Consider the following 56714-nt stretch of genomic DNA (forward strand, 5'->3'; position numbering starts at 1 on the left):
CGTCAGGTTGGACGGTATCGAGCGCACGGTCACGTTGTAGGCCTGCACCAATTGGATATACCGGTTGCGCGCGACGGTAATCTGATTCTCGGTACCCTCGAGCTGGGACTGCAAATCCCTGAAGCCCGCATCGGCCTTCAACTGCGGATAGTTTTCGGAAACAGCGAGGAGCCTCGACAAAGTCCCGGACAACTGCTGTTGTGCGACCTGAAATTGGGCAAATGCCTTCGGGTCGTTCAACGTTTCAGGCGTAACCTGAATGGCCCCAACACGCGCTCGCGCCTCGGTCACCGCTGTCAGCACCTCGCGCTCATGGCTGGCGTAGCCCTTCACGGTGTTCACCAGATTGGGCACCAGGTCGGCGCGGCGCTGGTACTGGTTCACTACCTCCGACCAGCTCGCTTTGACCTGCTCATCCTGCTGCTGGATGGTGTTGTAGCCACACCCTGCCAGACTTATCGCCAACATTGCCGTTAGTGCCAACCATAGCTTGCGCACGAGACGCCTCCCTCCGTTCGCTGCCATCGACTGCATGGGGTAACACCACGGCCACAGGCAGCACTATCGAAAATCGGGTTTCCATCACTCATCCTAGGGCGGGCAGCGGGCTGCTTGCTTGATTTGCCTCAACGGCGGCGGCGGCGGGGTCGAACTTCGGCCCGCCTGGCGCAGCTACATAGAATGGTCATATGGTGCCTTTGTGACTGGAGTGAGTGATGCCGACCACCGAGAACCTTGTGATTTCCGTCTCCAGTGCACCATCGTGGTGGACGGAATCGACTGAGATGTGCGAGCACAAAGGCGTCGGACACCCGGACAGCCTTTGCGACGGAGCAGTCGAGGCTGCGGCCCATGCCCTGTGCCGTGCCTACCTGGAAGCCTATGGCGCTATCCAGCATTTCAATCTCGACAAGGCGCTCCTCATCGGCGGCATGAGTGCGCCAAAATTCGGTGGCGGACAGCTCCTGCGACCGATGCGCTTGCTGGTGTCGGGCCCTGTCACGGAACTGCCTTCTGCCAAGGCTGAGCGAATCGTTGAGCAGGCCATTCGTGACTACCTCGCGGCCAGCTTAGGCAGGGTCGGCGACGACATCCGGGTAGAGCCCATACTCCGCCCTTCGGCCCCAAACCTCCGACGCGTGACTGGCACATCATCCATCCCACTGTCGAATGACACGTCCTTTGGTGTCGGGTACGCGCCACTCTCCAGCCTCGAAAGGGCTGTACTGTCGGTTGCGCAAATACTGCGTTCACGTGAACTTAAGGACTCTTTTAAGGGAACCGGGCATGACTTCAAAGTCATGGGCAGCCGGCTCGATGGGCATCACCGTCTCACTATTGCGCTGGCCTTTGTGGACCGCTATATCAGCACGGTTGACGAATACTTCACTGTGAAGGGTCAGATTGCGTCATACCTCACAGAACGCATCGAACCGACGATTGAGATTGCCATCAATACCCTAGACGACAGCGATGCCGGTGATGAAAGTGGCATCTACCTGACCGTCACGGGCCTGAGCGCGGAGCACGGCGATGACGGTCAGGTCGGTCGCGGAAACCGGGTCAACGGCTTGATTACCCCGTATCGGCCAATGTCTTTGGAAGCTGCAGCAGGAAAGAACCCGGCGGCGCATGTTGGCAAGCTTTACAACGTGCTCGCCCATCAGTTGGCTGCGCGCATCGCGGCAGATGTGGATGGCGTCAACCAGGTTGTGGTGCGGCTACTGTCCGGCATCGGCCGCCCAATCGACCAGCCACAACTGGCAGCCATCGATGTCGTGGCTGAAGAGGGACTCTCGCCCGACGAGCAGCGGGAAATCCGTGACCTCCTCCGGCAACAGTTGGCCAACATTCCCACGTTGGTCAGGGACCTGGCGACTGAAGCGGTGCCGGTGTTCTAAATCTCAATTGCCCCCGTCCAAAATCTACGCGGCCCTTGCCTCGCGGCCTTCGCATTCCTTGATTGGCATCAAGAGCCACACTTCTCAGCACCCCATACTGAAAATGTAACTCATCTGTTGCAGGCCCACCAATCGCCCCCAGGAGGATGGGATGCCAACTAAGTCCGCTACCCCTTCCGTGGAAGAGCTCGGTGTTGCTGGTGGGCAGCACATGACCGGCCAAGTTGAAACCGCGCGCCAACAGCGAGTGCGAGACCCGGTATGCGGCATGGAGATTTCCCCGGGCGAAGCCGCAGCCAGTGCAGAAGTCGACCAGCGGCGCTATTGGTTCTGTTCAAGTCACTGCGAGAAAACCTTCCTCGCAAATCCTGCTCAATACATTCCCCATCCATCTCACGAGCATGCTCGGGTAGGTGCTTCGACACCCACAACGGCCGCTGCCACGCCGGCCGCCAGCGGTGCGAAGCAACTGGCTAAGGACCCCATCTGCGGAATGATGGTCGACAAGGCCACGGCCCTGTCGACCGAGCGCGGCAACCGCAAGTACTACTTTTGCAGTGAAAGCTGCCTACGGACTTTCGAGTCGCCCGAGAGCGAGCTGAAGGCCATGAAGACGCGCGTGACCATCGCGCTCACGGGCGTCCTCGCTCTCGCGGTATTACGGGCTGGTGCCTTCCTGGCACTAGCGGCCGGCGCGACCCTTCTGACTTGGGCGCCGATTCCCGCATTGCCGTGGTTCACGTGGGGGATGTGGCTATTCCTGCTGGTCACGCCGGTCCAGTTCATTGGCGGCTGGAGCTTCTATAAGGGCGCGTGGAACGCGGTCCGAACGCGCAATATCAACATGGACTTCCTCATCGCACTGGGGACGTCCGTTGCGTACTTCTACAGCGTGGTAGTGCTGTTCTTTCCCTCGTGGTTACCCGTGAAGGTGGAAGAACGGGACGTCTACTTCGAAGTGTCGGCCGTGATTATTGCCTTTGTACTGCTGGGCAAGTACATGGAAGAAATCATCAAGAAGAAGTCGTCTGCCGCCGTCCGCCGACTGCTCGACCTGCGCCCCGCCGTCGCCCACGTCATCCGGGACGGGAAAGAAGTAGAGATTCCAGCGGAAAGCATCATGGTCGGCGAATCGGTCATCGTGCGCCCGGGAGAAAAGATTCCCACTGACGGCAAGGTCATCGAGGGCGAGTCCAGCGTCGACGAATCGATGCTGACCGGCGAATCGATGCCTGTCGAGAAGAAGCCAGGTACTGCCGTCATTGGCGGCACACTGAACCGCAGCGGTGCCTTTACCTTCCAAGCGACGAAGATTGGGGCTGATACCGCGCTCGCCCAGATTATCAAGATGGTCGAGGACGCACAGGCCAGTACTGCCCAGATTCAGCGGTTGGCGGACCAGGTCACCGGCTACTTCGTTCCGGCAGTTGTCTCGGTGGCGTTGCTGGCCTTGGTCGGGTGGTCCGTGGCGGGGCATTTCCCGCACGGGCTGCTCGCATTTGTGGCGGTCCTGATTATCTCTTGCCCGTGTGCCCTCGGTGTCGCGACACCGGCGGCGCTGATGGTCGGCGTCGGCAAGGGGGCGGACAACGGCATTCTGATTCGCGGTGGTGAAGTGCTGGAGCGTGCCGAAAAGCTGACGGCGGTCGTCTTTGACAAGACAGGAACGATTACTCGCGGAGAGCCTACAGTCACCGATGTCATCTCATTCTCGAACAACGAGGAATCAACTCTGTTGACCCTAGCGGCCGCCGTCGAAAGTGGGTCAGAGCATCCTCTGGGCGAGGCCGTCGTGCGCGCTGCCCAACATCGCGGCGTCGCGATTCCCAAGGCGAGCGGCATTAGCGCCTTGTCTGGCATGGGCATTCAAGGCCTGGTCGACGGTCAGCAGGTTTGGCTCGGCAACCGGCGCCTGTTTGCAAAGCAAGGGATTGCAACCAAAGAGGCTGAAGCTGTACTCGGCAAGCTCGAAGCAGATGGTAAAACGGGCATGCTAGTTGGCGCCGGCACCAGCCTGCTTGGCGTGGTGGCCGTGGCGGATACGGTGAAGCCGGAGGCAGCTGACGCTGTCACCGCCTTGAAGTCGCGCAACGTCAAAGTGGTCCTTCTGAGCGGCGACAATCATCGGACGGCCGAAGCCATCGGCCGGCAGGTGGGCATCGACCGCGTGATTGCCGAAGTCATGCCAGAGGACAAGGTCCAAACCATCCAAGACCTTCAGAGACAGGGTGAGGTCGTGGCAATGGTGGGCGATGGCGTGAACGACGCGCCAGCACTGGCAGCGGCCGACATCGGTATCGCTATCGGCTCTGGCTCGGACGTGGCCAAGGAGACGGGAAGCATCATCCTTATCCGCGACGACGTACGTGATGTCGTGGCGTCCATCCAACTCTCGCGCGCCACGATGCGCAAAATCAAGCAGAACCTGTTCTGGGCGTTCATCTACAACTCCATCGGCATTCCAGTCGCGGCATTCGGGCTGTTGAACCCTATCTTCGCGGCGGCGGCCATGGCGCTGTCCTCATTGAGCGTCGTGGCCAACTCGGCATTGCTTAAGCGTGTGCGACTTGGCCAGGCCAGTACGGAGGTGACATGAAACATACCGTAGCCTGGCTTTGCGCAGCATTGGCAACGTTGCTTGCCGTCGCCATCGTGTACTGGTTTGGCATTTCACTACTCTCGATACTGGTCGCAATCCTTCTGCTCTCCTGCCCAATCATAGTCGCGTGGGTGACTTGGCGTCCTTCCAGTCAGTGCGAACGCGACATTCAACAGGCCGTGGAGCGCGAGCGTAAGGCCCGAGGCAATCCTTGACGAGGAGAACTAACCATGAACTGGCTCTCACAGAATCTCACGTGGTTGGTGCTTAGCGGAATGGGTATCGGGCCCTGGTAGCGTGGCAAAGATTCACGAGCCCTCGAACCAATCAAGACGGCGGGCAACGCTCCACAACTCAGCAGTACAGCCCCACTGCAGATGACCCGGTCACCGGTAACAAGGTCGGCATTGCGCACGCTATCACAGCGAATTTCGAAGGGAAGACGTACTTCTTCGAGTCCGAAAGTTCACGGGCAATATTTCAGCAAGACCCTGAGCGATACGTACACCGCCATCATCGCCATCACGACTGCTGCTAGACGAACCCTTCTCTCCATAGGAGGAAAGTATGAACCACGACCACGACAATCATGACGCACAGCGAACGGTTTCGAGGTCCAAGGTCGCCCTGATTGGCTTTCTTCTGGTGATTGCCTACTTCCTATGGACCGAACACCGGGCGCATGTCATTCAGTTCTTACCGTTCCTCCTTTTGTCCGTCTGCCCGCTGATGCACATGTTCATGCATCACGGGCATAGGCACAGTCATTATGTTCGGCTTTCTGCTGTAGTGGCCAACGATACTCACCCTGGTGATGTTCCCCATCCTGGTCTGGATGTACGTCCACCTTGCCAAGGCGGAAGAGCAAGATGCACTGGCTGAGTTCGGCCAGGAGTACGAGGAGTATCGCAGCAGAACACCCCGCGTTTATTCCGCACTTGAGCAGCAATATCCCACGGACCCGCCCACATTGAGCGCAATACGTGCTTGACTTGCATCTGGAGGCAGCTATGAAGCCCTTCAAGACCGGCGTGACCCTGTCGGCCACCGTCGTTCTCTTTTATGCCTTGTGTACTCTGGTGTGGCTGGCATTCCCCGAGCCCTTTATGAACTTCATGAACGCGCTCTTTCACGGGCTCGACTTCCGGCGCCTTCGGACCGACCAACCGTTTTCCTGGTGGCCTGTCGCCTATCCAGCCATCGTGTTCGCGGTCTGGTCTTCGCCGCCGGTGCCTTCTTCGCATTGCTGCAAAAGATGCTGGGAGGAAACGACTAACTAACCCCCAGAAGCAGCCTGCCCGACAAGGGACTACACACCACATGTTGACGTCCCTTGCCCTCCATTCCTGACCTTAGCCAGCCCAACTACACCTCTGGCCAGACAGCCGGCAGCCAATAGCGCCGGCTGCCAATTGCCAACAAGATAAAAGGCTCCCATGGAACCGCGCCAACAGCAGTTTTCCCTCTGGTATCTGCTCCTGACAGTCTCGGCGATGCTCATCCTTCAGAGCGTCCTATTCTCGTCCCATGTCGAGACGTTGCCCTACAGCGACTTCAAGGTCCTGCTCAAGGCAGGCAAGCTCAAGGAGCTTACCCTGGGAGAGGGGGTCATCACGGGTACGGTCAACACTGATGGCATTGAGAATTTGCTTCCCAAGCCGCAGGTCGAAGAGATGCAACGTCAGGGTAAGGGAGACCACCCGTTTTCCACGCTCCGGGTAAATGACCCGAATCTGGTCCAAGAACTCGAATCTGCCAAAGTGCGTTTCGTAGGCCAGGCCGATAACAAGTGGATTGGTACGCTGCTGTCCTGGGTGGTTCCCGCCATGCTCTTCTTTGTCGTCTGGAGCTTTCTCATCAAGCGGATGGGCGGTGCCGCCGGCGGAATGCTAGAGATTGGCAAGAGCAAAGCCAAGGTCTACATGCAGAAAGAGACCGGCGTCACGTTCGCTGACGTCGCCGGCATCGACGAGGCCAAAGAGGAGCTCGCCGAAATCGTCAACTTCCTGAAGGACCCCCAGCGCTACCGGCGCCTGGGCGGAAAGATTCCCAAAGGCGTATTGCTTCTCGGCGCGCCGGGCACGGGCAAGACACTGCTGGCCAAGGCGGTAGCCGGTGAAGCCGGCGTGCCGTTCTTCAGCATGAGCGGTTCGGAGTTCGTTGAGATGTTTGTCGGCGTGGGGGCCGCGCGGGTACGTGACCTGTTCAACCAGGCGGAAACCAAGGCACCGTGCATCATCTTCATCGACGAACTGGACGCGCTGGGCAAGACTCGTGCCCTCGGAGCAGTGACCGGTAACGATGAACGCGAACAGACCCTGAACCAATTACTGGTTGAGATGGATGGCTTTGATACTAACAAGGGCGTCATCATCATGGCGGCCACCAACCGGCCTGAAATTCTCGACCCAGCACTGTTGAGACCAGGTCGATTTGACCGCCACATCGCACTGGACCGGCCCGACTTGAAGGGGCGCGAGCAGATCCTCAAGGTCCACATCAAGAACGTCGTTCTGGCGCCCACTGTCGAGCTGAAGAAGCTGGCCGCGCGCACACCTGGATTCGCCGGCGCAGATCTCGCCAACCTCGTCAATGAGGCGGCATTGCTGGCAGCTCGCAAAGGTAAGGATGCCGTGGAAATGGCCGACTTCGACGATGCGCTGGACCGCATTATCGGAGGCCTTGAGAAGAAGAATCGCGTAATGAATCAGCAGGAGAAGGAGACCATCGCCTACCACGAAGCGGGTCACGCCATCGTGGCAGAGTTGCGTCCACGCGCTGACCGCGTATCGAAGGTCTCCATCATTCCCCGTGGCGTGGCCGCACTTGGCTATACACAGCAGACCCCGACCGAGGACCGATATCTCCTGAAACAGAGTGAGCTCCTTGACCGGCTCGATGTTCTGCTCGGGGGACGCATTGCCGAGCAAATCATCTTCGGTGATGTCTCCACCGGCGCCCAGAACGACCTTCAGCGCGCCACCGATATGGCCCGCCAGATGATTACGCAGTTTGGCATGAGCGAACAGCTCGGACTCGCAACCTACGAGGAGATGCCCAATTCCATGTTCATGGGAGCAGGCATGATGCCAAGAGACCGCAAAGAGTACAGCGAGAATACAGCGCAACTGATTGATGCCGAAGTCCGCCAGCTTCTGACTGACGCGAGCAAGCGGGTAAAGCAGACTCTGATGGAGAATCGTCACCGGCTCGATGCGCTGGCGAAGCTACTGCTCGAACAGGAGGTCGTGGAGCGACCAGCTTTGGACTTGCTCCTCTCCGACAAAGTTACACCGCTGATACCTGGGAGGCCAGTGACCGATGTTGCCAGCACATCCGGCTCACAGAAACGGAGCCACGAAAATGACAGCAAGTAGCAAAGAGACGCTATCTGAAAAAAGCGCCCTTTCCCATGAAGAGTACGAGGCGAGTCTGCACCTGCTTCAAATCGAGCTGGTCAAGCTGCAGAAGCACTTTATCTGTTGCAACGACAGAATTCTGGTCCTCTTTGAAGGCCGGGACGCGTCCGGGAAGGATGGCACCATCAAACGCATCGTCGAGCACCTCAGTCCTCGCGAGACCCGTGTAGTCGCACTTGGGAAGCCTTCCGACCGCGACCGAGGTTCCTGGTACTTCCAGCGCTATGCCGCCGAGCTACCTGCCGCCGGTGAATTCACACTCTTCAATCGCAGTTGGTACAATCGGGCGGGTGTCGAGCATGTGATGGGTTTCTGCAACGACGCGGAATATGACGAGTTCATGTCGAGCGTCCCGGAGTTCGAAGGGATGCTGGTGCGCTCAGGCATTCGCCTCATCAAGTACTACCTGGACATCACCAAAGACGAACAGGAGAGGCGCATCGAAGGCCGCCGGCGAGACCCTCTAAAGCAGTGGAAAGTCAGCCCCATCGACGAGCAGGCTGTCTCGCTATGGAAGAAGTACAGCAAGGCTCGAAACCAGATGTTCGAGCGAACAAGCAGCATGGTTCCGTGGAATGTCGTCCGCGCCGACGACAAGCGCGTCGCGCGCCTCAATGTCATCAAGGATTTGTTGTCGCGTCTGCACTATGCAAATAAGGACACAGAGCTGATTCGCTCTGACCCGGAAATCGTGTTTCCCTATGCAGATGAGCATCTGGAGAGCGGAGCCATTGCGAAGTAAGGCCGGATTCGGACCTGTGAATAGCAAGAATGGATAAGATGATGACCAGCATCATTGAGGTTGGAGGCCTGCCTTCCGTTCCGGGCGCTCGCGGGGTGCATCAAACTCAATCTGCTACCTCAGGAGAGGTCTGAGCCACCGTCCCACGCAAGAGCGAGTTACTTGCCCACCCTGCCGCCGCCCATGCTCTGACCCATACCTTGGCCCATTCCCCGGCCCATTCCCCGGCCCATGCCAGGCCCCATACCGCCCTGATTGCCCTTCGTCGCCAGCATCATTTCGTCCATCAGTGCCATGTGCTGACTTATCATGTCATAACAGCCCATCTGGGCGGGACTCGTTCCCCTAGGCGGATTCATCCCGCCCGGGCCGGGCACTCCGCTGGTCTTGCGCACGGTAGCCATGGCATCCTGCATGACCTTTTCACGTTCGGCAATCAGCATATCCCGCTCTTCCGGCTTCTCGGCCTGCGACAGCTGCTCCCGGATTGCGCGTAGGTGGGCAATCTGGGCATCGAGGTCAGGATTGCTCTGTGCTGCCACCGCAGGGTCGTCACGAGGCTCCGGGGCATGTCTACCAGGGCCGCTCGCTGGGGGCGCCGAGAATGACAATGGAGCCCAGGCGACGGCGGCCAGCATGATAAGAAGGGGAACACACCGATTCTTTGCCATGATGGCATTTTTCCTTGGCTGCGATTAGGTTCAATGGCCCCTTACAAACCTAGTTGATTCCTCTCGGGGGTAGTTGATTTGCATCAACTAGCCCCCGCCGCATGGATGGGCGGGGGCCGGCGAATTGCCAACTGACCGACCCAACACAACTGCACTGCCTATTTAGTCCGGAGCCCATCGTGAAGAAGCTCAGTCTTTGCTTTACGCTTGCCGCCTTTTCCAGCCTGCCGCTCACCGCGCAATCTGCTGACACCCAACGTCAGGCGGAAGTCGCCAAGTTAGGTGCAGACGTGATGCCGTTCAGTCTAAAGGCCACAACCCACGTATTTACCAAGACGAGGGATGGTGGAACCCAGCGCGTGGTCGCGCAGGATAAGTCCGATGCCACGCAGGTCCGATTGGTGCGAGAACACCTACAGCTCATCCAGAAGCAGTTCCAAGCAGGCGATTTCTCAGGCCCTTCGCACATACATGGCAACGAGATGCCAGGGCTTGCCCAACTCAAGGCAGCGAAGCCGGGCCAAATTTCCATTACATACATTGACGTCGCAAGGGGCGGCGAGCTGTCTTTCGGCGCTACTGAGCCCTCTCTTGTGTCTGCTCTTCATGCCTGGTTCGATGCGCAAGTTTCCGACCACGGCGCAGACGAAATGGAGGGTCATGCGCATCATCATGGCGGCCATTCTCAAGACTGACGAGAACCCGACTTACCGTTTTCGGTCGAATGTTGCAGTGAGAATCAGGCAGATTGTCACGCCGCTGAATATGGCACCACCGTAGAACGTAAAGGCGGCTCCGAATCTGTCCCACAGCCAGCCGGCCAATGCGCTCGCAATCAACAGCGCCAGCCCGCTAGCCAGATTGAAGACACCGAACGCCGTTCCCCTGAGGTCAGCTGGCGCTGTATCGGCGACCATGGTCGCCAGCAGCCCCTGCGTCATTCCCATATGCAGCCCCCAGAGCAAAACACCGCCGAGCGCGACCGACCAGTGCGCCCCCATGGCAAGCACAACGTCAGCTGCTATCAGCACCACCAGTCCCCATACCAGGAGTTTGGTATGACTGTAACGGTCGGCCAGCTTCCCGAATGGATAAGCTGCGATGGAGTACACAAGATTCATCGCCACAAGAACGACAGGCACGAGGAACAGTGGCAGGCCCAAATGCTGAGCCCTCAGCACGAGGAATGCTTCACTGAAGCGCGCCAGCGTGAACACCGCACCCACGGCAAAAGGAAGAATGCGCTCGAATGCCGCCAGGAGACCACGGAAGGCTTCCGACTCCTGCCATCGAGGCATCACGAAGCGTGCGAAGCGACTGCTCATTTGCGAATCAGTTTGCAGTGCAAACTCGGCATCTTGCGTTCCCACAAGAACAATCGTCATCTGGAGGTCGTTGGCCAGAAATTTGAGCAGGTTTAGTGAGGCGCGCTGCTCGCGATAACTTCCCGCCAAGAGGTGATGAACTTCATCGACAACCAGCATGCGCGGTGAAATTTCTCGTAGTACCTCGCGACTCAGCTTCTCGAGTACGCTTAGCTTCGCTGCGGCGTTGAACGGCGCTCCCAGCTCGAACAGGAGCGATGTGTAGAAGCGGCTCTGGTCGGGCGTCGGTGGCATTTGCATAGACACAATCTTCCGGTGCTCGACGCCCTTTTCTTCGTCATATTCCGGAGTGTGGCGTCGCTCAAATTTCGCGATGACCTTGGTCTTCCCGATGTTCGAGTCGCCATACAGCAGCACGCACGGCATACGCTGCCGTGGCGGGATCTTCACCATCCAGTCCAACAGCTTGAACGCCTGTGTTGCGCGGGGATAGTCGATCCATCGATCGCGAGCCAAAGCGAGAATCCGAACATCGTCGTCGCTCTTTGCTAAAAAACGGACTTCCGGCAGAAGGTGTGTCAAGGAAGCACCCATTGCCTGATCACAGTTGCTCGACGTGATAAGTTGGAGCCGGCTTGCTGTAGTCGACATCCGGCGTTGGCGATGACGCATCGGGGGATTTCGCCTGCTCACTGGACGGCCCGCTCGCCGGGAAAGGTGACGTCTGCCCTGCTCTGCCGTGTCTGTCTGCCGATCGCCGCTTCGCTGTTGCCCCCTCTACGATGCTGCGTTGTGCGGCGATCGCGTTGAAGATCGCAGACTCCGTGACGAGGGATTTTCCCTGCGACCGGAGATGCATCAGTACCGCCTGTTGCTCCCACAGGGAGATTCGGCCACGCCGCAAGTCGGCAAAGCTTGCCTCAACGTATTCCTTGCCATCGGCACTGACGAAGATTCTCGATAGGTCCTCTGGATGGTAGCGCACCACGACGCGACGGTTAGCTGCCCGCCAGGCGGTGAAGATCGGATGCCAATAGTGCAGATAGAACAGGTCAAGCCGTCAGCCTGGATGGTGCGTCGGCTCATCGGCAGGAACTGAATGAGGAAGCGAAGTTCTTCAGCAACTGAGTCGGGAAGAAGTCGCGGCTTCGATGCTTCAGACAACGTCGACCACGCGGAGTATGGCGTCGCGCCGGGCGCCGGCCTGGATATTTCTTGCGTCGTGGTTTCGGCGGCGGCAGCAAAGGTTCGATCAGTGCCCACAACTCATCGTCAATGATCGGCGCGCTCATCCCCTCGGTTCCAGTTGTTCAGATGACCAAGGTTAACAGCTTGCCGAAAGGGTTAACAGCCCCCTGGGGTCTTTTTGAATCGGTCTCTAAGACTAGGCCTCGCCCCCGACATCGCGCAGCAGCACCATCAACTCCACGGCTGCGGCCTTGAGTTCCGGCACGATGCGCGCACGAATCGCGTCGATGTCCGGAATCAACTCGACCGCGCCGCAGTTCAGCGCCATCAATGTTCCGGCAGATCCCACCCTGATCGGCAGGGCAATACCGTAAGCATTGCGCTGGTATTCGCCGAACGTCATGCAAACTCCGCTCCTGCTCAGGTCCTCGAACGCCGCTTCGATGCTCTTTCGCATCTCTTCGGCCTGCGGCCCCGCCGCCTCGACAACGGACGAAACGTAGGCAGACCGCTGGTCCTCAGGCAAGCCCCACAGCCACGCCCGTCCGATCGCCGTCAGTCCCATCGGCAGCAGAGAACCCACGCCCAGCCGCAGCGTGGCGATACGCGTGCTGGTGCGATACGCGACGTAGAGCATGTCGAGATGGTCTGGCACCGCCAATGCCACTGACACGTTGAGCCGGTCGGCCAGCGCCTGCATGAACGGATGGGCCAGCCGTGTCATCGCGCTGGCTTCCAGGTAAGCGTGGCCGATGCCGAGCGGACCGCTGGCCAGCTCGAATTGCGGACCCCCCGCGACGCGGCGAAGGAAACCCATGGCGACCAGCGTCGAAGTCAATCGTGATACGGTCGACTTAGACAGGCCCGTCCGGCGTACCAGCTCGCCGTTGGTCAAGGGCGCTCGTTCCGCGCGGAAGGCTCGCAGCACCTGGAGGCCACGCTCCAGCGTCATGGTGACGGGTGAAGAAGGATTCATTGTGGCTCCGAACGCCTTGCCGAAGAATGCACAGAAGCGGGCTCGCGCACGGCTGGGGCTGTTAATCTCGCCTTATGGTGTCTACGTTACTCGCAGGGCGCCAGCCGCTCCTGCAGCGCCTGCGCGGTCGTCAGCAGGCGCGGCCCGAGTTCGCGCTCGACACGCGGGCGCGCCATGCGCGCGGTGCGGCCAACGCAGGCGAGTACCAGCGGCGGTTTCTCCGGCAGGCACACCGGCACCGCGACAGCGGCCAGCTCCGGTTCCCACTCGCCAAGCGACATGCAAAAGCCGAACTCATGGACTTGCGAGATCTTCTCGGCCATGCGCCGCCGCAGCACGGGCCACCCGCGGCCCGCCTTGCGCTCCACATTGCCCTGAAGGTAGCCACGTTCCAACTCCGGGATCGCCGCCAGCAGCGCCGATCCCATCAGCGAGGATGCAATACTCAGGCGGGTACCCGGTGTCAGGCTCAGGTCCAGCACCGCCTGGCTTCCCACGCGGCTGTCGAGAACGATCACATCGAGCCGGTCTCGCGTGCCGAGCACCACGTAAGTATCCGTCGCTTCGACAAACTTGCGCATCTCGACACTGGCCGCGCGCTGCACGGCCGGATCTGCAATAGCCGCGTAGCCAAGCGCCAGCGATGCGGCTGCCAGCCGGTATTTGCGCCTCACCTCGTCATGGTGCAGGTAACCCAGCGCCACCAGCGACTGCAGCAGCCGCGTCACCGTCGGTGCGGGGATACCGGTTTCCAGCGAAATCTCCTGGTTGCCCAGCCATCTCTGCTCGGGGCCGAATGCGGCCAGCACCGCCAGGCCGCGGGCCAGGGGCATCACCCTGACCCGGCTTTCTGCCGCGGCTGAATCGGTGCTGTGCCACGCGCGCCGGGTGCGTAGTTGACTGGCCGATGGCCTCGCAGTCGTGTGCTGCAACATGGACTTCTCCGTGTCTAACCGAGTGTACTGCGCGCCCGATCCATCACCGCGCATGGTGATGGCGCCCGCACCATACCTTACTAACGTTAGGTAGTTTGAAAGAGAAGGTTCCGAAATTCCATGGGGGTTAACCCCCCACGCCCAGTGCTCTTGCCATGCGATGCAGACGCCATATTCGCTACATACACCGAGCACCCCTGCACGCCTTGTGCGGAAGGTCCGCAAGCCTGAAGCAGATGACGCGAAATTGAGCCCGAGCGCCTGGCCCGCAGGGCGATGCGTACAGACAAGGTCGCCGCTTTCCAGAAGAAATCGAGTAGGGTGAGGGGTCCCCCCTCAGCCCTCTCACACCACCGTATGTGCGGTTCCGCATACGGCGGTTCACGAACGAGACTGCAAGCGCTGCTGAGTATCCAGCAGCGAGGTCAGCCCCAAGGCGTCGAAGTAGCCCTTCGGGAAGGCCGCGCCCATGTGGCGAGCCCCGGCATTCCACCATTGGCCCTGCCCGTTGCGAGCCGAATGCCACGCACGATCCTCCGTTAAGCCTTGCCGACGCAGCATCACAGTGCGGGTAGCACGGCTTTTGGCCTGCCGCCATAGCAAGCACCGCAGCCGGCGCCGTATCCTCCCGTCCAGTTCCTCCAATGGCCGCTTGCTCTGGGTGTGCTGGAAGTACCCGATCCACCCGCGCGGCACCGGATTCAGCACCGCTATCGTGTGAGCCAGGCTCCTCCCTCGCCCTTTGCGCATCAGTTCCTTGACTCGTCCGGTCAGTCTTTGCAGACTTTCCGGGGCAATACGCAGCTTGGCCTGACGATGCGCTGTCAAGCTGTAGCCCAGGAACTTGCGCGCCCAAGGCCGCGCACAGGCACTCTTGGCCTCATTGACCTGCAGATTCAGCCGCTCCGCACGGAATGTCACCATCCCGGCCAACAGCCTCTGTCCCGCCACCTTGCTTCGGACATAGATATTGCAATCGTCCGCATAGCGACAGAACGCCAGTCCTCGCTTCCCCAGTTCGCGGTCCCAATCCGTTAGCAAGATGTTCGACAGCAGCGGCGACAGCGGCCCACCCTGCGGCGTGCCCTGCTTCCTTGCTTCAACCACCCCGCCGCGCATCAACCCCGCTTCCAGATATCGCCGGATCAGCTTGAGCACCCGGGCGTCCTTCACCTGTCGGGCCACCCTCGACATCAGGATGTCGTGGTTGACCCGGTCGAAGAACTTCTCAGGGTCGATGTCCACCACCCAGCGCCGGCCTTCCGGCACGTACCCCTGTGCCTGCAAGACCGCCTGCTGAGCGCTGCGCTCCGGCCGGAAGCCGTAGCTCGACTCGGAGAACCCCGGCTCGAATACCGGTTGGAGAACCTGTAACAGCGCCTGCTGGATCAGCCGGTACACCACCGTCGGGATACCCAGTGTCCTTACCCCACACGAAAGGCTTGGGAATGTCCACCGCACGCACCGCCTGCGGGATGTACTGGCCGGCCAACAACGCCGCCATTGCCGACCACCCTCCGGTACGCCAGCCACATGTTGCTTCTCTCGACCACCGCGCTCCATCAGCGATGGCGCCTGCGCTTTCGTTTGCCCGACAGCCGCCGTGCCAGCCTCCGCACCTCCATCGGCCCCAGGCAGGTTCCGCTCGCCTTCCTCCGCTGTGGGCTGCACTCGTTCGTGCATTTGGGCTTCGTCGGTAAGCATCAAGGTCTGTCGTCCTAATCGCGCTCATTCATGTTCGGCCCTTCGGCGCCAACGGCTCGCCTACTATGGCCTCTGCTGGCTTCTGCACCGCCATCCCCACACCTCTCGATGTCGGTAGCACTCATGGCAGCGGCGCAGATCTCCCCGGGTATGCTGCACCCACCTTCACGCTTATGCCTGTCGGATCTACGCCGCACCGTTCCGTGCAAGTACTGGGCTTTGGCCCTTTTTGCTGCCTTACCCAGATGCGTCGCCTCATATCCGCTTCCTGTTCGTCAGGCCAGCGCTTTGCCTCGGACTTCCTTCAGACCCCCAGTCGCCCGGGGAACCCTTGCCTCTGGCTAACACTTCCCCTTGCCGGGTGTGTAAGGGACTTTCACTCTCAAGTGAGTGCGCCCTGCCGGGCGCACAAAAAGAAGCCCCGCGGCAAGCCATTCGGGGCATAAGCTCGCCTAGAGGCGAGCATGGAGACAACGGCTATCGACTAAAGACAGGGTCACCCGGACTATGCGTGAGGTCCGGCGGAGTACCAATGGCTTTGCACGATCCGTCCCGTATATTGAAATAGCATCGGGGCGCTAGAATCCGGCACCCCGTTTGCCCAACATCACACAATTTCAAGGTACGGAACACGGTATCCATCCTGCTGGGTCGCAGCGCGCCGTCGTCGTAGCATTGCTTGCAACGCTGGGAGAAAGGATCACGAGAAGGCCCGAGACCTCTTGAAACGACATACCAAGCATGAGCAAAGATAACGCCACCATCAGCGCCGCTGCCGGGCACACACAGGCCATATTGCAAGACGTCGAGCGCCGCTGGAATGCCGCCGCGCAGGCATGGAATGCAGATGAGCTGACCTCGCTATATGCGTCCGAGGCATTGTTCTTTGGAGGGAAACCCGGTCACGCCGTCGGTCAGCATGAGATCCTGGGCTACTTCAGCTCGTACGCCGACATCCTTCGTTCCGCGTCCATGGCTCTGGTGGGACAGACCGTTATCGAGCTCAGCGTCGATACCCTGCTAGCGCAGGGACATGCAAAGTTCCGCTTCGTGCTGGCAGACGGGCGTGAAACTGCCTCCGAGCTGCGAACGACGTGGGTAGTGGTCAAGCGTCGGGGAACATGGTTGATTCTGCAGCACCACTTTTCTCCGACTCCCGAGGCACCGCCAATCCAATAGCAGCCAGCCATCACCGAGAACTCCCGATGCACGAAGATCAAGCATCCAGCAACCGGGGCGCACCACCGCCTGGCGGTGAGTTGCCACTCGCCGCACCGCGACGCCATCTGCATATCCGTGCCGTCACGATGCAGGGCTTTCGCCGCGACGACGGCCTGTGGGACATCGAAGGCGAGATGCAGGACAGCAAAACCTCTGCGTGGCCAAGTTGGAAGGGCGGCGAGCAACCGCCCGAGGTGCCGGTACACCACATGCGCGTCCGGATCACGCTGGACGATAACTATATCGTCCAGTCAGTCGCCGCGGCGTTGCCAACCGTCCCGTTCCCCGAATGCAAACAAGGCATTCCGCCGCTGCAAGGCCTGGTCGGCGCCAGCATAGCGCGCGGCTGGCGCAAGGCGCTCGAAGCCACGCTTGGTGCGACCAAAGGCTGCACCCATTTGCGCGAATTGCTGATGCAGCTCGGCACCGTGGCTTACCAGACGTGGGCGGCGAAGGGCGGCGCGAAGAATGGGAAGCCTTGCCCGAACCCCGCATCCGACCACCGGCGGCGACGTCTCCCAAGCCGCACTGGGACAAATGCCATCGTCGGACAACGCCAGCGGAACGCTGGCGGCGCGCCGGGCGATGATGGAGTGGTACTGGACGCAAGGCGAAATCGGCAGGTCCGCCGCCGCCTTGATGAACGGATCGTTCTTGTCGAGGTTCTGGACACTGTTGGCGAGATCCTTTGACCTGGGTGCGCGGTCGCGCCTCGATGCTTGCAGCTGTTGCGCGATGCCCTGCGTGAGATCCCCGGGCAGGCGGACGAAGGATGCCAGCCAGCGCCGCAGCCAGCCGGCCGCCACATCGGTGCCGTGATGCGGCGCCGCGACGAAGATGGCGCGCCCAACGTTGGGAACGGGTTCAAACGATACGACCGGACTCAGGCTCGTCATCATGCGGGCGAATTCTTCATCGTCCAGGTCGTGGTCGATCCGCGCCATTCTCTCGATCGCGTCGCCGGAGGAGGACACCATCAGGCGCGCAATCACACCGCCCATGCTGTGCCCGATCAGGACCATGTCCTGCGACGCGGTGGCAGTATGGGCGGGATCGAAATAATTCAGCGCGGATTGTAGCGTTTGCCTTATCGCGTAGTGGTTTAAGGGGAATCGGCACGTTCGTGGGGTAATAGAACTGCCAGATCTGGTAGTGCCTGCGCAATGCCTCGTCGCCCATCAGTTCATTGGCGACGTTAGTCCAGGCTTCAGGACTGCTCGCCAGGCCATGCAGCATGATGATGCGACGGTCCGGGTCAAACGGCTGCATGAGGTACAGGTGCGGCCGGTCAAGGCCGCCGCCGTGGCCGAACAGGCTGTGCAACGATTGCCGGTTGAATCCGGAACGGGCCAGCCACAGCCCGTAGCCAGCCGTGAAGTTGGCCGCCAGCGGCACCTGGTGCCACTGTATGTCCACCGACGCATCCCGGTATGGATCGCGCACGGACAGCACCACACCCCGCGTAGCCAGGACCTGTGCCAGGTTGGATCCGGGAAAGCGGGCGAGGACATTCACCAGGGGGAAGTTCATCTCGCTCCAGTTCCCCATGCCCCATTGGAATGTGGGCTGCGTCCCCTCATCCCCGCGGTGGCTCCGCTTGCACCTTCGGCCCCACGGAGATGGGTGCCTCTGCCGTCACGGCCAGCAACTCGGCACCGAAGCCATCGCGCCGGTAATGCTGCGCAAGCCCGCGAAGGAAACCGTCGATGCCGGGACCAGTTCCTTCGGACGGCCCACGCCGCCGGGAAACCGGATGCCAGCCATATCGATGCTGATATTCCACGCGCTCCAGTGCACCGTTTCTTCGTCCGAGGTCCTCTCCGTGTCTTTCACAATCTCAAACAACTGCCGGGATACCTCTTGAGTGGCCAGGTTGTAGTAGTCGCGCACCTGAATCTGCCGATCCTCGAAAAGCGCTGCGTTCGGTAAAGAACAGGTAGGCGTAGCTATGACGGGCGGTTTCCATCCAGGCATCGAACTGCAGGTTGCCACTTCCATCCGGGGAAATCGACCCGGAAAGTGACTGCGCGTACGCTACCCACATCTCGGCCAGTGCGGATTGCCGTTGTTCCTCGCTAAGGCCAGCTCTGCCGCGCAATGCCTCGATGCAGGCAAGCGATGGGCTCGCGCAACTGCCATCGACCAGGCCTGTCACGCTGATCGTTTCACGGGTGGCGGCACTGAGCTGGCCCCTGGTCAGGATATCGCCCCGCTTGAGCGCGATGTATTCGCCGGGCGTCATGGTGCTTGTCTGGATCGCCGGCTGGAAAACGGTGCTGCCGCGCAGCAGCACGGCGGCTGACAGGAGCAGGACTGACTGGATGAAGGAGAGGCCGATGTGCACCTTCATGTGACGTCTTCCCGGCGCCAGGGAAGATCGGAAACCGGATACATGCGCCAGGCCGAGATTCCCGTTCGCGAAGTCAGCCTGCACGCATAGGGAGAAATGTAGCTCAACAATCGCCGCGTTCAATGTGCGCGCGGCCGCCCAAACGTATGCCGGTCAACCGCGGCGCAAGGATACGCCCCGACCGCCGCTATGCTGGCAAGACAACGCGGCTTGTCAGGCAGATTTCAAGCGTCGTTAGAACTTGTGACGCAGGCCCACAGCCACGCCCAGCATCGAACTCCCACCGCTTGGCAGTACGTAGCTGGAGCCGAGGGAAAGGCTGGTGAGGTAGCCGGTTGCCAACGATTCAAGGGTCAGGCCGGCGTTCTTGGAGTATGCAGTGGTCAGATAGACATCGGTACGTTTGGAGAAGGCATAGGTCGAAACAAATGCGATCTGCCAGGGATTGGCTGCATTCGTGTTGCCGTACACGTTCTTCAGGTTGTCGTACGAATACTCAAGCGTAAGGCCCAAGGCAGGCGTGGCCTGGTAGTTCGCGCCAATCCAGTAGTAATCGTCGCGCAATACCTCGGTATCCGCTGCATTCTTGCTCTGCCCCCAACGGTAGCCCCCCATGATCTTCGCCAGGCCGACGGTGTAGCTCGCAGCCGCCGATGCCTTCTTGACGGAGCCGTTGCCGGTGCCAATCGACGGATTCCACTGGTCATAGCCGATGGTCCCGGCAAACGGGCCCACCGTGTACATCGCGGCGGCGCCATACGCGCTGTCGCGGCGGAACTGCCCGGGAACCTCTCCATTGCCGCCGACCGCGGGCACTCCGGCGGCGACCTGGGGCTGAGTCAACCCGACACCGAACGACCAGTGAGCCCATGCCGATAGAGGACCAAATTGCCCCGCGTACTTGATGGTATTGTCCTCCCGGTAGTTGCCACCGTTCTGCAACACCGTCGGCTCATACAGTGTCGCGTAGGAAGCCGGGGCAAAGTTGGCGAGCGCATCAAACATCGAGGTGTACTGCCGACCAAAGGTCAGCTGCCCGAGGCCGGCGCTTTGCAGGCCGACAAAAGCCTGGCGACCAAACATCCGACCACTTTGCTGGCCGACACCCGTATCCGCGGCATAGCCGCTTTCAAGTACGAAGACTGACTTCAGCCCGCTACCCAGGTCTTCCGTGCCACGAATACCCCAGCGCGACCCGGACAGGCCGCCCGAGCCCATGCGGAACACCTTATTGGCAGACCCAGGGTTGAAGCCGTTTGCTACTGTCGGCACCGCGCCAACATGATTGACATACTCGACATTGGCATCGACCACGCCATAGAGCGTGACACTGGTCTGCGCAAATGCGCTGCCCGCGCCGGCCAACATTGATACCGTGGCAAAGTACTTCAACTTCATAAGCGTCTCCTCCCTCTTCTCTTGGTTTGGACGTGGATTTCCCGTCCGGCTTGGTAACGAATTCGCTACTCATTCTTTTTTCTGCGTTTGCTTGCTGTGGATCGGCGCCGGTTCCCCCTTGCCGCGCGAATGACCCTACGGCTTCAGCGTCCGAGCATAGGAATGGCCGCCCGCAAGTTCAACGCAGAGGCCGTGGATGTCCCGTACAGTGGAAAGAATGGGGGTTGGCGACTGCGGAAGCTGAACCCGAAGCAGCTTCTACCGGAGAGCTTCTACCGGAGGAGCGGCGAGACACCTTAGCGAGAGCCCATCATGGCCATTTTTGCTGTACGGAACATGGCGAGGCCACTGCTTGACGGTGCCCGGCGGCGGCCTCGAAACTCGTTTTCACTGGCACCTCACCGCCTCTGCACAGCAGCCATAGCGACGGGCTTTTGCCCCGCGTAGCGGCCACTACAAGGAGAAACATGCAGCCACATGCCACTGATGATTTCCCCATCGAACGCCGCGTTGCCGCGCATCTTGCTGCGACGGCCTGGGCCGATCTGCCGGCGCCATCGCGCGAGGGTGCGTTGCGTGCCATCCTGTGGTGGCTGGCGACAGGACTGGAGGGCATCACCGAAGCGAACCATGCATCGCTGCTGCGCTACGTTGAACAACTTGCGGGTCCGGCGGAAGCCGCGATACTGGGCACCTGCCAGCGCACGACTGCCGAGCTTGCAGGTCTGGTCAATGGGCGGGCTGGGAAGGCCTGGGAGCACGAGGACAAATATTGGGTGGACGAGACCATCGGCTTTGCCGTCGGCTGTTGCGTCGTGCCAGCGGCCATTGCAGCAGCCGAGGCGCAGGGCGCTGTCAGCGGCACTGCCCTGGCGACGGCCGTCGCTCTCGCCATCGACCTGGAGATTCGCCTGCTGAGACCGCTTGGCCTGGGCTTTGTGCCCGGACAGGCTGTTGCCAACGCGACATTCACGCTGGGCACGTACGGCGCCGCGGTGGCGGCGGCCAAGATTCTCGGCCTTGGTGCTGAAGGCTTCCTCGACGCACTCGGACTAGCGCACTGTCAGGCCGCCGGCAATTTCCAGGGGCAGGTCGAAGGACGCGGGGTGGCAACCCAAGCCGGATTCGCCGTGCGCAATGGCATTGCGGCGGCCCGGATGGCCGCAGCCGGCATGCCCGGCCCCACGGGATCACTGACCGGGCGCTGCGGCCTGTATCCCATGCACTATCCAAATTGCATGGTTGCAGCCGAGGAGATCGTCCATCGCCTCGGCGAAGAATTTCTCAACGTCCACCTGGGATTTAAGGGATATCCCTGCGGCGTGGTGGCGCATCCCGTCATCGACGCCGTGCTCTCCACTCGCGCCTCGCTGAATGGTCGCCCGGTTCAGGCGATCGACGTCTTCGGAGCAAGCAGCCTGGCCATTATGGCCAGTCCCATCGAGCGCAAGCGCGCACCCGCCAGCGTCATTGAAGCCCAGTTCAGCATTCCATGGGCGGCCGCGTGCGCAATTCGCGATGGTCACTTCTCCATCAGCCACTACGACGACGCAGCCCTGCGCGACCCGGAGTTGCGGCGTCTGGCAGGCCTGGTCAATGTACACATGCGAGACGAGGCAAATGGCACGGCGGTGACGCTCACGCTCTCCGACGGCACAGCCCTCGAATCTCCGGTGATCACCGGATCGAGAGGCAACCCGAAGAATCCGCTACCAACTACGGAAATCGAAGACATCCTCTACCGGGCAGCGGAGCGGCTCGGCATAAGGAGTACCTCGGCCAGGCGCGCAGTTGCGCTATTGCGCGAGATCGAGTCGCTCAAAGATTGCCGCGACATCATGACCCTGCTGAGCGATCGAGAAACCTGAGCGTCTCGCCCTATCTTCCGGAGACATTCTTCATGTACCGACTCATCAACCAAATCGCGTGTGCCACGCTTCTGCTGACCGGATCCGCTGTCGCCATAGCGCAGGAGCACTATCCCAATCGCCCGATCCGAATCGTCGTGAACTCTGCTCCGGGTGCGCTGCTGGACATCACCACGCGGGCCGTGGCACAGCAAATGGCGGAGAACCTGAGGCGGCCTGTCGTCATCGACAATCGTCCCGGCGCGGACGGCCAGATCGGCATTCGCGCCGCGAAAGCCGCACCGGCCGACGGATACACGCTGCTGGCCAGCGCCAACACCGTTGCGCAGCTGCCGGCGATGAAGAAGGACCCTGGCTACGCGCTAAAGGACTTCGTCGGCATTGGCATGATGAACGAAGCACCGCTACTGATGGTCACCTCGCCGAGCTTGCCATATCGCAGCGTGGCTGATCTGACAGCCGCGGCCCAAGCCAGGCCGGGCAAGCTCTCATACGCGTCAGGCGGCAGCGGCACCACCACTCACGTGGCTGCCGCGATTCTTATGCACCAGGGAAATCTAGATTTCGTACACGTGCCGTACAAGGGTATCGCGCCGGCCATGAGCGACGTGATCGCAGGCCGCGTCGATTTTGCATTCGATGGCGGCAATTCCTCGGGTCCACAAGTCAAGGACGGCCGGTTGCGCGCCCTGGGCGTGACATCCGCCAAGCGTTCCCCGGCATTCCCCGATATCCCCACACTGGCCGAACAAGGACTCGCCGGGTATAGCTACACCGTGTACCTTGGCCTGCTCGCCCCCGCCGGCACACCGAAAGAGATCGTGCAGCGCCTCAGCCAGGCTTTGCTTGCGTCCCTGGCAAGCGCCCCGGTGCGCGAGCGCTTCCGCCGCGATGGCGCCGAGCCCGGCACGATGACGCCGGAAGCCTTCACCCGCTTCCTTCAGCAGGATCTGCAACGCACGATGAAGATCGTCGCCGACCTCAAACTAGAAAAGGAGTGATCACCCTATGGGCAAGACCATAATCGAACGCCTGGCAGAGTTCTCGGTGAATACCGACATCGCGCGGCTGCCGGCGAATGTCATTGACGAATGCAAGCGCGACGTACTCGACTCCATCGGCTGTGCGCTGGCGGGCATGGAACATCCGAAGGGGCGCATCGGCATCGACGCCGGTCGGCGCCTCGGTGGCACCGGAGGCAGCGCGACAATCATCGGCACCGGTGACAAGTCCACCCCTCACGGCGCGGCGTTTGCCAACGGCGAACTGATCAATGCCCTGGACGCGGACTCCGTGCTGCTGCCCGGCCACGTGAGCCCCTACGTGCTGCCCGGAGCCTTCGCGTCCGCTGAGGTGCACCAGCGCTCGGGAAGTGACCTGATCGCTGCCGTCGCCGTATCCCACGAAATCTCCTGCCGGTTGGGCGCCGCCATGAGCGGCTATCGCGACACCAAGGACGGCAAGGCTGCGCATACGTCGGTAGTCGGCTACAGCAGCACGGTGTTCGGCGCGACGGCGTCGGCCGCGAAGCTCAAGGGGCTTGCCGTGGACCGACTGGCGAGCGCGCTGGGCATCGCCGCCGCCACGGCACCGGTCAACTCGCAGCGCGCCTGGTTCATGCACGCGCCGACAGCGACCATCAAGTACCAGATGGCCGGCGCGTTGACCAATGCTGCCCTGTCGGCGGCCGACATGGGCGATCTCGGCCACCGTGGTGACCTGCAGATGCTCGATGACGAGGAATTCGGCTATCCGCGCTTTATCGGCACCGCGCGCTGGTCACCCGAGCTTCTCACCACGGGCCTCGGCGAGGAATGGCGCTTCCCCGCCTTTCAGATGTTCAAGCCCTATCCGCACTGCCGGGTAATGCACGCACCGCTGGACCTGCTGATCGACCTGGTGGCGCAACACAACATACGCGTCGAGGAAATCGAAAGCATCACGTCCTACGGAGAAGGCTGGGCCTACGTCCTGCCTTGCTTCACGAACCGCGAGATCACCGAGCTGCACGATGCGCAGTTCTGCTTCACGCACGGCCTTGCCGTCGCTGCGCACCGCATTACCCCAGGCAGGCAATGGCAGGACCCGGCCGTCGTCTTCGACCCTTCGGTCATGGCCCTGATGCAGAAGGTGAAGCTGGAAACACACCCGACCTACTTCCAGTCGATTTCGGCGGACATCACCAGCCGCCCGTCGCGCGTCGAGATCCGTGCGCGTGGCCAGGCGTTCGCGGCCGAGAAGCACTTCCCCAAGGGCACGCCGTCGGCCGACCCGCAGACCTACATGACCACGGAGGAACTGGTTCGCAAGTTCGGCACCTTCGTCGATGGCATCCTTTCCGACGCCACCATCGACAAGATCGTGGACAGCGTGCTGCATCTGGAGCAGGTAGATGACTTCGGGGAGATCATGCGGCTGCTCGTGCGGCCGTAGGGAAATGCGGAACGCCAGTCTTTGGCGAGCGACCCTCACCGACGGCCTTTTCTGGCTGCCGGTGAAGGTCGGCGACGGCGGACCTGCTTTGCAGTCCGCCTCAATGTCGATTGAAATCGACTGACGCAAAGGCGACTTCGGCATCGCTTCATCCCGCGGCACGTCGCTTCCTGATGTTTTGCCGAGTATCCTCCGAGGCGGCTTTTTCGGCCACTGGCCCCCATGCGCAAGGAAGATGCCCCAAACAAGGAGCTGGAGGAAGCATGGGAGTATTACCACACGCCCCGCTGCGAACATCCGAACGCTCCCGGCTTCATGACGACCCGCAGCCTGATGGTACGCCGCGCTTCATTGAAGACCCGGCCATCCGCGTGTCCGACATCCGCTTCGCTGTCGACTACCTGCAGCCCTGCCCTACGTCGATCAGAACCGCATCGGTGCCATCGGCGTGTGCGGCGGCGGTGCCTATACGATCCATGCGGGCATCACCGACCATCGCCTCAAGGCACTGACATCGATTACCGGCGTCAACTTCGGCCGCCTGATCCGGGAAGGGTTCGCCAACTTCAAGCCGGTTGAGTCCATCGAGCACATGGCCAGGCTGCGCACTGCCGAGGCGAGGGGTGGCGAGCGCAGCGTCGTCAACCTGCTGCCGGAGTCGGTTGCAGCGGGCAAGAAGGCTGGCGTCACGGACATCGACGTGCTCGAGGCCACGGAATACTACAAGACCTCCCGCGGCCAGCAACCCAACGGCGCCACCAGCCAGTTGATGTCCTTCAGCGGCGCCGCCATGGGCTGGGACGCCTTCCTGAACGCCGAGGTCCTGCTGACCCAGCCGCTGATGATCGTCATCGGCGACAAGCCCGGCGGTTACGGCGCCTACCGCGACGGCTGGGAGATCTACGGCCGCGCTGCCTCCACGAACAAGCACATCGTCGTGGCCGAAGGCTGGTCGCACTATGACCTCTACGACAAGCCCGAGCCTGTGGCCATCGCCATGGAGAAGGTGGTTCCCTTCCTCAAGGAAAACCTCTAAAGACAGGAGGCCCGCCCCGCCGCCCTGGCCGGCGGCGGCAAGGGGCGCCGCCGCGACTCAAGAAAAGGAATTCAACCATGAAGAACGTACTCATACTCGGCGCCAACGGCCAAGTCGCACAATGGGTCGTCAAAGCCCTCGCCGGTGACAAAGACGTGAGCCAGGCCTTGCTCGTGCGCAATCCCCGGAAGCTCGGAGATACCCCCGCGAACGCGAAGGTCGTGATCGGCAGCGTGCTGGACAAGAAGCTGCTCCAGCAGGCCATGACGGGCCAGGATATCGTCTATGCGAACCTCACCGGCGACGACCTCGATGCGCAAGCAAAGCAAGTGGTTGCCGCCATGCAGGCCACGGGTATCACACGCCTGATTTTCGTGCTGGCGCTCGGCATCTATGACGAGGTGCCAGGCAAGTTCGGCGAATGGAACAACACCAACATCGGAGGGGATCTCAAGCCCTTCCGCCGCGCGGCCGATGCCATCGAAGCCTCGAGCCTGCAATACACCATCCTGCGTCCTGCCTGGCTGACCGATGAGGACGAGGTGGACTACGAGCTGACAATCAGGAATGAGGCGTTCAAGGGTACCGTGGTCTCCCGCAAGAGCGTAGGCGACCTGATCACCAGGATCATCGAATCGCCAGCGTTGCACGTGGACGAAAACCTGGGCGTGAACAAGCCAGGCAGCGACGGCGACAAGCCGTACTTCATGTAGGACCGTGAAACGCCCGCCCCATGACGCTTCTGCACTGGTTCCTCGTCGCGCTGGGGCTCGCCCTGGCGGCGGCACTGGGTGTGCTGCTCTCCGTTACCTCGATTGAGAGCCACCAGGCACGCCAACTAGAGGGAAAGGCGCCTCATGTGCCCACCACCGCGGCGCTGGCTTCGCGGACGGCCGTGGTGTATTTTTCGCGCTCTGGCAATACGGCGTTAGCCGCCCCGCGACGTCGCCAAGCGGCTGGATGCCAAACTGTTCTCCTTGCAGGCGCCGGACTATCAGCTCGGCATAAGCGGGCTGGTGCATGCGCTCAATGACGCGAACGCGCTCAAGAGCCAGCCGCAGGCGCTGCCCGAGGTCACCCCTCGCACGATCGACCTGACACCGTTCGATACCGTCTGGATCGGCTCGCCGCTGGGCTGTACAGCCCGGCGCCGCCCATCTGGGCCTTTGTCGAGATCAATCGCTTCGACGGCCAGCGCGTGGTGCTGTTCAACACCTACAACAGCCATTTTGGCGACGAACACATCGCGGCCTTGAAGGACAAGGTGATGGCGCGCGGCGCGCGATCCTTCGAACACCGCCATGTGCTGCGCGGACGCATGACGCGCCAGCTCACGCCCGACGAGATGCTGCGGGCCATCGACGACGAATGGTTCGTGCCTGAAGCCGGGCGTTGATGTTCTTTCCGGGTTTCAGCGCTCGCGCCATCGGCGCGAAACATCAGAATTGAAGATCCACAATGACATTGTCCAACGACTTCCTACTTCAACCATTCTCATTCGCCAACGGCATCACCCTACGCAATCGCGTGGTAATGGCGCCGATGACCACCTGGTCCTCCAACGCCGACGAAACCATCTCCGACCAGGAGCTGGCTTGGTACCACGCGCGGGTCGAAGGTGTGGGTCTCGTCGTGACCGGCTGCACCCACGTGCAGGCCAGCGGCATCGGCTTCACCAATGAATTCGCGGCCTACGACGACCGTTTCGTCCCCAGCCGGCGCAAGCTGGCAGAGGCAGCGAAGAGCGGCGGCGCACCCGCTGTGCTGCAAATCTTCCATGCTGGCAACAAGGCCGTCCCCAGCCTGATCCCGAACGGCGAGTTGGTCGGCGCCGGCGCCGTGGCCGCGCCCAAGGGACCTTTCAATGACGGCAAACTGGCCAGCCGCGCGCTCGGTCATCAGGAAATATTCTTGATGTGATCCGCGCCTTTGGCGAGGCAACGCGCCGCGCCATCGAGGCAGGCTTTGATGGCGTAGAGCTACACGGCGCACACGGATTTCTTATCCAGAATTTCCTCTGGCCGCTTTTCAATCAGCGCACAGATGAGTGGGGTGGATCGCCCGAAAGCGCATGCGTTTTCCCTTGGAGGTGGTACGCGAAGTGCGCCGCGTGATCGCTGCGCATGCCCACCGCCCATTCCTGCTGGGCTACCGCTTCTCGCCTGAAGAGCCTGGCGCAGGCGCCCTGCGCACCGCCGATGCGTTGACGCTTGTGGATCGGCTGATCGAAGAGGGCCAGATCGACTATCTGCATGCCTCGCTCTACAACCTGCTGGAAGGCAAGCCACAGGACTACGTGGGCAACCAGACCACAGCAGAACAGATCATCGAATGCGTGGCCGGCCGCTTGCCTTTGATCGCGGCCGGTGAAGTCCGCACGCCACGCGAGGCTCGCGCAGCGCTGGCCATGGGGCTGCCGCTCGTGGCTGTTGGCCGCAGCCTGGTGATCAATCCTGGCTGGGTGGAACTGGCACAGACCGGGCAGGAAGAGAGGATCGACACGGTCCTGGATCTGTCTCGCCTGCCGTCCGACCTGACGGTCCCCGACAAACTCTGGGGTGTGATCGAAGCCACGCCGGGCTGGTTCCCCGTGCTGCGCCACGAAGAGATCAGGGATGAAGCAGCAGTCTGATCATCAGGGGGCCATCGCTCCAACTGAGGCCGGGACCGTCCTCGCTACCCGCCAGTGCCGAGGGCCGGCCATGTCCTTGATGCCCAGCACTTGCACGCCGGCCTGCTGCAGTTCGCGCACGATGCCCATGTAATCAATCAACACACTCATAGTCCCTCCGTGTACAGCATTCGGACTATTGAGCCTTCACACCCGCCAAGTCAATCGGGTGCCTGGCCTTGTCGAATTCCATGGGCGCCGAAACCTTCCTCCTCATCGGCGATCATCAGGTCGCAGGCGAGCGCCAGTTCGAAGCCTCCCGCAAGAGCAAAGACATTGATGCTGGCCAACACGATTTGCGGCGCGGACTCCAGGCGCTCATAGGTGTCTTGCATCAGGTCCTGATGGCGCATATGGGCTGCGCGATCGGCCAGTACGCCGCTCGCGAGCCACTTGAGGTCGTTGCCCGCACAGAAGGCACGGCCACTGCCGCGGATCACGAGCACCTTGACCGCATCTCCGGCCGCCGCGCAATCGCGTACCGCGTCGTTAAGCGCCTGCAATGTCAACCCGTCCAGCGCGTTCATACGCTCTGGCCGATTCAGCGTAAGGCGGCGCACATGCGGGACGGGATTGTCGATAGACAACGCGGTCATGGCTGTTTCCGGGGATGTCACAGCAGGTGCAGGATGTCGTCCACGCTGGCGCGCCGCGTTCGGTAGCCATTCACCGGATGTGCCTTGTCGGCGTAGCCAAAGGAGATGCCGCATACCATCTTTCGCCCATCGGGAATGCCGAAGTAATTGCGGATGAAACAGGACTGCATGGCCATCGCCGCCTGCGGCGTGGTGGCGACACCGTGAGCCTCGGCTGACAGCAAGAAGGCGCTGACAAAGCCGCCTGCATCAATGGCGCCATACGGTCCCAGTTCCTCCGGGACGGAGACGATCATCACGTGCGGCGCGCCAAACAAGCGGAAGTTTTCAAACGACTGGCTCTCGCGCCGCTCCTTGTCGCCGCGACCAATTCCCAGCGCTTCGTAGAGCTGAAATCCGGATTCGCGGCGACGGTCGAGATATGCGCCTCGGTACTCGTCCGGAAACGGAAAGTCGGAGTCAAGCTCGGGGTGCTGCCGCACCTGCTCCATCAGTGCGTTCCTGAACTTGTCGGTGCTCTCGCCCGCAGTAATGATCAGATCCCAAGGTTGCGTGTTGCACCAGGAGGCGGTGCCGAGCGCGACGTCGACGATGCTGCGGATCACATCCTCGGGAACCTGTTCGGGCAAATAGGCGCGGCAGGTGGCGCGCCCAAAGATCAGGCGCCGCAGCGCGCTGGTGTCGGGGTTGTGTGTCGTCATGAGACGATTCATTCAGAAGTCATTGGTTCTTGCCGAGCGGCGTCGCCCGGCCTCTCATTCAGCCTTGACGCCAGCTACACCCGTGAGCTTGCGCCACTTTTCCAGCTCGCCGGGGCCGGCGGCCTTGGCCGTCGCAGCGTCCTGAATGTCAACCTCCAATCCCTGATGAAGGCACAACTCGCCGAAGGCTGGCGTCTTGGCGGCTCGCGTCACAGCATCGGACAGCTTCTTGACAATAGGCTGCGGCGTGCCGCGCGGCGCGAAGATCCAAATGGGCGACGCGGCCTCGTAGCCGGGGTAGCCAAGCTCCGCCACCGTGGGCACATCCGGCAAGCTCTGCGAGCGCCGCGCGGTCGTCACGGCCAGCGGGCGCAGGCGGCCGCCCTTAATCAGCGACAACACCGAGGACATGCCATTGAAGCTCACGTCGATTTGCCCGGCGGCCGCATCGAATGCGACCTGGCCCGGCGCCTTGTACGGAACGTGGTTCAGCTTGATGCCCGCCATGCTGATGAAGAGCGCAGCCGCCATGTGCGAGGTGGTGCCGTTGCCCGAGGAGCCATAAGTGATGATGCCCGGCTTCTTCCTCGCCGCCTCTACCAACTCCTTGAGGGTCTTGTAGGGGGAATTCGTTGCCACCGAAATCACCAGCGCCGAATTGGCGATGCGCGCGATGGGCTCAAAGTCCTTCACAGCGTCATACTGCGTCCTCATCACCAATTGATTGGTGTAGTGCTGCGCATAGGTGGCCAGCAGTGTGTAACCATCAGGCGCCGCCTTGGCGACGAAGTCAGTGCCGATCACACCGCCTGCACCTGTCTTGTTCTCGACGACGATGGGCGATTTCCATTCCTTGAGGAGCTCGGCAACGATCTGACGCGCAGTGAGATCGGACCCCGAGCCCACGCCGGTGGCCACGATGATCCGTATGGGCTTGCTGCCGTCAGGGAAGTCCGCCGCCACGGCCGCTGGGACCACCCCGGCCAGAGCCAGCATTGTCCCGACGGCGCAGGCACCAGCAAATGTCCTTCTGAGCATGATGACGTGTCCTCAAATAAAGGTTTGTCGCGCCAGGTGCGCCTGGATGCTTTCCTGAGGCAACCAGTCCTGCAGCGCGGTAACGGCGTTGTCGGTGTTCAGCGGTGCGGGCGATTCGGGGCGAGTGGCCGGTGTGCGCGAAAAGCGCGGCCCCGGCGCGGGCTGAATGACGCCATCGATCTCGGTCAACGTGCCGCGCGCACGGATATGCGGGTGCTGCAGTGCCTCGTCGAAATCGAGCACGGGCGCTACGCACGCGTCGAGTCCGTCGAACAGCCGCACCCAATCTTCGCGCGTACGTTGCTTGATCTTTGTCGCGAGCACCTGCTTGGCCTCGGGCCACCTGCTGCGGTCCATCTGATCCTGCAGCAGCGGGTGACCCTGCAAATCGAGCTTATCGAGAAACAGCTTGTAGAACTTGCTCTCGATAGGGCCCACGCTGATGTATTTGCCGTCGGCGCATTCGTAGACCTCGTAGATGTGCGCACCCGTATCCAGCAGATTGGTACCGCGTTCCTTGCTGAGCATGCCGGCCGCGTGCAGGCCCATGGTCACCGTCATGATGGAAGCCACCCCGTCCACCATGGCCGCTTCGACTACCTGGCCCTTGTCGGAGGTACGCGCCTCCAGAATGCCAGCGAGGAGGCCAAAGGCCAGATACAGCGATCCTCCCGCATAGTCCCCGAGCACGTTGAGCGGTGGTGTGGGCGCCTGACCCGCGCGGCCCAAGGCGTGGAGCGCCCCGGTGATGGAGATGTAGTTCACATCGTGCCCGACCACCTGCGCAAGCGGCCCGTCCTGTCCCCAGCCCGTGACGCGGCCATAGACCAGGCGCGGGTTGCGCGCCAGGCACGCATCGGGGCCCAGACCCAGGCGCACCATCACGCCGGGTCGAAAGCCTTCGATCAGTGCATCTGCCTGATCGATCAGTTCCAGTACCATGTCTACGGCGGCCGGGTCTTTCAGGTCGACGCGTATGGACTTGCGGTTGCGCAGCTCCAGGTCGAACTGTACGGGGCGCGGTGCGCCCAGGCCCGAAGGCTCCTTGCGGTCCACGCGGATGACGGTGGCGCCGAGATCGGCCAGGAACATGGCCGCCAGCGGGCCGGGACCGATGCCCGCGATCTCCACGACCTTGATACCTGCAAGGGGGCCTGAGCGTGGCGTTGCTGCCGCGGAACTGGTCATCTCATATCACTCCCCGTTCGCGCAACTGCTGGATCTCGGCATCGGAACGCTTGAGCAGGCCACGGTAGATCTCGTCGTTGGAAGCACCCAGCGCCTGCGCAGGCTGGTCGAACTGCGAGGGCGTGCGGGAAAACTGGATGGGCAACCCCATACCCATGGCATGGCTGTCCGACAGATCCGGATGTTCGAGCTTGACCACCGCGCCGCGCTCCTGCAACGCCAGGTCCTGCAGCACTTCCAGCGGCGAACGGACCGCCGCGGCCGGCACCCCACGCCTTTCCTGCAGTTCGTGCACGACCTCCGCGTTGGTACGCGCGCGTGTCCAGTCCTCGATCAGGGCATTGATCTCGGCTGCATGCTTCATGCGCGGGCCGCGCGTGGCAAAGCGCGGATCCGTGGCCAGCTCGGGCTTGCCAATGGCTTCCATGAGGCTCTGGAACCAGTCTGGCTGGAAGGCCACCATGGCCACATGCCCGTCGCGCGTGCCGTAGACGCCGAAAGGCACCAGCCGGTCCTGGAAATTGCCGGAGCGCTTGGGATATCCGTGCTCAAGGAATACGTCGAAATGCTCTTCGGCCACGAGCGAGGCCAGACAGTCGAGCATCGAGACCTGCACGCGCTGGCCTTCGCCGGTCCTGCCGCGGTGAATCAGTGCGGCCAGGATGCCGTTGACTGCGTACAGCGGCGCAATCAGGTCGGCGATCGGCAGGCCCGAGCGTGTTGGCGGGCTGTCAGGAAAGCCCGTTACGTCCATCATGCCCGACAGCGCTTGCACGATGATGTCCATGCCCTTGAGATTGGGGTATGGGCTCGGCTCGCCGAAGGCTTTGATCGAAGCGTAAATGATCCGGGGATTGGCTTTGCGCACGTTCTCGTAGTCCACGCCCAGGCGCGCCGTGGCACCCTCGCTGGCGTTCTCGATCACGACGTCGCACGCCTTGGCCAGTTCCATGAACAGCGCCCGCCCCTCTTCGGACTTCAGGTCGAGCGTAAGGCTCTTCTTGTTGCGCGCGCGGTTCAGGATGGTCAGCGACACCTCATCGTCATGCCTGACGCCAAAGTGAATGCCATTCTTACCCACGTACGGCGGGTTGTTGCGCGCGATATCCCCGCCGCCCGGTGATTCGACGCGGATCACCTCAGCGCCGAGGCCACCGAGCAGCAGAGAACCGTACGGCCCGGCCAGGGCCACGGTCAAATCAAGGACGCGAACACCTTCCAAAGGTCTTGTGACTGACATGCTTGTCTCCTGAAGCCCGTGTACGGCCGATGCCTGCCCCGTGTACGCCAGGCATCGCCCGTAGGCGGGCTTGCTTTGCACTGTGGCCATCACTTCCTGTGCTGATGGCTGCCACTGCTGGTTCTCTCTGTGAGTTATAGGCCTTATCCGTCGCCAACCTTCCCGGGAACCGGAAAGGTTGGCGACGCTTAGTAGGACTTCGGCAAGCCGAGCTTGCGCTCGGCGATATTCGACAGGATGAGCTGCGGCGTGACGGGCGCGATGTACCCGATCCAGGCCTCGCGCATGAACCGCTCCACGTGATACTCCTTGGCGTAGCCAAACCCGCCATGCGTGAGGATCGCGGTCTGGCAGGCATTCATGCACGCCTCGGATGCCAGCAGCTTCGCAGCGTTTGCCTCCGAGCCGCAGGGGAGCCCCTTGTCGTAGAGATCGGCAGCGGCAAGCAGCATGTGGTTGGCTGCCTCGAGCTCCGCCCAATTGCGAGCCAGCGGATGCTGGACACCCTGGTTCTTCCCGATCTGACGACCGAAGACGACGCGGTCTTTGGCATATTCCGTGGCAAGCTTGAGCACGGCGCGGCCGATACCGACCTGCTCGGCGGAGACGAACACACGCTCCGCATTCATGCCGTGGAAGATGTACTTCAGGCCCTTCCCTTCCTCACCGATCAGCGAGCCTTTCGAAACCGGCAGATCGTCGATGAACAACTCGTTGGTGTCGACAGCGGCGCGGCCAAGCTTGTCGATCTCGCGAATCTCCACATACTTGCGGTCGAGCTTGGTGTAGAACAGGCTCAGCCCTTCTCCGTGCTTCTTGACCTCGTCGATCGGCGTGGTGCGCGCGAGGATCAGCATGTGGTCAGCGACCTGCGCGGTCGAGATGAACACCTTCTTGCCCGACAGCAGGTAGTTGCCATCGGGCTGCTGCTTCGCCACAACCTTGAGCTTGGTGGTATCAAGGCCGGTGTCCGGCTCTGTGACGGCAAAGCACGCCTTGGTCTCGCCCCGGGCAAAGGGCGGCAACCAGGCCTTCTTCTGCGCTTCCGTGCCGAAATGCACCACCGGTTGCAAGCCGAAGATGTTCATGTGGATGGTGGAAGCTGCCGCCTGCCCGCCGCACTCGGCCACGGTACGCAGGAAGAGCGCAGCTTCGGTCACGCCGAGGTTCGCACCGCCGAACTCTTCGGGCATGCAGACGCCGAGCCACCCGCCGCTGGCAACGGCCTGGAAGAATTCGTGCGGAAACTCGTGGTTCTTATCCTTGTTCCGCCAGTAATCGAGCGGGAAGTCCGCACAGATCTTTTCTGCCGCATCAACAATGGCGTGCTGATCGGCGCTGAGTTGGTAATCCATCGCTTCACTCCTGCAGGGTAGAGATCAGGCCGTATCGGCAGGGCGCAGCATCATCAGGCCGGTCCGCACGGCCGTGCAGACGATCTCATCGCGCTGGTTCTTGGCAACGTGCTTGAAGGTGACGATGCCGGAGTCCGTCCGGCTCTTGGAGATGCGAGTCTCGAGGATTTCAGTCTCGACGCGGATGGTGTCGCCGTGGAAGGTGGGCTTCGGAAAGGCAATTTCGCCAAAGCCGAGGTTGCCCAGCGTGGTGCCCAGCGTGGTTTCGTACACGGTGATGCCGGCTACCAGCGCCAGCAGGAACATGCTGTTGACCAGGCGCTGGCCGTAGAACGTGTTCTTGCTGTACTCAGCATCGATGTGCAGCGGTGCGCAGTTGTACGTCATGGCCGAGAACAGGACGTTGTCGGTCTCGGTGACGGTGCGGCGGATGGCGTGCTCGATCACCATCCCGGGCTTGAATTCTTCGAAGTAAAGTCCTGCCATTTTGTCTATCTCCTTGGGAAGGGTCGTAATCAGTGGTTGAACGAGTTTGCAAGTTCGATGATTTCGCGCGCCGTCTTCACGTGCGCGATGTCGATGTGCTCCCCGTCATAGATGCACGAGGCACGGCCCTCGGCCTGGGCCTTGTCCAGGGCGTCGATCATCCCCTGATAGAAGGCCACTTCCTCCTCGGTGGGACTGTAGGTCTTGTTGACAATCTCGACGTTGGAGGGGTGCAGCACCAGTTCGCCACTCATGCCCAGTTGACGGTCGTTGGCGGACGAGACTTTGAGTCCTTCGAGGTCATGCACCTGTTGCCAGACTCCGCCGATGGGCAGCTTGCCCGCCGCGCGTGCGGCCATGACGATGCGCGACTTCAGGTACAGGGTCTCGCGCCCGTCGAGTGACCAGACGGTCTTGAGGGCCCGGGCCACATCGGCGTTCTTGGCGGTGGCGCCGACGATGGCGGGCACGCGCTCGTGCTCGGCAATCTCGTAGGCGTATTGCAGGGAACGCGCGGTCTCCAATAGCGGGATCACCCGGGTGTGGCCCACCTCAACGCCGGCTCGATATTCGGCCTCGGCCAGCATGGACGAGACGGTATGAATGTCCTCGGGGCCGCAGGGCTTCGAAATCACGATTCCCTCGACTACTGGGCTGACGATCGCCAGGATATCCTCGAAGTCGTACAGATGTGCACTACGGTTGATGCGCACCCAGATGCGTTGTTTCTGAGCGGCCAGCCAGTCCAGCTTGGACTTGACGATCTCACGCGCCTCGACCTTCTGGGCGGGCGGCACGCTGTCCTCCAGGTCAAGGATCAGCGCATCGGCCCTGGAGTTAATGGACTTCTCGATCCAGGTCGGCTTGTTGCCTGGAACGAAGAGGAAGGAGCGTATGGGTTTCATCTGTGTCGTCATGACCACCTCGGGCTATTGGTTTAATCTAACCATCGTTAGTTACCTAACAACTGGTAGTTAGTTTGGGCACGGAGGAAAACTAATGCCACTAGGGTTTTCACCAAGGGGTTGATCGTCAGCGGCGCCAGCCCGAAGCACCGGCTATCAAAAAGGCGGGCGCATTCTGGATAAACCGACTAAGGGGGTCAATTGGGAAAGTGAATTGGCGTCGACTTCCCACGATGCTCGAATCTGGGCACCATTCGCCTTCAGTGTGGATGCCACGCAACCCGGAACCGGATTCCGCTGGATCGAAGGGAGAGTGGATTCCGCGCTGGGAATGCGATGGTGCCGACGCCTGGGAGAGGGATTGGCCCCGCCGCCAGGCTCAGGCACTGACTGACCCGCGCCCTGTTTCAAGCAGGGCTTGCCACCATTCTGGAGACCGCGGCTTCAGCGATTGCGAGATCACGCAGTGCTCACCTGCACAGGGAAGCGTAGACCGGCTGTGCCGGGGCAATCAGCAGCGTGCTATACGCGCACGCCAACGCCATCGAAAAACATATCGCAAAGCTTCTCGGCAACCGTTTCCAGCGAGCCCCGGCGTGGATTAAACCAAGACTGTATGGAGTTGATGCTGCCGAGGATAGAAATCCGGGCGAGGTGAATATCGACATCGACGCGCAGCTTGCCCTCAGAACGCAAGTCCTCCAACAAGTCGTTCCAAAGCTTCTGATGTCGCTCCCGCCGCTTGATCTGCCGCTCCCGCACGTTCTCCGGAAGTTGCCCCAGCAGTCTGCTGTGAGCAAGCGCAAAGTCGCCGTGCTTGACCAGACCGGACATCTGCCCAAGCACTGCAGCGCGAAAGCGCTGTTCGGCGGAAGCTCCTTCGCCCAGCGCGTCAACCTGATCTTGCAGCGCATGGACGATGCGCGCCCCCCCCTGCTCCATCACCTCATCCACCAACTCTTCTTTCGATGAAAAGTGATAGTAGATGCTGGCGGCTTCAATCCCGGCCTGCTCGGCAATATTGCGCATCGTGGTGGCGGAATAGCCGTATTCGCTGAAAGCCCGCGCGGCAAGCCTGAGAAGATTTTCGCGAGTTTCGCTCGCTCCGGCAGAGGTCGTATTCCGTTTGGCCATCGATGCGATCACATAAATGTAACTGGCACATTCTAGCAGGCTGATTCAGCAAGCAGATGACCGGCTTCGCGCTTCAGCCGCGTGCCGCAAAAGGCTGCGTTTTCAGTTTCCGGAACAAACGCGGCATCTGCATTGCGGGCTGGAGACATCCGACTTTCTAATCGTGCACAGCCAGTGCATGCCCCTTTCTCATCAGCCCACCCAGCCGGACTGCTGGCGGCCGTCCCCGAGATAGTCAATCAACCTCATAGACCCTGCCATGACAAGATTTCAACGTCAGAACTCCGAAGACCCGATGGCCACGCTATGCCGCATGGCGCTGCAAACGCGGTACGAGGACGTGCCGCCGGATGTCATCCGGCTTGTCAGGCATACCTTGCTGGACGCCGTGGCCGTCACGATCGGAGGCTCGGCAATGGACGGGATACCGGCGATCGTCGAGCTGGTGAAGGACAAGGGCGGCAAGCCGGAAACCATGCTGCCGTTCTATGGCGGCAAGGTGCCCGCGTCAAAAGCGGCACTGGCCATCGGGCCGATGCCACGGGCCATGGATTGCGGCGACCTCCATGAAGAGGCTGGGCACGTCAGCGAGTACATCGTCGCGAGCCTTCTGGCGGCGACGGGCCTGCGGCAGAACGTGACGGGAAAGGAACTTCTTGCGGCCTTGGCGATCGGCCAGGAAATCCTGGTTCGGCTGGGGTCCGCCTACAAGGTCATCAGCCGGGCGGTTAAGGCCAATGACTGCGGCGGCCACTACATCTTTGGTGCGGTCGCGGCGGTCGGGAAATTGCTGCGGCTGACGCAGGAGCAGCTCGAGAACACACAGGGCATCGCGCGCACCATGACCCAGCCGCACACGATGGCCATCTACGCCCCCGCGACGCTGATGGTCCGTGTGCATCATGGGCTGGTGTGCCAGGCCGCGATCACAGCGTGCCAGCTGGCCGCGCGCGGCATCACCGGACCGCGCGAGGAGGTGCTGCTGGGCGCCAACGGCTACCTGAACAGCGGCCGCTGGGAGACCGAGCCCGACGCATCGCCAACGACACCAGCTATGGCCTGGCCGAGGGTGTCTGGACGCAGAACCTGTCCGCCGCACACCGCTTCGCGCAGGGCATCCAGGCCGGGACCATCTGGGTCAACTGCTATGGCGTGCTGGATCCCCAGGTCGGCTTCGGCGGCTACAAGCTGAGTGTCTACGGCTGGAAGGGCGCTGCCGAGCAGGTCGACAGCTATCTCTACCAGAAGGCCGTGCACATGAACCTTGGCTGAGCCCTCGAACCAGCGTCCTGTCTGACGCAATACTGTCTATACGGAGAAATCTATGCGTGGTGTTGTATTCAAAGGTGATCGCAAGCTCGAGATCATGAACTTCCCCGACCCCATCCCGGGCTTCGGGGAGGTAGTCATCGAAATGAAGGCATCGGGCATGTGCGGCAGCGATTTGCACTTCTACCGGCACAGCCCCGCCGAAGTCATCCGGTCCCTGGGGTTCAAGGACCTGGCGTCGCGCGGCATCGACGAGAACGCGCCGATCATCGGCGGCCATGAGCCATGTGGTGTAGTCGCTGCGCTGGGGCCGGGAGTGAACTCGAACGCGTTCAAGGCCGGCGATCGCGTCATGGTGTTCCACTATGAAGGCTGCAGCTTCTGCGACTCGTGCCGCACGGGCTGGACCCAACTGTGCGATCAGGGTGCCACGGTGCACGGCGTGATCGCCCACGGTGGCCACGCCGACTTCATGAAGGTACCGGTTTCATCCCTGGTCCACCTGCCGGAAGAGGTGTCTTTCGCGGGCGGTGCGGCAATCTCCTGCGGCACGGGCACCGCTTACGGTGCGCTGCTACGGCTCGACATCAGTGCGCGCGACACCCTGGCGGTGTTCGGACTGGGCCCCGTCGGCCTGTCTGCCGCACAGCTCGCGGCTGCGATGGGGATCGAGGTGATCGGGGTGGACATCTCGGCGGATCGCGTCAAGCAGGCCGGGCAGTTCGGCGTCGCCCATGCCATCGATGGCAGCAAGGTGGATGCCGTGGAGGAAATCCTGCGCCTGACCGGTGGTAAGGGCGTCAGCTGCGCAATGGACTGCGCGGGCGGCGAAGTGCCCCGGCAGCAGGCGGTGCGCTGCACCCGGCCCTGGGGGAAGATCGCCCTGGTGGCAGTTGGCGGCAATCTCAATGTCGACGCGATGAAGGACCTGATCGGAATGCAGCGGACGGTGATCGGCTCGTACACTTTCTCGGAGGTCGGCATGAAGGACTGTGCCCACTTTATCGCCCGCCGTGGCGTTGAAGTGGACAAGCTGTTCACCGACCACTGGCGGCTCGATCAAGCCGTCGAGGCGTATCGTCGCTTCGACGGCCAGGCCGGCGGAAAGGGCGTGTTCCTCTTCTAAACACGGCGACAGCCATCCGGCCAATCCTGCGCGCCATCACATTGCACGCAGGTTGGCCGGTTTCCGCATTCACACGGCGGTGTAGCCACCGTCCACCGGCAGGGTCACGCCGGTGACGAAGGACGCGGCTTCGGACAGCAGCTCAACCGCCCGACCGTGCAGCGTGCAACCAAGATGCCTTCCCGGTTCATCTGCTTCCAAACCTTCGGCACGCCATAGACCTGCATATTGGCCCGCCAGATATGCTTAATTTCCGGTTGCAGAATCTCATCGCGTTTGGCACGGGTGCAGCGTTTGGACGGATCGCGAAGCTGCGCAGCATGGCGTCGGTAGCCCGACGGGGCAATCCGCAAAACCTTGCGATCGGCTCGACCCCGAAGGTGTCGCGATGCTGATCGACGAAGGCCTTCAGGACCTGAATCGGCGGTGGAGCTCCGCCTGGGCGAAAAACGCTCTCGCCAGCTTGAGGATCTCGTTGGTACGGCGCAGTTCCTTGACCTCACGCTCCGTGGCCTTGATGCGTTGCCACCCGAGCCACTCTGCCTCGGCACCAGTCCCGCCCACGCGGAAAATTCGCGCCCAGATCGAAACGCCTTTGCGTCGCCCATCATTGCGACTGCCGCAGTCGCGGTCAGCAATCCCACGCCGTGAATCTCACTGATCGCTTTCACAGCACGGTCATCTTTCTTCCATTCACGCATCCGGCGTTCGATCGCCGCGATCTGTTCATCAAGCTTCGTCAGTCCGGCCCACTGCTCACGCAATGTGTCGATGAGCACTGCAGGCAAACGCTCCGCAACCCGAGCAAGAATTTCGGGTATCGCCTTGTCAAGCGAAGCTCGTCCTCTGGCCGACACTTCGCCGTACTCGGCTAACAATCCGCGCAAGCTGTTGATCTGCATTGTCCGGAACTTCACCAGTTGCTCCCGTGCTCGATGCAGCGCCAGCATTGCTTGCTGCATTTCGGTTCTTACCGCGACTGCCTTGCCGGGCTGTTGCAAAGCAAGCCAGATCGCTCGGGCATCCGCAGCGTCGTTTTTGTTGCGAATGTTGAACGCCTTCACGAACTCCCCTGGCATCAGCTTGACCTGATGCCCCATCTCCCCCAGCTTGCACGCCCAGTGATGCGCTCCGCCACACGCTTCCATTCCGATAAGGCAAGGGGACCGGTTCGCCAAATGCTCGAGAAACGCAGCGCGTCTGATTGGCTTGTTCACAACCTCGCCCGTGTCCTGGTCTATCTAATGCACCTGGAAAGCGGTCTTTGCAATGTCGATTCCAACTGGTGTCCGATTCATCGCTAGCCTCCGCTTCGCCGTGAAGATTCATGTGATCTTGCGCCGTGAGCGCGCTCACGTCGAAGGCCTGTGCCTCACGAGGCGGGAGGGAGGCGTCCATACCATTTCTCTCAAGAATCCGAGCCTCCACAAAATTCGGTGCGGTTCAGCCAGATGGACACCGACCGGCTCGACACGATCTTGTGTCATTGCGAACTGCCGAGCGCTTCGTCGCAAAATTGCCAGTACGCTGAATGCTCAAAGTTCACCGCATGTCGAAAGCTACCGTAGTCACCACAGAGGCCGTGTTGATCGGCGACCTTCCGACCCGCCAGAATTCATATCGAGCTTTTCGCGCGCAAATCATCGCGTCCGACAAAGTTCATCTTTCAGTAGAAAAGGCTTGGGAAAAAACCTCTCATGAAATTGATCCATGGGGGCTCCCCGGTCTGCTGGAAAAGTTTCGGAAGGAAGCGCTCGGCGCCGTGCTGCTCGCGGTTTATGGTGTGTGGCAAGCCGAAGGGAAGGTGCGGCACCCCATCTCAAGTAAGCTCGGCGACCGGACCGAATTGGTTGGTGCCCTCCCGACAACGTCGCGGGAATTTTGTTAAGAAGTATGCAAGGTGTTTAAACACTTGATAATTGAGAGGACGATGGCATCGTCGTCGTGGCACCGCTCGCGCGCGGCTCGTCGATTCTCTCCGCGCTTACGCCGGACAAGCCTTTTCCGGCACGGCGGGCCGGCGCGGAATAGACTCCGCCGCAAGCCCAGTGGAGCGTCGAGACGCGCCGCCGCTCGATTCCCGGCAACCGGCTTCGAATCCACATTCTTCAGATGGAACTCCGCCGATTCCCGGACAAGAACAACCTCTCCGGAACTAGGTACGCCGCCGTGTCAGCCGGCGACGCCTTCGTTGCCCGTCTCCTACAGATCCAGCACCAGCCGCCGCGATTTCGCGCGCGAACAGCACGGCAGGAACTGGTCGTTCGCCTCGCGCTGCTCGCTTGTCAGATAGACGTCGCAATGCTCCGGTTCGCCGGCCAGCACGCGCGTCGCGCACGTACCGCACACCCCGAGCCCGCATGACGTCTCGATCTCAATGCCGGCCCGCGCCAATGCCTGGACGACGGACTCGCACGCCCCGACGACGACGACCTCCCCTGAACTGGCGATCTCGACTTCGAACGATTCGTCGACCGCCGTCGCGCGCGGTGCCGCAGTAAAGAATTCGTGGTGAAGACGGTTCTCTGGCCAGCCCGCTACGCGTGCGGCTTGCAGGACCGCATCCATGAACCCCTGCGGTCCGCACACGTACAGGTGCGGACCGCCCCCCTGACGCGCGAGAAGGGCCGCAAGATCGAACGGCGGATCATCATGATCGTCGTCGAAATGAAGCCGCACCTGCGCGGCGTACCGCGACTGGCGGATACGCTCCAGGAAGGCCGTGCAGGCGCGTGAGCGGGCGCAGTAGTGCATCTCGAACTGCGCACCGCTTGCCGACAGCGACTCCGCCATGCACAGGAGCGGTGTCACGCCGATGCCGCCGGCCAGCAACAAATGCCGCTCGGCGTCCCGTGCCAACGCAAAATGGTTGCGTGGCGCGCTGATCCACAGCATATCGCCGATCACGACGCGCTCATGCATCCCGGCCGAACCGCCGCGCGAGTTCGGATCGCGCAGCACCGCGATCTGGTAGCGGTGGCTTTCGGCCGGCGAATTGCATAGCGAGTATTGCCGCGTCGGCCCTCCGGGTATCATCACGTCGATATGCGACCCCGCCGAAAATGGCGGCAAGGCACCGCCATCGCTGCGCACCAGGTCGAAGCCGCAGATACCGGCCGCCTCTTCGCGCTTCGCCGCCACGCGGACCTGGAATCCGTCCGTCACGCTCATCACGTCTCCTTCTCGTTCTTGTCCGAATACGCAGCCGGTGCCACCGGCTTCGGTGCGACACGTCACGCCAGCGCATCCTTCGCCGTCTCGGCGGCCGACCACTTGGCCACCTGCTCCAGCCCGTGGCGGCACAGGATCTCGCTTTCGTTGAAGTGGACGAAGGGCTTCGCGCCGGACTCCATTCCTGCCTGCATGCTTTCGATGTTGCCGAAATCCTCGAGCATCGTATCGGTGATGTGCGAGGTGAAATGCTCGAGTTGCAGGCGCTCGCGCACCCGGGTCGCCTTGCGGTTGTAGAAGCGCGCTTCCCACATGGTTTTCGTCGACGAAATTGGCCAGAACTCGTGGGTCCAGAACTGGTTCGCCGAGATCTGCATGTGCCAGTTCGGGAAGAACCAGTTGACGTCGCTCGACCAGTGCTCGTTCTTGGTGGGATTCACTCCCCGATGTTCGGTAATGGTGTTGACCTGGCCTTCCTGGCGAGTACCGGTGATGGAGTGGCCGGCCGAGAATAGCCACTGGGCAAATTTCGATTTGGCAAACGGTGCCGCAGTAGGATTCAGCCATAACGACAGGGATCGGTGCGCGCCATATAGGTTCGCGCTCAGCGGCCGGCTGAACGGATTCGCCTGCCCGGTGTAGAGCGGCCCCAACGTCTTCGGATGAATCGACGCGATGTGATAGGCCTCGCTGAAGTTCTCGGCAACGACTTTCCAGTTCGCATTGAACTCGCCACGCAGCACGATCGGGTGATCGGGGTTCGGATATTCGATCCCGGCCATGGCGTCGGCCATCGGCCCGAGAAACTCTTGCAGGCTCACTTCCGGCGCCTGCGCCATGTTGATGAAGATCCAGCCGTCCCAAACCTCTACCGTAACCTGAGTCAGTCCGCACTTCTTCTTGTCCAGACCGAGGAAGCCCGCCTCGTCCGGTACATGCGCGAGGTCGCCGGCATTGTTGTACCCCCAGCTGTGATAGCGGCAGACGAAACGCTTCGCATTGCCGCAGGCGCGGTGCTCGACGATATTCGCGCGATGGGCACAGACGTTGTGAAAGGCCCGGACCCGGCCATCTTCCGAGCGCGCCACGATGAGGGACGTCTTGAAAATGGCGAGTTCCTTCACGAAAAAGTCGCCGGCTTTCGGGATGCGCTCGATCCGGCCTACCATCAGCCAGGAGCGACGGAACACGCGCTCGCGCTCCGTTTCGAACTGCGCGGGATCGGTATAAAGGGACGTGGGCATCGGGTCGGTGTTCATGCCAACGGATCGGGTCAACGACGGCTGGAGTTCTTTCGGATGGTTCATGCCTGCTCCTTCGGATCGAAAATCGGTATGGAGGTCGAAGTGCTGTGAAGGCTGTTAGCCGTGCGGCTGAAAGCCGGTATGGATACGCAACCCATGCTGCTGCGGCGCATTGCGGATATCCGACGACTGATGCATCTCGACCGCGATCGATGCGTGGCACATGGACAGCATCAGCCTGAACAGGTTTTGCGCCGGCGCTGGCATGTCGTCGATCGGGAACTGATCGAGAAAAGCGACTGCTGCGTCCGCACGCTCCAACATCGCGTCGTAGAACGCGATGATTTCCGGATAGGGCGTGGCGGCACGTTGAACCCATCGTTCGTGCGATGTCGACACGTTCCATTGATCGAGGAATGATTCGAGATCCTGAAATCCGTCCGGCAGGCCGGCGGCATTCATATTGACTGGCGTAACTTCATCTTTCATGGTGTGCTCCTCCTAGGGTTGTATGCTGCTGGAACGCGTCAAAGCGGTCATCCGATTTCGCGGACGCGCGCGCCCGTTCCCGTCGGCACAGGTCAACGGGGGCTGTCCGGGCGCGGAGGCCAGAGCGAGCGCGTCGCGCTTCTCTACCTTCCGCTGTCAGCCTTCGATGTTTTCGTTGAATACCGGACTGTCTGAAAGTTCGTGAAATCCAGGTACTTCGTCAGCCATTCGCCGGATCGCTTCACGTATCCAAAGGAATACGCCCGGCAAAGCAATCGGACACGCTGTCGTCGGTTTGGATGTCGATGAAGCGGGTCCAGATTTCCTCGGTGTCGACGCGCTTGCGCAGCCTTTCTGCAAGGCCGGTGGCATGCATTGCCAAGATGTGTCTCCTGCTGGGAATAGGCACGTCGGTGCACGCCTTTTCATTGTGTTCCGAATAATCGCTCCCCCCAGCTCGATCCACAGTCAATATGTTTCATCGAACCGTTCCGTACTTCGAACGACCCGCAATTCTCCGCCTCGCTGGTGAATGAAACCGCTCGTGCTACCTTCGTCATAGAATGATGTTATTTTCCCCGTCAGGATCGGACCAAGCGGCAGCGTTCGCATTTCTTCTTCGAGCGTACGGATCTCCAGCATCGAATGCATCGGCACGTACAGGCATATGCCACATGCATTGCCCGCCTCGCGGCAGACAATGAAGGATCTTGGATTTCTACCTATTGATACTCGCCTGCCCAAGGTCTAGCATCCGCGCATTTTCATCGATCATGCGCTCGCGCGTTGGCCTCCATGGACCCGCTGTCTGACGTACTTTCCTTGCTAAAGCCGCGTACCCGGTTTCTTGCGGGACTCGATACCGCCGGCGCGTGGTCCTTCGCATTTCCTCCGGAGACCGGCATCAAGATCGTCGCCGTGCTGCGCGGGAACTGCTGGGGGATGATCGAGGGCCTGGAGCAGCCCGTACGCTTCGAGGAAGGCGACTGCTTCCTGTTGAATGCCAACCGCCGCATCGTGGCAACATCGGATCCATCGCTCGTACCCGACGACTCTGAGGACATCATGAAAACCATCGAGCACAATGGCATCGCCGTTCACAATGGCGGCGGCGAGGTGCTAATGGTGGGCGGGCTGTTCGCCTTCTCGACCAGTCACGCCGCCACCCTGTTCGACGCGCTGCCGCCCCTCTTCTCCGCGCCGCGCGACACGAGCGAGGCGGAGATCCTGAGGTGGGCAATCGGCCAGTTGGGCCGGGAAGTGCACGAACAGTTGCCAGGCGGCGCATTGTTGTCCACCGATCTCGTTCACATGATGCTGGTGCCGATCCTGCGGCTGCAACTGACCAAATCAACCGGCAATCTGTCGCCTGGCTGGTTCCCCGCCCTTTCCGACCGGCAGATCGGTGCGGCGCTCAGCGCCCTGCATGATCAGCCGGCCCGTCCGTGGACTCTCGAAGAACTGGCCCGGATCTCCGGCGTGTCGCGCACGATCTTTGCGCAGCGCTTCAAACGCCTGGTGGGAACGACGGCGATGTGCTACCTGTCGCGCTGGCGCATGCTGAAGGCCGCAGAACGGCTTCGTGACAGCACCGACAGCATCGCGTCGATTGCGTTCTCGCTCGGTTACGAATCCGAAAGTGCGTTCAGCGGTGCATTCAAACGGATCATGCTCTGCACGCCAACGCAGTGCCGTCGCGAACCGGAGCGTCTCGCCGCGAACACACCTGCGTGACGGCGGACGGACGACGCGGGACATCGCGGATTCGCCGCCCAGCACCCAGCTTCGACGTCATTTTTTTGCGTTGCGACGCTTGTCCTTTTCTCCGGCCCGATCGGCACAGGCCGATCAACGCAGAGACGGGCGCGAAGATCGCGAACGGCGCCATCGCTACAACCCACTCGACCATCTTGATGAGGCCCGAGAGAAGCGACTCGGTGCGCACCGCCTTCATCAAGAGACCGTGATCAAATTGATCGAACGCCGCCTTGATATCAAACTCAACCATGAGTCCGGATGAAAAATCGGGTCGAGTATCGGTTCGATGATGAGCTTGGCTACGGTCTGCGCAATCCGATCTGATACGGTTGGAATACCGAGTTTTCTGAAGCCACCTTTTGCCTTCGGAATTTCCACTTGCTTGACCGGCGGGGTCGCGCAACCGTGCGTTGCCGGTGCCGGGCAGCGAGCTGCGCGGCGTCCAATGCGCACGATCGACGATGCCGACGCGTTGAAGGCCGCGATGACGTCGGCCCGCTCGGTGGCCGTGATCGGCGCCGGCTTCATCGGCCTGGAACTGGCTGCCTGGGCATCGCAGCATCGCTTGCCGGTAACGGTGATCGAGGCTGCGGAACGACCCATGGCGCGCGCGCTGTCAGCCGAAGCAACCGGCATGCTGCGTACGTTTCACGAACGCGCTGGCGTGCGCTTTCTCTGCAACACGTCGGTCACCGCTATGATTGGCCGGCAAGGTGCCGTCGACGGCTTGACGACTGCCGACGGAGAACAGATCGCGGCCGACCTCGTCGTGGTAGGTATCGGCGCCGTTCCGAATATTGAACTCGCTGTCGCGGCGGGACTGAAGGTGGCGGACGGCGTTCTGGTCGATGCGCGGCTGGTGACCAGCGACCCAGCGATTTCGGCCATCGGCGACTGTGCGCGCTTCCCGTGCAAATATGCAGCGTCGGGCGATGCTCGGATCGAGTCGGTGCAGAATGTGGCGGACCAGGGGCGCACGGTCGCGAGCCGGATGCTCGGCCGCCCCACCGCTCCGTACACTTCCGTGCCGTGGTTCTGGAGCATTCAGGGCGAGCACAAACTGCAGATTGCCGGCTTGACGCAGCCGCACGACACCGCGATCGTGAAACGGGCTGCCGATGGCCGCGGTGCATCGGTGCTGTGCTTTCGGGACGATCGCTTCATCGGCGCGGAGACTATCAATCAGCAACGCGATCATATGGCGTCGCGCAAGCTTCTCAACGTCGAGCACAGCCTGACGCCGGAAGAAGCAAGCACGCTCGGTTTTTCGTTGGCCGATTACGCGAAACGCATGTCGATGTAGCGGGCTGGCGAAACGCGCAACACGGTACGACGACATCTGCCACCCGGGACTGAGTCGCCGGGTGGAGCTGCACCCGGCCGGCATAGGGCGCGCGCGCTGCGGTCGAGAAATGCTGTGCGCGTGCGTGAACGCGTACAGTAATGCATGTCGAACGACGCATCGATGCGCGCCAGTCGTTCCGACATGCAGAGAATCGGCGTCACACCGATGCTGCCCGCCAGAAACAAGCTGTGCGTCGCGTCATCCACCAGCGCGAAATGATTCCTCGGCATGCTGATCGTCAGCGCGTCGCCTACGTTCACCCGGTCGTGCATGCCGGCCGACCCGCCGCGCGACTTCGAATCACGCAGAACAGCAATCCGATACCGATGATTTTCGTCGGGTGCATTGCAGAGCGAATATTGGCGCGTCGGGCCGCCGGGCACGATCACGTCGATATGCGAATCCGCCGAGATCGGCGGCAGCGGCAAGCCATCCGCGCGGACCAGTTCGAAACTGCGGATATCGGCGGCTTCGTCATGTTTCGACGCGTCCCGGACGGTCAGTCCGTCGATCATGTTCTCACCTCTTTTCGTCGAACATCAAAAGCGCGTGCGTTCGCAGTCGTCAACCCGGTGAAAACCGCACGACGGACATCGCACGATTTCAAGCCCTGATCCTTCGATTACAGAAGCGGGGCTGTCCAGTGTCAATTCGACGCCCTTCGAGTTTCCGTACTTCGGGGTGGTCCCCTTGCTTGCGACGGACGTCGCGTACCAACGCATGTGCAGTCATATGTGCACTCGATCGATGCCATCGATCGCATCATCCCGACACGACGTGATCCCGTACGATAGAGCAGGAAATACGAACGCTGCAGTATGGCCTGTTCAGCCTCCGGTGCTTAAGATGGGGACGTGACACGTTGCGCTGCTGAAGCCGTCGCAAATACCGACACGCGCTCGACACGCTTCCCGGCAAATCCCCGTACGAACCGGACACTTCGGATCACGCGATCCCGTCCTGCTTCAGGCGATGGCGCGCGGAACGACAGATCGCTACGAGACAGCGAACGCGCAACGGCTCGCTGCCCACAGAAGCCACGTCTGAGCTGCAGGCCGCCGCTCGAGCTGTTTACGCATTGACCTGACACGCACATGATCGCAAGGCGGCCCGCGTCCAGAACACGATTTCACGAACCACGCACGACCTGACCGGAGTACTGAATGTCGAACGAATCACGCACAATGACGGATGAAGCACCCTTGCGCCGCTACGAGCACCTGTACATCGACGGTGCATGGGTGAAGCCGATCGACGGCGAGCTCGTCGAAAGCATCGATCCTGCCACCGGCCAGCCCTGGGCGATCGCGCCGATGGGCGGTCCGCAGGACATCGATCGTGCAGTTGCCGCCGCACGCAACGCGTTCAACGGCACGTGGCGTCGCACGCCAGGACACGAGCGGGCCGCCCTTCTGCGCCGCCTCGCGGAGCGCTTTAGCGCGGCGATCCCCGAGCTGGCGGTCATCGAGTCGCGCGATAACGGCAATCTCGTGCGCGAGCACCGCGCGAGCCTGGCCGCTCAGGTGCAGTGGTATCAGTGGTTCGCGTCGCTGGCGGACAAGGCGCAAGGCACGACCATCCCGATCGACGACAGCGTTCACGCGTTCACGACGCGCGTCCCGATCGGCGTGGTGGGTGCGATCATTCCGTGGAACGCGCCGCTGCTCGCAACCTGCCTGAAGATCGGCGCCGCGCTCGCGGCCGGTTGCACCGTCGTCGTCAAGCCGGCCGAGCAAACTCCGGTGTCAGCGCTGGAACTCGCGCGCCTCGTCCACGAAACGGGTTTTCCGCCGGGCGTGTTCAACGTGGTGCCCGGCTACGGGCGCACTGCCGGCGCGCATTTGGTCCAGCATCCAGACGTCAACAAGATCTCGTTTACGGGCGCCAGCCAGACCGCCAAGCAGATGGTTCGCGATGGCGCTGACAATCTGAAGCGCTTCACGTTCGAACTCGGCGGCAAGGCACCGCATATCCTCTTCGCGGACGCCGACATCGACAACGCGATCAATGCGGCCACCGCATCCGCGTGGCGGCTGACCGGACAGAGCTGCGCGCTCGGCTCGCGCGTGCTCGTCGAGCGGCCGATCTACGATCGCGTCGTCGATGCATTCCGCACGCGCGCGAAATCGGTGCGCGTCGGCATGCCGTCGAATGATTCGAATCACATGGGCCCGCAGTCGCACGAGACGCAGTTGAACAAGACGCTATCCTATATCGAGATCGGCAAGCAGGACGGTGCGGAACTCGTCGCCGGCGGTCATCGTATCGCGACGCCCGAGCTCGCGGCCGGGTATTTCGTCGAGCCGACGGTGTTCGCCGGTGTGACGAACCGGATGCGCGTCGCACGCGACGAGATCTTCGGCCCGGTGGCGTCGCTGATTCCGTTCGACGGCGAAGACGAGGCCATCGCGATCGCGAACGACACGCCATACGGCTTGACCGCGGGCCTGTGGACGCGCGATGTCGGCCGCGCGCATCGCGTGTCCAGCCGTATCGATGCGGGCATGGTGTGGGTCAATACCTACTCGTTCCTGCGCTGGTCAACGCCGTATGGCGGCTTCAAGGTCAGCGGCTGGGGGCGCGAAAACGGAATCGACGCGCTCGATCCGTATCTGGAAACCCGGACAACGGTGATCAGCACGACGGGGAAATTCCCGAACCTTTACGAGGATTGAGCCATTGGCGCGCAGGAGACCAGCGACAAACATTGATGGCCGGCGCCTGATTCGCGTTGCCCGGATTCCCTGAGGAAACCGGGCTCGGGCTTTCCCGTTTCCACGGGCGGCGATCCGGACACAAGCTTGTTCCCGCACAGCAGTTTCCATCGCGCCGTGCGTCAGGACCTCCACCGTGACGTCAAACAACCAGCTTCTTCCCGATCTCCTGGAGCTCTTCGAGGGCGTGGGCCGGCGTCGTTCGATAAGCGCCGGTCACGGCCTCCGACTTGGTCAGGCCAAGGCTTCTCCTGAGATCGACCGTCGATTCGGCAAGTTTCACCATTGCCGCCGGCCCCCTGACGACTGGCACGCCCGTGTCGCGGACCTCACGATAGCCGGGCAGCTCCAGCAACGCACCGACGGGGTTTGGGATGCGTTCGATGCACACGACCATAAGCCATGCGCGGCAGAAGATCCGTTCGCGCTCGAGGTCTTACTGTGCCGCGTCCGTATAGCGCGAGGTGGGCATCGGATCGGTGCTCAGGCCGACGGAGCTCGTCACGCCGGGATTGAAATCGGTCGGATGATTCATGGGGAATCCTGCTGATGAGTGAGGATCGCCCATCACCGTGGCCGATCTTCCGGTTGTCAACCGTGCGGCTGAAAGCCAGTGCTGATTCGCAGCGCGTGTTCCACCGGCGCTGACGAATGCCCACCGCCTGCCGTGTTTCGAGATCGTACGGATCTGACGCCTATGCCTGACGGCGGTACTGCGTCGGCGAACAGAACATGGTTCGCTTGAATGCGGTGCAAAACGCGCTCTCGGATTCGTAGCCGAGTGAGAACGCGATCGACGCAATGCTCTCTCGCCCGACGCGCAGACGATCCGCCGCGATCAGCATCCGCCGGCGCGTGAGGTAGTTGATGGTGGTCGCGCCGACGAGGTGCTTGAAGCGCTGCGCGAAGACTGTCCGCGACAGCCCGGCAATGCGGGCCAGTTCCTCCAGCGTCCAGTGGCGCGCGGGTTCCGAATGGATGGCGCCGATGGCCGCGCTGATCCGCCGGTCGGACAGCGCCATGAACCATCCCGCGGGCGATGCCTCCAGGTGAAGGCGCAGCACTTGCACGAGCATCAGATGCAGTAGGTGGTTCGCCACCAGCGCCCCGCCCGGCTGCGGGTCGCGCAGCTCGGCGGTCAATTGATCGAGCGACCAACGCAGGACCTCGGCCTGATTGGATGCGCGCGGCACGTTGATGAGCGGCGGTAGTGCGTCGAACGGTACCGCGGCATGGTCGCTGAAGAACGTAAAGAATCCGCCGATTAGCAGCACGTCGCCGCCACCGTCGTGCACGGCGATACCGTCGCGCGCGATGGCATCCATGATGGCCGCCGAATCCTGCGGCTCAAGCGCCAGATCGGTGGACAGCACGATGCTGCGCCGGCTGTTCAGCAGGAAGCAATCGCCTTGCTCGAAGCGGACCGGCTGCTGAACGCCTTCGATCACGCCCCAGCAACCGCCCTGTAATACGGCGGCGAACTTGATTCCTTCGTATTCAGGAAACGCAAACGACCACTCACCCGCCGCATCGAGCCCCGCATAGAATTGGCTGCGCGGCTTCACCAGCGAAAGCACATCAGAGAGCGAGTCCATAGGCAATCCATCCATAAACGATGACCGGCGCACCGTCCATCGGACTGCGGGTGGACCCGTATCGTCTGTCTCCTGGTCGCAAAGCCCGTCCCGGCCGTTGCGACGCTGTATCTGTTTGCGGGGCCGCTGAGGGTAATCGCATGCTACTCGGTCGCCGCCGCGACATAACGGTCCCGGGAGGCGCCGGTATCACGGCGGCTGGTCGCAATGTGAGCCAGCCTGAATCCGGCATGCAGCCAAGTCAATTCGCTCGGCGACACTGTTCCGTACTTCGGAATTCCGGACACGGGAAGTGGAAATGCGGGGCCGCGATCGCCCCGCCGGCCTTCGTTGCATCCGACTGCAGAGTTTCAGATATCCGAGTACCTGTCGACAGTCGCTCATAGAGGCGCTTTCGGTCATGACGACGGTCTCAGTACCGATGCCGAGGTCGGCGGCGATCCCCGACGTCGGCAAGTACAGATCGCGGCGCAGCGGGCCACCCGCTGCATCTGTAAAGACAGACTTAACACTGAAGTCTGTTTTAGCCCATGTATGTCAATTTCCTGGCTACTATGCATCACATCGTCGCCCCCACCACCTGAGTTACCCGTCATGCAGAAAGTCAACTTCAAGAACCTGAACGGCCAGGGCGTCACGCTTGCCGCGGTGATCCACGTCCCTGCCGGTTTCGACTCGAGCACCAAGTACCCGGCAGTCGTCGTCGCGCATCCGGGCGGTGGCGTGAAGGAACAGACGGCCGGGCTGTATGCGAAGAAGCTGGCCGAGAACGGTCTCGTCACGATCGCGTTCGATGCGTCGCATCAGGGCGAAAGCACCGGCGAGCCGCGCCAGCTCGAGAACCCGTATATTCGCACCGAGGACGTCAGCGCGGTGATCGATTACCTGACCACGCTGCCGTACGTCGACGTCGACCGGATAGGCGCTATAGGGATGTGCGCGGGCGGCGCATCAAGGCGCTCGGCACGGTCAGAGCGGTCAACATCGGTTCGATGTTCCGCAACGGATGGGAAAACACCGTGAAGGACCAGTTTTTGCACGCTTTATTCTCTGGCGGGTTCAAGTACAGACCAACTGCGTCACGCAGCTTCTCAATAAAGAGTGCATCAGTGGACAGCGTGAAGGTTTCGCTGCGATGCGCCTGCAGCTTTAACAGCTTGAAATAGTGGTGCACGCTGGTGGGCGAGATCGATGTCTCGGCCGCCACCGCCCGCACACTACAGTGTGTCGAGCCGTTTGCAGGCTTGGTATGCAGTGTCGCATTGATGACTCCGCAACGCGCTCGACGTCGATTGTCCGCGGCTTACCTAGACGCAATTCGTCGTACAGACCGTTGATGCGCCGCTGAAGGAACCAAGTACGCCATTTACCTACTGTGGCGACGCGTAAGCTGCAACCGCTTGGCGAATTCCCTATTGGGTTCGCCTGCAACAGGCGCCAAAACGATGCGCGCCCGCGTAACCAGGGCAGCCGGGATAGCACGCGAACGCGCCATCGAAGCAAGTTGCACTTCTTTGACCTGACTCAGCACCAGTTCTACCTTCGATCGTCCGCTTGGCATGCTGGCATCTCCCGTTCCGGTAATACCAGCACCCTACTCAAACATAGTTCAGTTAATAACGGAAGGACACTAGGCGTAAAAGCTATTGCCATCCAGAGCCCTTGCCGGCGCCTGTGATGATTGCGACTTTCTCTCCATTAGAACTCCCCTTTTTTCTCAGGCACTAAGTCTGCCCCGAACGAGCCTGCCGGGCAGCGCACCGGTAGGCACTCCGTTGCGGTAAGTCACCTGCCCGCTGACCAGTGTTGCGGTGTAACCGTCCGCGGTCTGCTCTAGCCGCCGCGCGCCACCCGGAAGACTGAAAACGGGCTTTGGCGGGTGCAGCCTCAGGCGGTCGTAGTCTATGACATTGATATCGGCCTTGAGCCCCTCGGCAAGCAGGCCGCGGTCGGTCATCCCCAGCGCCAGAGCGTTGTTGCGCGACAACCGATGGACTGCCCATTCCAGCGGCACGCGGTCGTGTTCCCGATCACGGGTCCAGTACGACAGTACCGTGGTGGGATAGCTCGAATCGCAGATCATCCCGTAGTGGGCCCCGCCGTCTCCAAGTGCCACCAGTGTGTGGTCATCGACCAGCATTCTGTGCACGGCTTTCAGGTTTCCCTCAGCAAAGTTTGACGCCGGATTGAGAAGTACATTGTGGCCGCCGTTCTCGATCAGCAGGTCATATGTCCTCTCGGCGAGCGTGATACCCCGGTGCTTGGCCTGAGTTGCCAGGAACGCTTCAGGACCCGGCTCGTAGTTCGGTGGATCGCCTAGCAGGAAAGCGTTGTCGTACTGGGAAACCAAAAGAATATAGATCGGATTGGTATGGACAGGCTGTTCGGACAGAATGGCTGCGCGCCGCCTCGGATCGCGCAGGGCGGCTACACGCTCGGGCAATGGCCGGTCGTGAACTTCCAGGTAGCTGGGGTGGAACCGGAACGGGTGGAGTGAAAGGCCCAGGCCAAACAGCAGACCGACCGGGCGAGGAAACACTTGTGCCTTGATGGGGTAGCCTTCGGACTGCGCCTGCCGGGTGAGTTCGAGCAGGCTCCCGTGCAGGTTGATGTATGGGGCCTTCTGCACCAGCGAGTAGCTGACCGGCCGCCCCGAAGTCTCAGCAATGCTGCGCAACAACTGCATCTGGGTTTCCGCATCCGAGCCTCCGTAGAAGCCGTCCGTGATGATCTGAAACACTCCACCACCGGCTTCACGCAGGCCGCGGGCCAGAGCCAGGACCTCGTCATGGCCAGCGCCGATGCTCGGTGCCAGTTCGCCCTCGACTGTGCGGTGGCCCAGATGCTGCGAGGTGCTGACACCGACCGCCCCCGCTCGCACGGCATCGCGCACGATGGACGTCATGTGGTGCAGCTCATCCGCAGTGGCCACCTCTCGACGCTCTCCCCGTTCACCCATCACATAGACACGAATAGCGGAATGTGGAACCTGGGCTGCGAAGTCGATGTCGTACTGCCCCGCCTGCAGCGAATCTAGGTATTCCGGAAAGGTCTCCCAGTTCCATGGGATACCAGCGCTCATGACGATCTCGGGGATGTCCTCCACACCCTCCATAACGCGCACCAGCGTCTCGCGGTCCTCGGCCTTGCATGGCGCAAAACCCACACCGCAGTTGCCCATCACCACCGTGGTCACTCCGTGGTTGGAGGACGGAATCAGCCGGTTCTCCCAGGTCACCTGGCCATCGTAATGCGTGTGGATATCGATGAATCCGGGCGTGACAATCTGGCCCGCGGCATCGATCTCCTCGCGCCCCTTCCCTTTCACTTCCCCAATACGCTCGATCTTGCCGTCCAGTACTGCTACATCTGCAATGCGGGCCGGTTCGCCGGATCCGTCAATGACTTTGCCACCACGGATGACTACGTCATAGGCTGTTGTCATATGTATTTCTCCTTGTCAGTCGGCTTTCGCGCCAGCCAATGCGACCAGGTGCTTCCATTTGGCGAACTCCCTTGGCATCGCCGCCTGCAGCGCGGAAGCGCCTTCGATCTCGACATCCAGTCCCTGCCCCGCGCAAAGGGCTTTGAACTCGGCGCTTGCGGCGGCCTGCATGATCCCTCCAGCCAGTGTGCTCACTGTCGGGGCGGGCGTTCCTGCGCGCACTAGGGCAAAGATTGGTGACGCCACGTCATAGCCGCGCAGTCCCGCTTCTGCGATAGTCGGCACTCCTGGCAGCAAAGCCGTGCGCTTCGCGCTGGTTATCGCCACCACGCGCAACTTCCCTGACTTCAGGAGCGGCAGCGATGGCGAGATGCCGAGGATGCCCACGTCAATCTGGCCGCTCGCGAGATCGACAAGGCTCTGCGAGGCCATCTTGTATGGGGTGTGGGCAATGTCAATTCCCGCCATCGAACACAGCAATGCGCCGGCAAGGTGGGAAGGTGTCCCGGATCCACCGGACGAAAAAGACAGCCTTCCCGGCCGCTTCTTCGCCTCGGCAATGATGTCATGCACCGACCTGAACGGGGAATCTGCCGGGACCATCAGAAGCAGCGTGGATGTGGCGACGCTCGCAACTGGCGAGAAATCCGTGAAGGCGTCGTAAGGCAGCTTGTCGTACAGCCAGGGGAATGCGTAGTGCGAAGCGTTTGTAATCAGTATCGTCTTGCCATCTGTTGGCGACTTGGCCACGAAATCAGTGCCGATGGTTCCGCCTGCGCCGACCTTGTTCTCAACGAGGACCGGAACCTGCCACTGCTTTCCCATATGGCTGGCAAGCTGGCGCGCCAACGTGTCGGTGCCGGTCCCCGGCGCGTTCATGACAATCAGCCGGACCGCAGCGTCCGAGGACGGTGCTGCGCGCGCCAATGGCGACAGTAAAAGTGTCGCGGCGGCCGCCGAGAACGTACGTCGTTTCATTGTTCCACTCCCCGCGTTCGTTTATTGTGGATCGGCATCGGTTGTCTCCTAGCCGCCGGGATGAACACACACGCTCCAACACTTCAAAATTGCGTCCTGATCATAGGAACGGGCACCGATACGCTCAACGCATCGGCGGAGGTCTTTCCGTACATTGAATCAAGAAAGCCTTGCCGACAAAAAAGCGAAGAATCAAGAAATCAGTGCACGCGAAGTACAAGCACACCGGCGAGGCCTTCCGGCCTGTCAAGCGACGTGCAAACCCGGTTGGCCTTGTTCGCCGCCGCGGGGCACGCCTGAAGCCCTCAGGGTCGACGCCACGCCGGCGTCGACCTGGCAATGCGGAAGGTACAGCGGGGTGACGGCGAGCGTCTGGACGGACACGCGCCGGCCGCAGCGTCACGCCGCGCTGGTTGCCCCGCTGCTTGGACGATAGGCCTGGATACCCGTCAGCTCGCGCCCTTCGATCAGCGTCAGGATCTGGTTGGTGCCGTCGGGAA

The 56714-nt window shown here is 61.6% G+C and carries 52 protein-coding genes, 11 pseudogenes and 1 other annotated feature (2 of these 64 cut by a window edge); of the genes and pseudogenes, 27 read left to right on the plus strand and 36 right to left on the minus strand.

Translation table 11 applies throughout. The annotated features are described in order from the left end of the window. A protein-coding gene (locus K2O51_RS34480; protein WP_245002049.1) for a LemA family protein crosses the window boundary here: on the minus strand, positions 1 to 468 show its 5' portion. The gene continues 123 nt to the left of window position 1, outside the view; only the first 468 of its 591 coding nucleotides appear in the window; its start codon is at positions 466 to 468; its stop codon lies off the left edge, out of view. Positions 469 to 716: 248 nt separating this feature from the next. Here K2O51_RS34480 and K2O51_RS34485 point away from each other — a divergent pair, with 248 nt between their 5' ends. The 8 genes from K2O51_RS34485 to ppk2 all read left to right on the plus strand — a co-directional run bounded on the left by K2O51_RS34485 (position 717) and on the right by ppk2 (position 8661). Continuing rightward, positions 717 to 1901, plus strand: a complete 1185-nt coding sequence (locus K2O51_RS34485) for a methionine adenosyltransferase (RefSeq protein WP_220632076.1) — start codon at positions 717 to 719, stop codon at positions 1899 to 1901. A 211-nt stretch (positions 1902 to 2112) separates the two neighbouring features. After that, positions 2113 to 4497 carry a heavy metal translocating P-type ATPase gene (locus K2O51_RS34490; RefSeq protein WP_049796613.1) on the plus strand — a complete coding sequence of 795 codons (2385 nt, stop codon included), beginning with the start codon at positions 2113 to 2115 and terminating at the stop codon, positions 4495 to 4497. Further along, positions 4494 to 4715, plus strand: coding sequence for a hypothetical protein (locus tag K2O51_RS34495; RefSeq protein WP_220632077.1), 222 nt, complete (start codon positions 4494 to 4496; stop codon positions 4713 to 4715). The genes K2O51_RS34490 and K2O51_RS34495 overlap by 4 nt, the downstream gene beginning before the upstream one ends. 203 nt (positions 4716 to 4918) lie before the next feature. Then, complete coding sequence (locus K2O51_RS35460; protein ID WP_245002050.1) at positions 4919 to 5038, plus strand: YHS domain-containing protein; 120 nt, start codon at positions 4919 to 4921, stop codon at positions 5036 to 5038. 29 nt (positions 5039 to 5067) lie between these two features. Beyond that, positions 5068 to 5382 carry a DUF2933 domain-containing protein gene (locus tag K2O51_RS35465; RefSeq protein WP_084792044.1) on the plus strand — a complete coding sequence of 105 codons (315 nt, stop codon included), beginning with the start codon at positions 5068 to 5070 and terminating at the stop codon, positions 5380 to 5382. Between the two features lie 128 nt (positions 5383 to 5510). Continuing rightward, positions 5511 to 5780: a DUF5676 family membrane protein gene (locus tag K2O51_RS34510; RefSeq protein WP_342394114.1), complete on the plus strand. Its 270-nt coding sequence runs from the start codon at positions 5511 to 5513 to the stop codon at positions 5778 to 5780. 156 nt (positions 5781 to 5936) lie between these two features. Further along, entirely contained in the window at positions 5937 to 7877 is a 1941-nt protein-coding gene (gene ftsH, locus K2O51_RS34515) for an ATP-dependent zinc metalloprotease FtsH (protein WP_220632078.1), read from the plus strand. After that, positions 7864 to 8661 carry a polyphosphate kinase 2 gene (gene ppk2, locus K2O51_RS34520; RefSeq protein WP_011295948.1) on the plus strand — a complete coding sequence of 266 codons (798 nt, stop codon included), beginning with the start codon at positions 7864 to 7866 and terminating at the stop codon, positions 8659 to 8661. Before ftsH ends, ppk2 begins: the two co-directional genes overlap by 14 nt. Positions 8662 to 8819: 158 nt before the next feature. Here ppk2 and K2O51_RS34525 read toward each other — a convergent pair whose 3' ends face one another. Then, complete coding sequence (locus tag K2O51_RS34525) at positions 8820 to 9203, minus strand: hypothetical protein (RefSeq protein WP_245002010.1); 384 nt, start codon at positions 9201 to 9203, stop codon at positions 8820 to 8822. 308 nt (positions 9204 to 9511) lie between these two features. On the opposite strand from K2O51_RS34525, the gene K2O51_RS34530 reads away from it, so the two are divergent. Beyond that, the gene (locus tag K2O51_RS34530) at positions 9512 to 10027 is read left to right on the plus strand and encodes an aspartate carbamoyltransferase (protein ID WP_425333014.1); all 516 of its coding nucleotides are present in this window, start codon (positions 9512 to 9514) and stop codon (positions 10025 to 10027) included. A gap of 12 nt (positions 10028 to 10039) precedes the next feature. On the opposite strand, the gene K2O51_RS34535 is transcribed toward K2O51_RS34530, so the two are convergent. The 6 genes and pseudogenes from K2O51_RS34535 to ltrA form a co-directional block, all read right to left on the minus strand. Next, on the minus strand, positions 10040 to 11239 hold the full coding sequence (locus tag K2O51_RS34535; protein ID WP_245002011.1) for an MFS transporter: 1200 nt from the start codon (positions 11237 to 11239) through the stop codon (positions 10040 to 10042). A gap of 19 nt (positions 11240 to 11258) precedes the next feature. Beyond that, positions 11259 to 11708, minus strand: a complete 450-nt coding sequence (locus K2O51_RS34540; protein ID WP_220632328.1) for a Mu transposase C-terminal domain-containing protein — start codon at positions 11706 to 11708, stop codon at positions 11259 to 11261. Positions 11709 to 11850: 142 nt separating this feature from the next. After that, positions 11851 to 11949, minus strand: a pseudogene (locus K2O51_RS34545) (IS5/IS1182 family transposase); the annotation flags it as partial. Between the two features lie 92 nt (positions 11950 to 12041). Then, positions 12042 to 12821, minus strand: coding sequence for an IclR family transcriptional regulator (locus tag K2O51_RS34550; RefSeq protein WP_220632080.1), 780 nt, complete (start codon positions 12819 to 12821; stop codon positions 12042 to 12044). Between the two features lie 86 nt (positions 12822 to 12907). Next, complete coding sequence (locus tag K2O51_RS34555) at positions 12908 to 13654, minus strand: IclR family transcriptional regulator (RefSeq protein ID WP_245002012.1); 747 nt, start codon at positions 13652 to 13654, stop codon at positions 12908 to 12910. 483 nt (positions 13655 to 14137) lie between these two features. Continuing rightward, positions 14138 to 15460: pseudogene (ltrA, locus tag K2O51_RS34560) on the minus strand (group II intron reverse transcriptase/maturase). A 741-nt stretch (positions 15461 to 16201) separates the two neighbouring features. Between ltrA and K2O51_RS34565 the strand changes: the two are divergent. Beyond that, positions 16202 to 16639, plus strand: a complete 438-nt coding sequence (locus tag K2O51_RS34565) for a YybH family protein (RefSeq protein ID WP_220632082.1) — start codon at positions 16202 to 16204, stop codon at positions 16637 to 16639. 128 nt (positions 16640 to 16767) lie between these two features. Next, positions 16768 to 17373, plus strand: a complete 606-nt coding sequence (locus tag K2O51_RS35955; protein ID WP_425333020.1) for a DUF2889 domain-containing protein — start codon at positions 16768 to 16770, stop codon at positions 17371 to 17373. A gap of 312 nt (positions 17374 to 17685) precedes the next feature. Here K2O51_RS35955 and K2O51_RS35960 read toward each other — a convergent pair. The 4 genes and pseudogenes from K2O51_RS35960 to K2O51_RS34590 form a co-directional block, all read right to left on the minus strand. Then, positions 17686 to 17814 (minus strand): annotated as a pseudogene (locus K2O51_RS35960) (hypothetical protein); the annotation flags it as partial. Between the two features lie 502 nt (positions 17815 to 18316). Then, positions 18317 to 18571: a hypothetical protein gene (locus tag K2O51_RS34580; protein WP_220632084.1), complete on the minus strand. Its 255-nt coding sequence runs from the start codon at positions 18569 to 18571 to the stop codon at positions 18317 to 18319. Beyond that, positions 18519 to 19031 carry a hypothetical protein gene (locus tag K2O51_RS34585; RefSeq protein ID WP_220632085.1) on the minus strand — a complete coding sequence of 171 codons (513 nt, stop codon included), beginning with the start codon at positions 19029 to 19031 and terminating at the stop codon, positions 18519 to 18521. Before K2O51_RS34585 ends, K2O51_RS34580 begins: the two co-directional genes overlap by 53 nt. A 234-nt stretch (positions 19032 to 19265) precedes the next feature. Continuing rightward, positions 19266 to 20429: a porin gene (locus K2O51_RS34590; protein ID WP_220632086.1), complete on the minus strand. Its 1164-nt coding sequence runs from the start codon at positions 20427 to 20429 to the stop codon at positions 19266 to 19268. A gap of 467 nt (positions 20430 to 20896) precedes the next feature. Between K2O51_RS34590 and K2O51_RS34595 the strand changes: the two genes are divergently transcribed. The 8 genes and pseudogenes from K2O51_RS34595 (at position 20897) to K2O51_RS34625 (ending at position 28398) form a co-directional block, all read left to right on the plus strand. After that, a complete protein-coding gene (locus tag K2O51_RS34595; protein WP_220632087.1) occupies positions 20897 to 22297 on the plus strand; it encodes an MmgE/PrpD family protein in 1401 nt (466 codons plus the stop codon). Positions 22298 to 22329: 32 nt separating this feature from the next. Next, positions 22330 to 23298 (plus strand): Bug family tripartite tricarboxylate transporter substrate binding protein, encoded by a 969-nt coding sequence (locus K2O51_RS34600; RefSeq protein WP_220632088.1) that lies wholly within the window; start codon positions 22330 to 22332, stop codon positions 23296 to 23298. A gap of 7 nt (positions 23299 to 23305) precedes the next feature. Next, positions 23306 to 24730 (plus strand): MmgE/PrpD family protein, encoded by a 1425-nt coding sequence (locus tag K2O51_RS34605; RefSeq protein WP_220632089.1) that lies wholly within the window; start codon positions 23306 to 23308, stop codon positions 24728 to 24730. 210 nt (positions 24731 to 24940) lie between these two features. Then, positions 24941 to 25063 (plus strand): annotated as a pseudogene (locus K2O51_RS35965) (alpha/beta hydrolase); the annotation flags it as partial. A 115-nt stretch (positions 25064 to 25178) separates the two neighbouring features. After that, a complete protein-coding gene (locus tag K2O51_RS34610; RefSeq protein ID WP_425333015.1) occupies positions 25179 to 25766 on the plus strand; it encodes an alpha/beta hydrolase in 588 nt (195 codons plus the stop codon). A gap of 77 nt (positions 25767 to 25843) precedes the next feature. Then, positions 25844 to 26479 carry an SDR family oxidoreductase gene (locus K2O51_RS34615; RefSeq protein ID WP_220632090.1) on the plus strand — a complete coding sequence of 212 codons (636 nt, stop codon included), beginning with the start codon at positions 25844 to 25846 and terminating at the stop codon, positions 26477 to 26479. A 485-nt stretch (positions 26480 to 26964) separates the two neighbouring features. Beyond that, positions 26965 to 27162: a hypothetical protein gene (locus K2O51_RS35475; protein WP_245002013.1), complete on the plus strand. Its 198-nt coding sequence runs from the start codon at positions 26965 to 26967 to the stop codon at positions 27160 to 27162. Positions 27163 to 27224: 62 nt separating this feature from the next. Then, positions 27225 to 28398 (plus strand): annotated as a pseudogene (locus K2O51_RS34625) (NADH-dependent flavin oxidoreductase). A gap of 3 nt (positions 28399 to 28401) precedes the next feature. On the opposite strand, the gene K2O51_RS34630 reads toward K2O51_RS34625, so the two are convergent. From K2O51_RS34630 to K2O51_RS34675, 10 genes and pseudogenes are all read right to left on the minus strand, one after another. Continuing rightward, entirely contained in the window at positions 28402 to 28548 is a 147-nt protein-coding gene (locus K2O51_RS34630) for a hypothetical protein (RefSeq protein WP_220632091.1), read from the minus strand. A gap of 56 nt (positions 28549 to 28604) precedes the next feature. Next, positions 28605 to 29033: pseudogene (locus K2O51_RS34635) on the minus strand (enoyl-CoA hydratase/isomerase family protein); the annotation flags it as partial. Positions 29034 to 29050: 17 nt separating this feature from the next. Then, on the minus strand, positions 29051 to 29734 hold the full coding sequence (locus K2O51_RS34640) for a nitroreductase (RefSeq protein WP_220632092.1): 684 nt from the start codon (positions 29732 to 29734) through the stop codon (positions 29051 to 29053). 54 nt (positions 29735 to 29788) lie between these two features. After that, a complete protein-coding gene (locus K2O51_RS34645; protein WP_245002015.1) occupies positions 29789 to 30730 on the minus strand; it encodes a Bug family tripartite tricarboxylate transporter substrate binding protein in 942 nt (313 codons plus the stop codon). 54 nt (positions 30731 to 30784) lie between these two features. Continuing rightward, positions 30785 to 31960 carry a CaiB/BaiF CoA transferase family protein gene (locus K2O51_RS34650; protein ID WP_220632094.1) on the minus strand — a complete coding sequence of 392 codons (1176 nt, stop codon included), beginning with the start codon at positions 31958 to 31960 and terminating at the stop codon, positions 30785 to 30787. 1 nt (position 31961) lies between these two features. Then, positions 31962 to 33200: a CaiB/BaiF CoA transferase family protein gene (locus K2O51_RS34655; RefSeq protein ID WP_220632095.1), complete on the minus strand. Its 1239-nt coding sequence runs from the start codon at positions 33198 to 33200 to the stop codon at positions 31962 to 31964. A gap of 188 nt (positions 33201 to 33388) precedes the next feature. Next, positions 33389 to 34555 (minus strand): acyl-CoA dehydrogenase family protein, encoded by a 1167-nt coding sequence (locus K2O51_RS34660; RefSeq protein ID WP_220632096.1) that lies wholly within the window; start codon positions 34553 to 34555, stop codon positions 33389 to 33391. 24 nt (positions 34556 to 34579) lie between these two features. Beyond that, on the minus strand, positions 34580 to 35041 hold the full coding sequence (locus tag K2O51_RS34665) for a MaoC family dehydratase (RefSeq protein ID WP_220632097.1): 462 nt from the start codon (positions 35039 to 35041) through the stop codon (positions 34580 to 34582). Positions 35042 to 35070: 29 nt separating this feature from the next. Next, the gene (locus tag K2O51_RS34670; protein ID WP_220632098.1) at positions 35071 to 35958 is read right to left on the minus strand and encodes an HpcH/HpaI aldolase/citrate lyase family protein; all 888 of its coding nucleotides are present in this window, start codon (positions 35956 to 35958) and stop codon (positions 35071 to 35073) included. Between the two features lie 510 nt (positions 35959 to 36468). Continuing rightward, positions 36469 to 37080 carry a TetR/AcrR family transcriptional regulator gene (locus tag K2O51_RS34675; RefSeq protein ID WP_220632099.1) on the minus strand — a complete coding sequence of 204 codons (612 nt, stop codon included), beginning with the start codon at positions 37078 to 37080 and terminating at the stop codon, positions 36469 to 36471. 313 nt (positions 37081 to 37393) lie between these two features. On the opposite strand from K2O51_RS34675, the pseudogene K2O51_RS35480 reads away from it, so the two are divergent. The 3 genes and pseudogenes from K2O51_RS35480 to K2O51_RS34685 form a co-directional block, all read left to right on the plus strand. After that, a pseudogene (locus K2O51_RS35480) lies at positions 37394 to 38026 on the plus strand (MmgE/PrpD family protein); the annotation flags it as partial. Next, positions 38014 to 38352 (plus strand): aldehyde dehydrogenase family protein, encoded by a 339-nt coding sequence (locus K2O51_RS35485; RefSeq protein WP_342394115.1) that lies wholly within the window; start codon positions 38014 to 38016, stop codon positions 38350 to 38352. The pseudogene K2O51_RS35480 and the gene K2O51_RS35485, both read left to right, overlap by 13 nt. Positions 38353 to 38404: 52 nt before the next feature. Continuing rightward, complete coding sequence (locus K2O51_RS34685) at positions 38405 to 39475, plus strand: zinc-dependent alcohol dehydrogenase family protein (protein WP_220632100.1); 1071 nt, start codon at positions 38405 to 38407, stop codon at positions 39473 to 39475. Between the two features lie 104 nt (positions 39476 to 39579). Here K2O51_RS34685 and K2O51_RS35490 read toward each other — a convergent pair whose 3' ends face one another. Beyond that, positions 39580 to 39702 carry an IS3 family transposase gene (locus tag K2O51_RS35490; RefSeq protein ID WP_245002053.1) on the minus strand — a complete coding sequence of 41 codons (123 nt, stop codon included), beginning with the start codon at positions 39700 to 39702 and terminating at the stop codon, positions 39580 to 39582. A 111-nt stretch (positions 39703 to 39813) separates the two neighbouring features. After that, positions 39814 to 39929 (minus strand) — a sequence feature (AL1L pseudoknot). Next, positions 39901 to 40716: pseudogene (locus tag K2O51_RS34695) on the minus strand (IS110 family RNA-guided transposase); the annotation flags it as partial. It overlaps the preceding feature by 29 nt. A 308-nt stretch (positions 40717 to 41024) precedes the next feature. On the opposite strand from K2O51_RS34695, the gene K2O51_RS35495 reads away from it, so the two are divergent. Continuing rightward, positions 41025 to 41363: a hypothetical protein gene (locus K2O51_RS35495; protein ID WP_245002061.1), complete on the plus strand. Its 339-nt coding sequence runs from the start codon at positions 41025 to 41027 to the stop codon at positions 41361 to 41363. Between the two features lie 314 nt (positions 41364 to 41677). Here K2O51_RS35495 and K2O51_RS34705 read toward each other — a convergent pair whose 3' ends face one another. From K2O51_RS34705 to K2O51_RS34720, 4 genes are all read right to left on the minus strand, one after another. Beyond that, positions 41678 to 42646 (minus strand): PDR/VanB family oxidoreductase, encoded by a 969-nt coding sequence (locus K2O51_RS34705; RefSeq protein ID WP_220632101.1) that lies wholly within the window; start codon positions 42644 to 42646, stop codon positions 41678 to 41680. A 62-nt stretch (positions 42647 to 42708) separates the two neighbouring features. Beyond that, complete coding sequence (locus K2O51_RS34710) at positions 42709 to 43953, minus strand: aromatic ring-hydroxylating oxygenase subunit alpha (RefSeq protein WP_220632102.1); 1245 nt, start codon at positions 43951 to 43953, stop codon at positions 42709 to 42711. 54 nt (positions 43954 to 44007) lie between these two features. Beyond that, positions 44008 to 44379 (minus strand): hypothetical protein, encoded by a 372-nt coding sequence (locus K2O51_RS34715; RefSeq protein WP_220632103.1) that lies wholly within the window; start codon positions 44377 to 44379, stop codon positions 44008 to 44010. 241 nt (positions 44380 to 44620) lie between these two features. Continuing rightward, a complete protein-coding gene (locus K2O51_RS34720; protein WP_220632104.1) occupies positions 44621 to 44761 on the minus strand; it encodes a hypothetical protein in 141 nt (46 codons plus the stop codon). 413 nt (positions 44762 to 45174) lie between these two features. Between K2O51_RS34720 and K2O51_RS34725 the strand changes: the two genes are divergently transcribed. After that, the gene (locus K2O51_RS34725) at positions 45175 to 46113 is read left to right on the plus strand and encodes an AraC family transcriptional regulator (RefSeq protein ID WP_220632105.1); all 939 of its coding nucleotides are present in this window, start codon (positions 45175 to 45177) and stop codon (positions 46111 to 46113) included. Between the two features lie 154 nt (positions 46114 to 46267). Here K2O51_RS34725 and K2O51_RS35500 read toward each other — a convergent pair. After that, positions 46268 to 46530, minus strand: a pseudogene (locus tag K2O51_RS35500) (hypothetical protein); the annotation flags it as partial. Between the two features lie 52 nt (positions 46531 to 46582). Between K2O51_RS35500 and K2O51_RS34730 the strand changes: the two are divergent. Beyond that, positions 46583 to 47440 carry an NAD(P)/FAD-dependent oxidoreductase gene (locus K2O51_RS34730; RefSeq protein WP_220632106.1) on the plus strand — a complete coding sequence of 286 codons (858 nt, stop codon included), beginning with the start codon at positions 46583 to 46585 and terminating at the stop codon, positions 47438 to 47440. On the opposite strand, the gene K2O51_RS34735 is transcribed toward K2O51_RS34730, so the two are convergent. Beyond that, on the minus strand, positions 47416 to 47997 hold the full coding sequence (locus K2O51_RS34735; protein ID WP_220632107.1) for a ferredoxin reductase: 582 nt from the start codon (positions 47995 to 47997) through the stop codon (positions 47416 to 47418). The genes K2O51_RS34730 and K2O51_RS34735 overlap by 25 nt on opposite strands. A gap of 726 nt (positions 47998 to 48723) precedes the next feature. On the opposite strand from K2O51_RS34735, the gene K2O51_RS34740 reads away from it, so the two are divergent. Further along, a complete protein-coding gene (locus tag K2O51_RS34740; protein ID WP_245002016.1) occupies positions 48724 to 50157 on the plus strand; it encodes an aldehyde dehydrogenase in 1434 nt (477 codons plus the stop codon). Between the two features lie 181 nt (positions 50158 to 50338). Here the strand turns inward: K2O51_RS34740 and K2O51_RS34745 are convergent, their stop codons facing one another. Both K2O51_RS34745 and K2O51_RS34750 read right to left on the minus strand, forming a co-directional pair. After that, complete coding sequence (locus K2O51_RS34745) at positions 50339 to 50593, minus strand: hypothetical protein (protein ID WP_220632109.1); 255 nt, start codon at positions 50591 to 50593, stop codon at positions 50339 to 50341. 298 nt (positions 50594 to 50891) lie between these two features. Continuing rightward, positions 50892 to 51791, minus strand: coding sequence for an AraC family transcriptional regulator (locus K2O51_RS34750; RefSeq protein ID WP_220632331.1), 900 nt, complete (start codon positions 51789 to 51791; stop codon positions 50892 to 50894). A gap of 594 nt (positions 51792 to 52385) precedes the next feature. Here K2O51_RS34750 and K2O51_RS34755 point away from each other — a divergent pair. Next, positions 52386 to 52816 (plus strand): annotated as a pseudogene (locus K2O51_RS34755) (alpha/beta hydrolase); the annotation flags it as partial. A 20-nt stretch (positions 52817 to 52836) separates the two neighbouring features. Here K2O51_RS34755 and K2O51_RS34760 read toward each other — a convergent pair. From K2O51_RS34760 to K2O51_RS34775, 4 genes and pseudogenes are all read right to left on the minus strand, one after another. Beyond that, positions 52837 to 53352 (minus strand): annotated as a pseudogene (locus K2O51_RS34760) (helix-turn-helix domain-containing protein); the annotation flags it as partial. A 156-nt stretch (positions 53353 to 53508) separates the two neighbouring features. Beyond that, positions 53509 to 55236 (minus strand): N-acyl-D-amino-acid deacylase family protein, encoded by a 1728-nt coding sequence (locus K2O51_RS34765; protein WP_220632110.1) that lies wholly within the window; start codon positions 55234 to 55236, stop codon positions 53509 to 53511. Positions 55237 to 55251: 15 nt separating this feature from the next. After that, positions 55252 to 56214, minus strand: coding sequence for a Bug family tripartite tricarboxylate transporter substrate binding protein (locus tag K2O51_RS34770; protein ID WP_220632111.1), 963 nt, complete (start codon positions 56212 to 56214; stop codon positions 55252 to 55254). 399 nt (positions 56215 to 56613) lie between these two features. Continuing rightward, positions 56614 to 56714, minus strand: the final stretch of a protein-coding gene (locus K2O51_RS34775) for an acyl-CoA dehydrogenase family protein (protein WP_220632112.1). The gene runs 940 nt beyond the window's last position; 101 of the gene's 1041 nt are visible here — the last part of the coding sequence; the start codon falls outside the window, past its right edge; it ends in the stop codon at positions 56614 to 56616.

Source organism: Cupriavidus pinatubonensis (genome assembly GCF_019602855.1).
Lineage (GTDB): Bacteria > Pseudomonadota > Gammaproteobacteria > Burkholderiales > Burkholderiaceae > Cupriavidus > Cupriavidus pinatubonensis.

Bases quoted from the DNA above. Each gene is read 5' to 3' on its own strand.
- K2O51_RS34485 (WP_220632076.1), top strand. From the start codon at position 717: ATGCCGACCACCGAGAACCTTGTGATTTCCGTCTCCAGTGCACCATCG.
- K2O51_RS34490 (WP_049796613.1), top strand. From the start codon at position 2,113: ATGACCGGCCAAGTTGAAACCGCGCGCCAACAGCGAGTGCGAGACCCG.
- K2O51_RS34495 (WP_220632077.1), top strand. From the start codon at position 4,494: ATGAAACATACCGTAGCCTGGCTTTGCGCAGCATTGGCAACGTTGCTT.
- K2O51_RS35465 (WP_084792044.1), top strand. From the start codon at position 5,068: ATGAACCACGACCACGACAATCATGACGCACAGCGAACGGTTTCGAGG.
- K2O51_RS34510 (WP_342394114.1), top strand. From the start codon at position 5,511: ATGAAGCCCTTCAAGACCGGCGTGACCCTGTCGGCCACCGTCGTTCTC.
- ftsH (WP_220632078.1), top strand. From the start codon at position 5,937: ATGGAACCGCGCCAACAGCAGTTTTCCCTCTGGTATCTGCTCCTGACA.
- ppk2 (WP_011295948.1), top strand. From the start codon at position 7,864: ATGACAGCAAGTAGCAAAGAGACGCTATCTGAAAAAAGCGCCCTTTCC.
- K2O51_RS34550 (WP_220632080.1), bottom strand. From the start codon at position 12,821: ATGAATCCTTCTTCACCCGTCACCATGACGCTGGAGCGTGGCCTCCAG.
- K2O51_RS34555 (WP_245002012.1), bottom strand. From the start codon at position 13,654: ATGCCCCTGGCCCGCGGCCTGGCGGTGCTGGCCGCATTCGGCCCCGAG.
- K2O51_RS34565 (WP_220632082.1), top strand. From the start codon at position 16,202: ATGAGCAAAGATAACGCCACCATCAGCGCCGCTGCCGGGCACACACAG.
- K2O51_RS35955 (WP_425333020.1), top strand. From the start codon at position 16,768: ATGCAGGGCTTTCGCCGCGACGACGGCCTGTGGGACATCGAAGGCGAG.
- K2O51_RS34585 (WP_220632085.1), bottom strand. From the start codon at position 19,031: ATGAAGGTGCACATCGGCCTCTCCTTCATCCAGTCAGTCCTGCTCCTG.
- K2O51_RS34590 (WP_220632086.1), bottom strand. From the start codon at position 20,429: ATGAAGTTGAAGTACTTTGCCACGGTATCAATGTTGGCCGGCGCGGGC.
- K2O51_RS34595 (WP_220632087.1), top strand. From the start codon at position 20,897: ATGCAGCCACATGCCACTGATGATTTCCCCATCGAACGCCGCGTTGCC.
- K2O51_RS34600 (WP_220632088.1), top strand. From the start codon at position 22,330: ATGTACCGACTCATCAACCAAATCGCGTGTGCCACGCTTCTGCTGACC.
- K2O51_RS34605 (WP_220632089.1), top strand. From the start codon at position 23,306: ATGGGCAAGACCATAATCGAACGCCTGGCAGAGTTCTCGGTGAATACC.
- K2O51_RS34615 (WP_220632090.1), top strand. From the start codon at position 25,844: ATGAAGAACGTACTCATACTCGGCGCCAACGGCCAAGTCGCACAATGG.
- K2O51_RS34630 (WP_220632091.1), bottom strand. From the start codon at position 28,548: ATGAGTGTGTTGATTGATTACATGGGCATCGTGCGCGAACTGCAGCAG.
- K2O51_RS34640 (WP_220632092.1), bottom strand. From the start codon at position 29,734: ATGACGACACACAACCCCGACACCAGCGCGCTGCGGCGCCTGATCTTT.
- K2O51_RS34645 (WP_245002015.1), bottom strand. From the start codon at position 30,730: ATGCTGGCTCTGGCCGGGGTGGTCCCAGCGGCCGTGGCGGCGGACTTC.
- K2O51_RS34650 (WP_220632094.1), bottom strand. From the start codon at position 31,960: ATGACCAGTTCCGCGGCAGCAACGCCACGCTCAGGCCCCCTTGCAGGT.
- K2O51_RS34655 (WP_220632095.1), bottom strand. From the start codon at position 33,200: ATGTCAGTCACAAGACCTTTGGAAGGTGTTCGCGTCCTTGATTTGACC.
- K2O51_RS34660 (WP_220632096.1), bottom strand. From the start codon at position 34,555: ATGGATTACCAACTCAGCGCCGATCAGCACGCCATTGTTGATGCGGCA.
- K2O51_RS34665 (WP_220632097.1), bottom strand. From the start codon at position 35,041: ATGGCAGGACTTTACTTCGAAGAATTCAAGCCCGGGATGGTGATCGAG.
- K2O51_RS34670 (WP_220632098.1), bottom strand. From the start codon at position 35,958: ATGACGACACAGATGAAACCCATACGCTCCTTCCTCTTCGTTCCAGGC.
- K2O51_RS34675 (WP_220632099.1), bottom strand. From the start codon at position 37,080: ATGGCCAAACGGAATACGACCTCTGCCGGAGCGAGCGAAACTCGCGAA.
- K2O51_RS34685 (WP_220632100.1), top strand. From the start codon at position 38,405: ATGCGTGGTGTTGTATTCAAAGGTGATCGCAAGCTCGAGATCATGAAC.
- K2O51_RS35490 (WP_245002053.1), bottom strand. From the start codon at position 39,702: ATGCAGGTCTATGGCGTGCCGAAGGTTTGGAAGCAGATGAACCGGGAA.
- K2O51_RS35495 (WP_245002061.1), top strand. From the start codon at position 41,025: ATGTCGAAAGCTACCGTAGTCACCACAGAGGCCGTGTTGATCGGCGAC.
- K2O51_RS34705 (WP_220632101.1), bottom strand. From the start codon at position 42,646: ATGAGCGTGACGGACGGATTCCAGGTCCGCGTGGCGGCGAAGCGCGAA.
- K2O51_RS34710 (WP_220632102.1), bottom strand. From the start codon at position 43,953: ATGAACCATCCGAAAGAACTCCAGCCGTCGTTGACCCGATCCGTTGGC.
- K2O51_RS34715 (WP_220632103.1), bottom strand. From the start codon at position 44,379: ATGAAAGATGAAGTTACGCCAGTCAATATGAATGCCGCCGGCCTGCCG.
- K2O51_RS34725 (WP_220632105.1), top strand. From the start codon at position 45,175: ATGGACCCGCTGTCTGACGTACTTTCCTTGCTAAAGCCGCGTACCCGG.
- K2O51_RS34730 (WP_220632106.1), top strand. From the start codon at position 46,583: ATGCGCACGATCGACGATGCCGACGCGTTGAAGGCCGCGATGACGTCG.
- K2O51_RS34735 (WP_220632107.1), bottom strand. From the start codon at position 47,997: ATGATCGACGGACTGACCGTCCGGGACGCGTCGAAACATGACGAAGCC.
- K2O51_RS34745 (WP_220632109.1), bottom strand. From the start codon at position 50,593: ATGGTCGTGTGCATCGAACGCATCCCAAACCCCGTCGGTGCGTTGCTG.
- K2O51_RS34750 (WP_220632331.1), bottom strand. From the start codon at position 51,791: ATGGACTCGCTCTCTGATGTGCTTTCGCTGGTGAAGCCGCGCAGCCAA.
- K2O51_RS34765 (WP_220632110.1), bottom strand. From the start codon at position 55,236: ATGACAACAGCCTATGACGTAGTCATCCGTGGTGGCAAAGTCATTGAC.
- K2O51_RS34770 (WP_220632111.1), bottom strand. From the start codon at position 56,214: ATGAAACGACGTACGTTCTCGGCGGCCGCCGCGACACTTTTACTGTCG.